General features: G+C 50.0%; 36 protein-coding genes. 11 read left to right on the top strand and 25 right to left on the bottom strand.

Going from position 1 to position 57,671, the window contains the following annotated elements; genetic code table 11:
• Positions 1 to 282: 282 nt before the first annotated feature.
• The 3 genes from FHS90_RS12795 to FHS90_RS12785 all read right to left on the bottom strand — a co-directional run bounded on the left by FHS90_RS12795 (position 283) and on the right by FHS90_RS12785 (position 6,755).
• A complete protein-coding gene (locus FHS90_RS12795; protein ID WP_182513343.1) occupies positions 283 to 2,067 on the bottom strand; it encodes a T9SS type A sorting domain-containing protein in 1,785 nt (594 codons plus the stop codon).
• An 18-nt stretch (positions 2,068 to 2,085) separates the two neighbouring features.
• A complete protein-coding gene (locus tag FHS90_RS12790) occupies positions 2,086 to 4,890 on the bottom strand; it encodes a PKD-like domain-containing protein (protein WP_182513342.1) in 2,805 nt (934 codons plus the stop codon).
• 584 nt (positions 4,891 to 5,474) lie between these two features.
• A complete protein-coding gene (locus FHS90_RS12785) occupies positions 5,475 to 6,755 on the bottom strand; it encodes a T9SS type A sorting domain-containing protein (protein ID WP_182513341.1) in 1,281 nt (426 codons plus the stop codon).
• 884 nt (positions 6,756 to 7,639) lie between these two features.
• Between FHS90_RS12785 and FHS90_RS12780 the strand changes: the two genes are divergently transcribed.
• The gene (locus FHS90_RS12780; RefSeq protein ID WP_182513340.1) at positions 7,640 to 7,903 is read left to right on the top strand and encodes a hypothetical protein; all 264 of its coding nucleotides are present in this window, start codon (positions 7,640 to 7,642) and stop codon (positions 7,901 to 7,903) included.
• 496 nt (positions 7,904 to 8,399) lie between these two features.
• Here FHS90_RS12780 and FHS90_RS12775 read toward each other — a convergent pair whose 3' ends face one another.
• From FHS90_RS12775 to FHS90_RS12755, 5 genes are all read right to left on the bottom strand, one after another.
• A complete protein-coding gene (locus FHS90_RS12775) occupies positions 8,400 to 8,948 on the bottom strand; it encodes an REP-associated tyrosine transposase (protein ID WP_182513339.1) in 549 nt (182 codons plus the stop codon).
• A gap of 344 nt (positions 8,949 to 9,292) precedes the next feature.
• The gene (locus tag FHS90_RS12770; RefSeq protein ID WP_182513338.1) at positions 9,293 to 11,347 is read right to left on the bottom strand and encodes a reverse transcriptase domain-containing protein; all 2,055 of its coding nucleotides are present in this window, start codon (positions 11,345 to 11,347) and stop codon (positions 9,293 to 9,295) included.
• A 96-nt stretch (positions 11,348 to 11,443) separates the two neighbouring features.
• Positions 11,444 to 14,809 carry a UvrD-helicase domain-containing protein gene (locus FHS90_RS12765; RefSeq protein ID WP_182513337.1) on the bottom strand — a complete coding sequence of 1,122 codons (3,366 nt, stop codon included), beginning with the start codon at positions 14,807 to 14,809 and terminating at the stop codon, positions 11,444 to 11,446.
• 90 nt (positions 14,810 to 14,899) lie between these two features.
• Positions 14,900 to 15,865, bottom strand: a complete 966-nt coding sequence (locus tag FHS90_RS12760; RefSeq protein WP_246386995.1) for a glycosyltransferase family 2 protein — start codon at positions 15,863 to 15,865, stop codon at positions 14,900 to 14,902.
• Entirely contained in the window at positions 15,840 to 17,309 is a 1,470-nt protein-coding gene (locus FHS90_RS12755; protein WP_182513336.1) for an ArnT family glycosyltransferase, read from the bottom strand. Before FHS90_RS12755 ends, FHS90_RS12760 begins: the two co-directional genes overlap by 26 nt.
• A 738-nt stretch (positions 17,310 to 18,047) precedes the next feature.
• On the opposite strand from FHS90_RS12755, the gene FHS90_RS12750 reads away from it, so the two are divergent.
• On the top strand, positions 18,048 to 20,735 hold the full coding sequence (locus FHS90_RS12750) for a TonB-dependent receptor (protein WP_182513335.1): 2,688 nt from the start codon (positions 18,048 to 18,050) through the stop codon (positions 20,733 to 20,735).
• Positions 20,736 to 21,975: 1,240 nt separating this feature from the next.
• The gene (locus tag FHS90_RS12745; protein ID WP_182513334.1) at positions 21,976 to 23,844 is read left to right on the top strand and encodes a DEAD/DEAH box helicase; all 1,869 of its coding nucleotides are present in this window, start codon (positions 21,976 to 21,978) and stop codon (positions 23,842 to 23,844) included.
• 1,043 nt (positions 23,845 to 24,887) lie between these two features.
• Here FHS90_RS12745 and FHS90_RS12740 read toward each other — a convergent pair.
• Positions 24,888 to 26,114: a BaiN/RdsA family NAD(P)/FAD-dependent oxidoreductase gene (locus tag FHS90_RS12740; protein ID WP_182513333.1), complete on the bottom strand. Its 1,227-nt coding sequence runs from the start codon at positions 26,112 to 26,114 to the stop codon at positions 24,888 to 24,890.
• 216 nt (positions 26,115 to 26,330) lie between these two features.
• Entirely contained in the window at positions 26,331 to 27,155 is an 825-nt protein-coding gene (locus tag FHS90_RS12735) for a Rossmann-fold NAD(P)-binding domain-containing protein (protein WP_182513332.1), read from the bottom strand.
• Between the two features lie 64 nt (positions 27,156 to 27,219).
• On the opposite strand from FHS90_RS12735, the gene FHS90_RS12730 reads away from it, so the two are divergent.
• Both FHS90_RS12730 and FHS90_RS12725 read left to right on the top strand, forming a co-directional pair.
• On the top strand, positions 27,220 to 28,683 hold the full coding sequence (locus FHS90_RS12730) for a phytoene desaturase family protein (RefSeq protein WP_182513331.1): 1,464 nt from the start codon (positions 27,220 to 27,222) through the stop codon (positions 28,681 to 28,683).
• Between the two features lie 497 nt (positions 28,684 to 29,180).
• Positions 29,181 to 30,056 carry an SDR family oxidoreductase gene (locus FHS90_RS12725; protein ID WP_066836103.1) on the top strand — a complete coding sequence of 292 codons (876 nt, stop codon included), beginning with the start codon at positions 29,181 to 29,183 and terminating at the stop codon, positions 30,054 to 30,056.
• Positions 30,057 to 30,601: 545 nt separating this feature from the next.
• On the opposite strand, the gene FHS90_RS12720 is transcribed toward FHS90_RS12725, so the two are convergent.
• The 12 genes from FHS90_RS12720 to FHS90_RS22765 form a co-directional block, all read right to left on the bottom strand.
• Positions 30,602 to 32,839 (bottom strand): S46 family peptidase, encoded by a 2,238-nt coding sequence (locus FHS90_RS12720; protein WP_182513330.1) that lies wholly within the window; start codon positions 32,837 to 32,839, stop codon positions 30,602 to 30,604.
• Between the two features lie 207 nt (positions 32,840 to 33,046).
• On the bottom strand, positions 33,047 to 33,484 hold the full coding sequence (locus FHS90_RS12715; RefSeq protein WP_182513329.1) for a YkvA family protein: 438 nt from the start codon (positions 33,482 to 33,484) through the stop codon (positions 33,047 to 33,049).
• 631 nt (positions 33,485 to 34,115) lie between these two features.
• On the bottom strand, positions 34,116 to 34,772 hold the full coding sequence (locus FHS90_RS12710) for a hypothetical protein (protein WP_182513328.1): 657 nt from the start codon (positions 34,770 to 34,772) through the stop codon (positions 34,116 to 34,118).
• 246 nt (positions 34,773 to 35,018) lie between these two features.
• Positions 35,019 to 35,315 (bottom strand): hypothetical protein, encoded by a 297-nt coding sequence (locus FHS90_RS12705; RefSeq protein ID WP_182513327.1) that lies wholly within the window; start codon positions 35,313 to 35,315, stop codon positions 35,019 to 35,021.
• Between the two features lie 281 nt (positions 35,316 to 35,596).
• Positions 35,597 to 35,755: a maleylpyruvate isomerase N-terminal domain-containing protein gene (locus tag FHS90_RS22870; RefSeq protein ID WP_377047851.1), complete on the bottom strand. Its 159-nt coding sequence runs from the start codon at positions 35,753 to 35,755 to the stop codon at positions 35,597 to 35,599.
• 343 nt (positions 35,756 to 36,098) lie between these two features.
• Positions 36,099 to 36,680, bottom strand: coding sequence for a S41 family peptidase (locus FHS90_RS12695; protein ID WP_246387009.1), 582 nt, complete (start codon positions 36,678 to 36,680; stop codon positions 36,099 to 36,101).
• Positions 36,681 to 36,698: 18 nt separating this feature from the next.
• Entirely contained in the window at positions 36,699 to 37,061 is a 363-nt protein-coding gene (locus tag FHS90_RS12690; protein ID WP_182513325.1) for a hypothetical protein, read from the bottom strand.
• A 390-nt stretch (positions 37,062 to 37,451) separates the two neighbouring features.
• Positions 37,452 to 40,394, bottom strand: a complete 2,943-nt coding sequence (locus FHS90_RS12685; protein WP_182513324.1) for an FAD-binding and (Fe-S)-binding domain-containing protein — start codon at positions 40,392 to 40,394, stop codon at positions 37,452 to 37,454.
• Between the two features lie 201 nt (positions 40,395 to 40,595).
• Complete coding sequence (locus tag FHS90_RS12680; RefSeq protein ID WP_182513323.1) at positions 40,596 to 41,405, bottom strand: hypothetical protein; 810 nt, start codon at positions 41,403 to 41,405, stop codon at positions 40,596 to 40,598.
• A gap of 147 nt (positions 41,406 to 41,552) precedes the next feature.
• Positions 41,553 to 44,498, bottom strand: a complete 2,946-nt coding sequence (locus tag FHS90_RS12675; RefSeq protein WP_182513322.1) for an outer membrane beta-barrel protein — start codon at positions 44,496 to 44,498, stop codon at positions 41,553 to 41,555.
• 473 nt (positions 44,499 to 44,971) lie between these two features.
• Complete coding sequence (locus tag FHS90_RS22770; RefSeq protein ID WP_343049701.1) at positions 44,972 to 45,295, bottom strand: alpha/beta fold hydrolase; 324 nt, start codon at positions 45,293 to 45,295, stop codon at positions 44,972 to 44,974.
• Between the two features lie 68 nt (positions 45,296 to 45,363).
• Positions 45,364 to 45,966: an alpha/beta fold hydrolase gene (locus FHS90_RS22765; RefSeq protein WP_343049700.1), complete on the bottom strand. Its 603-nt coding sequence runs from the start codon at positions 45,964 to 45,966 to the stop codon at positions 45,364 to 45,366.
• Positions 45,967 to 46,361: 395 nt separating this feature from the next.
• On the opposite strand from FHS90_RS22765, the gene FHS90_RS12665 reads away from it, so the two are divergent.
• Together FHS90_RS12665 and FHS90_RS12660 are read left to right on the top strand one after the other, a co-directional pair.
• The gene (locus FHS90_RS12665; RefSeq protein ID WP_182513321.1) at positions 46,362 to 47,093 is read left to right on the top strand and encodes a GLPGLI family protein; all 732 of its coding nucleotides are present in this window, start codon (positions 46,362 to 46,364) and stop codon (positions 47,091 to 47,093) included.
• Positions 47,094 to 47,114: 21 nt separating this feature from the next.
• Positions 47,115 to 49,883, top strand: a complete 2,769-nt coding sequence (locus FHS90_RS12660) for an outer membrane beta-barrel protein (protein ID WP_182513320.1) — start codon at positions 47,115 to 47,117, stop codon at positions 49,881 to 49,883.
• 896 nt (positions 49,884 to 50,779) lie between these two features.
• Here the strand turns inward: FHS90_RS12660 and FHS90_RS12655 are convergent.
• Both FHS90_RS12655 and FHS90_RS12650 read right to left on the bottom strand, forming a co-directional pair.
• Positions 50,780 to 51,508: a response regulator transcription factor gene (locus tag FHS90_RS12655; protein ID WP_182513319.1), complete on the bottom strand. Its 729-nt coding sequence runs from the start codon at positions 51,506 to 51,508 to the stop codon at positions 50,780 to 50,782.
• A 32-nt stretch (positions 51,509 to 51,540) separates the two neighbouring features.
• Positions 51,541 to 53,730, bottom strand: coding sequence for a sensor histidine kinase (locus FHS90_RS12650; protein WP_182513318.1), 2,190 nt, complete (start codon positions 53,728 to 53,730; stop codon positions 51,541 to 51,543).
• A gap of 147 nt (positions 53,731 to 53,877) precedes the next feature.
• Between FHS90_RS12650 and FHS90_RS12645 the strand changes: the two genes are divergently transcribed.
• From FHS90_RS12645 to FHS90_RS12635, 3 genes are read left to right on the top strand one after another with little or no spacing between them, the layout of a single operon-like run.
• A complete protein-coding gene (locus FHS90_RS12645; RefSeq protein WP_182513317.1) occupies positions 53,878 to 54,942 on the top strand; it encodes a T9SS type A sorting domain-containing protein in 1,065 nt (354 codons plus the stop codon).
• Positions 54,902 to 55,450, top strand: a complete 549-nt coding sequence (locus FHS90_RS12640) for a hypothetical protein (RefSeq protein WP_182513316.1) — start codon at positions 54,902 to 54,904, stop codon at positions 55,448 to 55,450. The genes FHS90_RS12645 and FHS90_RS12640 overlap by 41 nt, the downstream gene beginning before the upstream one ends.
• A 4-nt stretch (positions 55,451 to 55,454) precedes the next feature.
• Entirely contained in the window at positions 55,455 to 55,925 is a 471-nt protein-coding gene (locus FHS90_RS12635; RefSeq protein WP_066833414.1) for a hypothetical protein, read from the top strand.
• Between the two features lie 330 nt (positions 55,926 to 56,255).
• On the opposite strand, the gene FHS90_RS12630 is transcribed toward FHS90_RS12635, so the two are convergent.
• Positions 56,256 to 56,684 carry a DUF2147 domain-containing protein gene (locus FHS90_RS12630; protein WP_066833406.1) on the bottom strand — a complete coding sequence of 143 codons (429 nt, stop codon included), beginning with the start codon at positions 56,682 to 56,684 and terminating at the stop codon, positions 56,256 to 56,258.
• Between the two features lie 122 nt (positions 56,685 to 56,806).
• On the opposite strand from FHS90_RS12630, the gene FHS90_RS12625 reads away from it, so the two are divergent.
• Positions 56,807 to 57,169 (top strand): hypothetical protein, encoded by a 363-nt coding sequence (locus FHS90_RS12625; RefSeq protein WP_182513315.1) that lies wholly within the window; start codon positions 56,807 to 56,809, stop codon positions 57,167 to 57,169.
• The last annotated feature ends 502 nt before the right edge of the window (positions 57,170 to 57,671 follow it).

Raw genomic sequence — 57,671 nt, 5'->3', positions numbered from 1 at the left:
AGACGTTAGCCCTGCCTGCCTGACTGCCTGCTCAAGGTGTAGGGCTCTACCCAGAAGGAGTTCTTGCTGTTTTAGGCCTGTTTTCTGAAAAACAGGCCTAAAACAGAACAGATGTGCCCTTCTCCTTCTATAAGGTCACTGCCATTTCGCCCTACAGTTACAAGGAAACCTGTTTAACAAAGAACTGTCAGGAACCGGGGGAAGCCCTGGCCGGAGAGGCGTAAAAAAGAAAAAGCCGGTGCTCTGGCACCGGCTCCTTGCTTGGGGGATCTGTCAATTTATTTAAAAGCTCTTCACCAGTTTCTGTACCGCAACCTGGGTACCGGAAACCACCTTCATCAGGTAGATGCCGTTTGGCAGGGTGCCAATATTGTCAACGGTGTACTGTTGTACGCCGGCTCCCCCTGCTAGGTTTTTAGTGTAAACCGGTTTCCCGTTCAGATCCAGGAGCAGCACCTGAATGGTAGCGGCGGCGGCAAGTTTTAGCTCCAGCACAATCTTGTTCTGGAACGGGTTAGGGAAGGTAGAAATAATGGCAATAGATTCCTGCGCACTAGGCGTGTGGTTGATTGATATCAATTTAGAATACTCAGACTTGCCGTCAAAGTCTACCTGTTTTAAGCGGTAGTAAGAAGTGCCCGCCAGCGGTTTGGTGTCTGTGAAGGAGTAGGAGAGAAGGGTGTTGCTGGTTCCATTGCCTTCTACGGTACCCACCGGCTCAAACCTCTGGGCATTCTTGCTCCGCTCCACCACAAACTCTTTGTTGTTCAGCTCAGAGGCCGTTGTCCAGTTCAACTTAACCTGGTTGCCGGCAATAGAGGCCTCAAACTTGGTAAGGGTTACCGGCAGGGCGTTGTCTTGCAGGTCAAACTCCCGCTGCAGCTCAATGACGCCGTGCTCCAGCCCGTCATAATTTTTAAAGGTGGTGCTGTGGCCTTGTTCCCCGGTGATGGCTTCTAAGTAAATATCAATGGGTTGGAGCCCTTTGGTGGGGTGCATGACCTCATTGAAAACCAGGGAAAGCACGTTTTGCGGAGCATTGGGCTGCCACTGGTCATCCCGCTGGCCGTTGGCGCTGCTGACAAACCTGATGCGGCGGTTGTAATATGACTCTTTTACTTCCGGGGAGCCGTTTAAGGTATAACTTCTGAACACCAACGGGATTTCTTCTAAGGTGATGGACCCGGCTGGCCAGCCAAAATTAGAAGCCAGTGCTAACAAATCTCTGGTGCGGCTGGCGTCATATGAAGTGTTGGCCGTGTTGAAGTAGACATAGAAGCCCACAGAACCAGCCTCCAGGTTAAAGGTTTCCCTGGAGGTCACATTTACCAGGATGGGGTTGTTTACCGTACCCGTTCCGGTAGAGGCCAGGAGGAGCTTGTTCTTGTCCTCTTCCCGCTGTACAAAGATGGTCTCTGCGGTCAGTTGCTTGTTGGGCTCAGAGTCTACTTCCTCTTCGTTCAGGAGAATGATCTCAAAGTCGTCTTTCTCGTTCAGCCACTTCAGGTTGGCATACCCTGTGCCAATGATCTTGAACTTGAGGGTAAGGACTGTCTGCGTCTGATCAAGGGGAAGGAACTTGGAGATGTTGGAGGCGGGGTTTACCTGCAGCGTCTCATTCATCAACTGGTTGTTGATGTTGATCTGGTAGGTTTTGTTACCGGTAGTGGTACCGGTAGGCAACAGGCCCTTGGTCACCGTGAGGGTCTCGTAGCCATTGTTCGGCGCTGAGTCTGAGGAACCACGGAGATCATTATGGAAGAAATAGTCACCGGTGCTCAGTTTGTTGTCACTGTCACGGGGAGACTCTGCTATAGGCGTTTCCTGCAGCTGCAGGATAGTTTCATCATAGGTGAATTTGAGGGTGGCGTTGGCCAGCCGGCGCTGGGTAGACTGTAACGTGAATGCTACCACCAGGGTGTTGTTGACGCTGCTCACCTTCTGGATGTGCCCGTTTACAAAACTGGTTCCGTTGTTGTTCACTTGCCCAAAGCTTGCCTGCGCCACTAGCACCAGCAGGAAGCAAAGCATCATCTTTTGGGAAACTGTTAATAAAAGAGATTTCATGATTTCCTGTTAATAAGACTATCTGGGAGCCTGGGTTACTTTTCCGTTATTCTTAAGCCATAGTGCCCTATAATCATGCACATTCACCACCCCGTCCATGTTGAAATCTGTCAACTGGTAACCGGTGCGTTGGTTGTCTCTGATCCAGCATTCGTTCCAGTCGGCGGTGGTGACGCTACCGGTACCGTTGCCGTCTCCGGCGTACATGGCAAATTTACCGTTGGGCATTTCCTGCTGAGGGAAAACCCCGGAAGCTTTCTCCAAGGCTTCGCTGAAGTCATACAGCGGGGTGCTGGCGGTAAGGTTCACCGGTTTCTTGGAGATGATGGGCAAGTGGTTGCGGTGAATGACTACTACGTAATAGTTTCCTTCCACCACATTGAGAAAGTCTGGGAGGCTCTTTCCATCCAGGTCAACAATTAAGCCGTCTTTCTTCAGGAAGCAGGCTTTTCTGCTGACCAGTTGTCTGGGGTCAAGTTCAGTTCTGATTTCTACCAGAATCCAGTCTACAATGTCTGGGTTGTTGCTGAAGAAGTTGGAGGCTACTGCCTCATTCCCAGCGTAGTTGTAGGTGCCAAAGTTGTACGGCTGGGTAAACGGCAACCGCTTGGTTTGGTTCAGCGACGTGCTCATTAAACCTGTAGAAGGGTTGTAAGGCCCTTCCAGCAATACTTTCAGGTTTACGGCCAGGCTGGCGCCTACGGTTAAAATTGCCGGGTTGGTAACCACCTGTTGGCTGCAGCCTGTGATCACGCAACGGTATGAGTAGTTGTTCTCTGCGTAGGTGATCTTGCTCAGCTTAAGGGAGTTGGTAGTAGCCCCTGAATAAATGCCGCCATTCTGGATCGTTACCCAAGAATCATTGCCCGTATTCACCTGCCACTGGTATGTAAGGTTGTACCCATTGGCAGAGACAGTGAAAGTGGCATTGCTGTTCATGGTGTTGGTAACCAGGGAAGCCGGTTGCGTAACAATAGACGGAGTGGCGTTTACCGTGAGGAGGGCCGCGGCAGAAGTCACGGTTGTGCCGCTCCCGGTCACAACACAACGGTACTGGTACCCATTAGAAACGGCCTCCACATTGGTCAGGGTGAGGGTGGCTAGGGTGGCTCCGCTCACTGCTTCCCAGGATGTTCCTTTGTTGACCTCCCACTGATAAGTGACTCCGGAGCCGCTGGCAGTCACGGTGAAGGAGGCATTCAACCCGGCGCAGATGGTAACTGCCTGTGGCTGGCCTGTGATCACGGGTGGGGTAGAGGTAGTGACGGCAAGGGTACCGCAGGTATTGTCTGCCTGCACTTTTACTTCACCGTTCTGGGTGCCTACCTTTACCGTGATGCTGGTGGTTCCAGCCCCTTTGGTAATGGTCCAGCCGGCAGGTACCGTCCAGGTATAGCTGCTGGCGCCAGAAATGGCGGCAGTAGAGTAAGTAACGGTAGAACCCGGGGTAACAGCAGCCGGACCAGTCACAGTGGTGGTGTAGTTACAGCAGAGGGCGGCAGCCGTGTAGTTGCCGCAGTTGGTGACAGTGGCCGCCACGGTGGCGCCGTTGCGCGAAGGCTCATCTACTATTTTACCGGCAGAGACGGCAGAAGGATCATACACGCACTGGCTGCCTTCAATTCTGGCCTGGTCAGAGTTCATGGAGTACCCTTCAATCTTGGTTTTGCCTGAACCGGTGTAAACCGCCTGAGACATGTTGGTAAAGTCTCTCTTCACCTGCACATTCCCGTTGTTGGTCAACGTGGTGCCGGAATTGACATTTAACAGGTTGCCGTTAATAAAGAGCGAACCAGTGTTCTGGAATTTGGCTCCGGCCGTCAGGTTGAAGTTACCCGCCACTTTGATAAAGCCTTTGTTGGTAACAGAAGAAACGCTGTTTCTCACCTCAAACACCTGTCCTGAGGTAGACTGCTCCAGATAGGCACAAGACTCATTCACTATGATTCCCTGGTTTACCAGGAACTCCACCGTGCTGATGTATTCGCCTTTGTTGTACAGGGAGGAGGTGTTGTTGAAGTAGGTTTTGCTGGTTTTGAAGTAGCCGTGGTTGGTCAGGTTATTGAAGGCGCTGCTGGAAGGGCCGCTGGCCAGGTTGGTAGTACCTTTCACTTCTGTGCGGCCGTAGTTGTAGAACAGACCGCTGTTGATGTTCAACGCGTCAGTTGCCGTAGAGTTAATGGTCAGGCTGCCGCTGTTGGTGATGGTAGAGCCAACGTTGATATGGACGCCGTTAAAACTAACAGTAGCCTTCTCAGCATTTTTAAACGTGATGTTCTTCAGCACAATAGAGGGGGTGATGGTCAACTCCCCGTTGTTCAGAATAGAGCCTTTGCCCAGTTCCTGAATGCTGGAGATGGTGGCAGAACCGTTGTTGAGGAAGAAGGCAGAATCATTCCTGTTCACCCCAAAGGTAAAGTTATTGCTGAGGGAGAGGGTACCGTGGTTGGTCAGCTTTGAATTGTTGTTCAGGATAGTCAGCCTGCCAGAACCGGAAAGTGATGCCCCATCCTCAATGACAATCTCGCGGGCAACAGAAGTGTTGTTGGCTTGGTTGCCCAGGGCAAAGTCAATGTTCAACGTCACATTATGCCCTGCCTTGATCACATACTTTACAATGCTGGGCACTCTGCTGTCACCGTTGTTGTACTCATTGCTGCCGGGGGCATAGGTCTCACCCCAGGTAGCGGTGCTGTTAAAATTCCCAGATTGTTTTGAAGTATAGGTTACTTGGGCAAAAGATGGGGAAACAAGAAAAAAGCTGCCTACGAGCAAAAGCAGGAACAAGTGTGATTTCTTGGTGTACCCTCTGAAACGAGGCATAAAAGTTCCCTCAACAAATGAAGTGCGAAGGCGGGTAAGCTGTTTTGGATAACCCAAAAATGCAAACTTGTGCATATTTCTTTCCATTGTAATCAGGAAAAATGTGATAATCAAAGGTACTCTTTGCTTTTCCTTAGGCCAAGGGGGTGGTGGCACGCAGGAGGTCAATTTCGATAAACAGTGTGATCCGGGGGGTGAACCTGCTGATATCGACGGTGAATATTCTAATTATTTCTAAGCTAATTTCTGTTTTATCCTGATTTTCAGGTAGCAGAACCTAACTTCCTCATAATTACGTTGCAAAAATAGAGTTTAATTTTGTGTCCTGCTAATAAAAAATCAGAAAAAAATAAGTTTAAAGAATGATTTATGTCATTTTCTAAAGTCTTTTTTGAACGGGCATACCAGCTGAATGATATGGTTTTAAAGAAATTGTGCTATAGATAAGGTTGGCTGAGAGGTTATAACCTGTTATGAATGAGAAGGGTTATCTGAGGTGAGTTAAGGGAGTTGTTTTAAAAAGGCGTTTTTACTTCAGCATAAGAAAACGTTAGGCCTCTCCCGCCCCCAATCAAAACAGGTGCTTAATTTTTCACCACTCTCAGGGTCATGGATTGTTGTCCCTGGCTTACCTTTAAGATATAGATACCAGGCTTCAGGTTGCCTGTCTCTGTAAACCGGAAGCTGTTGGTGCCAGCGGCGGCCGACTGGTTGGCAGCAACTTTTCCGGTCAGGTCAAACAGGGTGAGGGTGGTGGCCGTCTCAGTGCCAGAGGTGAAGTGAACGGTCAACTCCCCCTGAAAAGGATTAGGGTAAACAGACTCTACTGCCAAAACTGGCGCGACAGTGGCTGGTTTAAGGGCAACAGAGATGGCCTTAGAGTATTCATAGGCGCCGTCTAGGTCCACCTGCTTTAATCTGTAGTAGACGGTTCCTTTGGCCGGAGCGGCATCTGTTGTCAGGTAGTTCTGCACGGTGTTGGTGGTTCCATTGCCGGAGACCGTTTGTACCGGCTCAAAATTTACCGCATCATAGCTACGCTCCAGAATGAATTCTTTATTGTCTCTCTCTGAAGCGGTGGCCCAGGCCAGATTCACCACATTCGCTTTGGTGGTAGCCGTAAATGAAGTCAAGGTTACCGGCAAAGCTCCGTCAGAAAGTTCATAACCCGCCACGGCCAAAGATCCAAAGCTGTAGGTTCCCTGTCTCACCTGCATTTCACCAGTCTTAGCCGTACAGATACAGGTAACGGTGTTGGTTCCCTGTCCGCTTACAATCACCCAACCCTCGGGGGCGGTCCAGATATAAGGGGCATTCAGTTGATTGGCTGGCACCGAGTAAGTAACCCTGGTATTGGCTTCTACCATGGCTGGACCTGCAATCACCAGTTTTGCCGGCTCGCAAGTTTGGGCTCTGAAAGAAACTGTACCCACAGAACCAGAGGCTTTGGCCTCTACTCTGATGGTAGAGAGTTTGGCAAACTCGGCGGCCGTCAAGGTGTAAGAGAAGTGGTCAACGGCTCCGTTCTTGAAGCCTTCAGCGCTGGTGGCCTCAAACTTTAAAGAGTAGAAAGGGTTGTTGGTGCCATTTTCATAAGAATAGGTGAACCTGGTGTTGGTGTTCCTGGCGTTGGTTGCTTTAGCGCCCGCAGGCAGCTCAAAGGCCACATGGCTCAAGGCGTTTCCGCAGTTGGTCTTAACTGAAAAAGAAAGGGTGACGGTATGGTTGCTATTGCGGGTAAAGCTGGTGTAGGTAACGTCAAAGCACTCATCAGAAGCTTTACAGCCAAGCGAAGTGGTTTGAGCCTGAACTGCAGAAAAAGTGAGGAAGAGTAATAAGAAGTAGATTGAAATTGAATAATGCAAAGCTTGAATTGGGTTACTTCTTTTCTGAGGGAAAGAGTATTCTGGAAATTGTTTCATGACTAGGGGTGAAATTGTCACTTTCTTTGTTGTTGTATGATGATGCAAAGGTAAGTGGACCAGGAGGGGCAGGGGGAAACATTCGATCAACCCCTGTATTTCTGGGATAAAGGCAGGAAAACCGTTGAACTGTTCCAGGTTTCAACGGTGAATGGCCGCTTTTGCTCGGTCAATGAAGTGCTTCTGCGCGTTCTTCCGGTGAATACATCTACAGCGGCTAGCCAGAAAGTGGTCTGTAAGAAAGGAAAGGGTAGCCACTGCAGGATTTTTACGCTTTGATTCCCGAACATCGAAAGAGGGGGCTGCAGCTTGCTTCCGCCTCTGGTGGGGCAGCATCCTGTTTTCAGGACAGCTTCAGGAAAACAATCCGGAAACGGAACCTATGAATAGAGTGGGTTACCATTTGGTGTTACCGTAGAAAAGTGCCAGAGAAAGGTTCTGCTGTAGCAATTTTAGAGCAGTGTGGTACCCCTCCGGGACGGGAAACGTGGGTTTTTATGGCGTTTGGCAGCGGTACAGCTTCTTACCCCATGCTCTTAGCGGCATCTCCTACTACCAAGGAACTGCTGAAAATACCTGGTGCTTCTGTTGCAGTCTCTAGCTTATGCCGTGAGGGGCCAGAACCCCCTCTTCTACTTACAAGCAGCGATCTCCTAATGGGAGTGTGGCTAACTTAGATTTCCGTTTTTGGCCTGATTTTCAGAAAACAGGCTAAAAACAAAAGACACACTCGTTTTGCTGCACATTTTAAGAAAAGGCAGTTATGGAATGGCCTTTAGGGACCTGTTCCTGCCTTTGGGTTTTCTTACAGGAAACAGGTAAGCTGTTTGGAGTTTTTAATTCTGGTCATAGCGCCCTTGTCTGCTTGCTCCTGCACGCATGGCTGGTCTTTTATTGGTGGTGCCTTGTTCTGCCTAGGCTACGCCGAAGGCAATTCAGAAAACCTGTTTTTGGTTTGTTTTTCAGAAAACAGGCCAAAAACGGAAGGGCAGGAAAGGAAGCTCAGCCATGTGTGCGGACACAAACGGACGCGTGCGCCCAAAAAGTGCGTTTGTGACCTGTTTTTGTTAAAAGAGGTCAAAAACAAGTAGGAAACACAGCTTGTTTGAAGCAGTGTTCTGCTATTCAGAAATATACAGTTTGACCTTGTTCACCGACTCTAAGGTAAAGCCGGAGGAGGATCTGAATCTGTTCTTGTCAAGCTCGTTCACCAGCCCGTCCCCGTTGTAGTCCATGAGCCAAAGGCCCCCTGGTTGGGCGGGAGGAGTTTTGGTTTGTTTTTATGGAAAGAGGTGTAAAACATTGGAGGCACAAGCGGACGCTTGCGCCATAGTTTTTTATATTATGAAGCAGTTTAGAGTTTTTGTAACTGCCAGGCAAAGGCTACCGGATAAGTTTTTTCATATACCAGTGGTTTCTGTTTTCGGGCTGTTTTCTGAAAAACAGCCCGAAAACAGAAATAAAACTCTCTGCAAAACATCTTTCTGTCAAAACTCTAAACAGCTTCTTATAATATTACCTCAGTAACTTTAGTAAAAGTGTTTTGCACCTGGCGCAAGCATCCGCTTGTGCCTGGTCTTTACGATTTTACTCAATAAGGAGTACGTTTAATAATCCTTTGCCGCCGGCATAATCCCGGGCACTGCTGTACAAGTAATTCTCTGGTTGATCAACAAAACCAGCTTCCACCGGATTGGTGTGCACGTATTCCAGCTTCTGCTGCAACAGGAAGTTACTGTTCAGCACCAGCGGGTGGTTGTGCTGTTGCCAGAACTGGAACCCGTTGTTGTTGCCATTGCGCCCGCCTGCGCGCTCCATCATCCAGAGCATCCATTCTTTCCGGCTTTCCTGCGGATGCTCTGTGACGGCTTTTCTGAGTTGGGAGGACGTAAAACTTTTAAAGTCCCGCAGAATATCAGCCATCGGGGCACCATGCGTTCCAATAATTAGGTGCACGTGGCTGGTCATGAGGCAGTAGGCATACACCTCCAGCCCTTTCTTTTCCTGGCAGAACGTGAGACTGTCCAGCAGGACTTGCCGGTATTCATCCCGTATAAACACATCAATCCAATGCACCACGGCAAAGCTCACAAAATACAGCTTGTCCTGGTCTCTGAACTTATACTTCCGGCTCATGCCATTTTGTACGGCAATTATAGCAGAGAAGATAATCTCACCTACTCCAAAAGAAGTGTTCTATAACTAAAACATGGCGCAAGCGTCCGCTTGTGTCTGCACGCATTGCAAGGTTTTATTTCCTGTCTAAGTTTTTATGCTACGCTAAAAGCTGTAGCGTTAAAAGCATTTCCGGCTTGTTTTGGCAAAATCAGGTCAAAAACGGAAGGTCAGGGAAAGAGGCTCAGGAATACGTGGGGACACAAGCGGACGCTTGCGCCATAAGGTGGGCGTATTGTGCCTGATTAGGTAATAATTAAAATGAAAGCACCTTGAAAATCTTTATATGGGTGCCATTATTTTTATTATTTATCTCCTAGTTCTTTTATAGTATTTGTTTTTTCTAAAGTGTCTGTACTTTCTATTTTAACTAATGATTCTGCTGCAAAAGGAAGAACATCCGCTTTGGTATTATTATGAACTACAGAGTTCTCTTCCGGAAAGAGTTTTTCAAGCAACTTTTGCATTTTATGCTTGTACTGATCGTATTCTATTGATTTTATAATCCAATTTTCCATATTGTCGTCACCAATATGAGAAATAGTATTTTTATTTCGTCTGTCATAAAATGCCATAATAAACTGCACATCCTCATGAAGAAGTTTAGATTCTAGACAATTAATTACGTTCTCTCTATTGTATTTCTTATGACTTGCTTTGTTAGGACTGTCATCTTTTAGATAGCAGTAATGTTGAAAGCAGTTTAATAGGTGGTTCAGAGCTAGAGTAAAATCATTTCGTTTTTCAGCAAAAACAATCTTAATAATTTGTTGCATGAGTGTATCATGTTCAAGTAGAGAAGTGTCGCTGAACCACATTGTTTTGTCTTTAAAATCTGGGACAGGAAAAATCATTCTTCTAATTAAAGTGTAGTAAGGAGATGATTCGTCTTTCTTGTTATCAATTTTATTAATTATATCTTGATCTGTATTGTCGTAAATAAGATACTTTTCAAGAAGATACAAAAATTGGGATTGAGGAATTTTCGATTCAAAATTTTTGATTAAGTACTTTTTAAGTAAACTTTTACCTTCTTTTGAGTGTGTGGAAAGGAAAAGTAAAGATTTTATACTGTAAAGAGTTAGAATAGGGTTCCAGTCTTTAAAGGCTTCATCTAACTTTGTTATGGCATCTTTACTATTAATATACTTCTTTACTGCTGTTATAAAGCATTCTTTTAAAATATCGTCTCTTTCTTGCTTTTTATTTAGTGGCCCTGTACTTCTGTATTCAGCTTTAAGTTCCTCAATTACTTCAATAATCTCTTCCAGCTTTTCCTTAGGTTTCTGAGGGTCTTTCTTAAATTCTTTACTTGAAAAACTAATGAATTTTCTGATTTTAAGAAATTCAGCTGCAGTAGGTTTGTTTTCTATTATAAAATGTTTTGATTTTAATGGATTTATTTTTAGTTGCAGGTCGAGCATTAAATGGTCAGAAATCTTGTGTCCAATTTCTTGTATCTGATCACCAATTTCTTCATTGCTGCATTTGGAATCTTTTTTATATAAAATTATAAAATCATCAACATATCTAAAATAAGATAGATTTAAGTTGTTTTTAAAGTTGATGTCTTTTATGAAGTTATCAAGTTCTAATAAGTAGATATAACTGATAAAATTTGAAATTAAATTTTGATTAGAAAGTGGTAAGCCATATTCCTTATTTAGAATAAAGTTTAAAAGTTTCTTTATTGTGTCATGAGTATGTGTGTCAAAGTTAAGTCTTACTACTTCAGAAGGAAGTGCATACTTTTCTATTTTGTTTATAAGTAAATCATGATTTATTGTACTGTAGAAGTCTTGTATATCTAATTTAATTGCTATAACTTTCTGATTAGAGAAGTTGTCAGTACTGTCTTCAATGTATTTATTAATTCCAAGAGTAAACTTTTTGTAGTCTTTTTGGTACTTGATTTCAGATCTTTCAGGTTTATTAAAATCAATATTCCCTCCATAATATGTGTTAAAATTCTGTCTAAATTTTTGAAGAGTTTTATATTTAGCTAAAGTTGGTTCAAGTAACTCCTGAATATAAAAGCCTAAGGAATAATAAAGGACTTGAAGATGAAATGAAGTAAAATGAAAATTTCTTACTCCATAATTTCCTTTAGGTATAGTATATTCTTTATTATAAAAAAGATCTAAGTAGTTGTATAATAAGTCTTTTTTAATGTATTTATTATAATAAAGCTCTACGTCAAATCCATCAAGATACTTCTCGTTTCTATAAATTTCTAAATCAATACATCTAAAATTGTAGTCATGCTTTTCATCGATTTGTAATTTAAGAAGTTCATAACCTTTTTTGAAGTGCTCTAGTTTTAGAAAATGACTTAAGTTGAAATTCTTTATACCGTTCATAACTAAATGTTTCTTAAATATAAAAAGATTATATTCTCATTATTTAATTTTTTACAAAGAAAAAGCTAAAAACGGTTAGAATCCGCTCGTTACCTCTTACCCAGCCACTTCCCCTACAAACTCCCATTCCTCCACGCGCTCCTCTTCAAAATAATACACCACGCACGTAATCTTACTGAATACCAGTTCCCGAAACAGCGCCGCATAAGAATTTAAGTTCTCCGCATATTCCTCCTTGGCCGGCGGCAATTTGTAGTCAATGAGCGTCACGTCTCCCGTCTCCCCGAACACAATGCGGTCTGGTTTGTAGCGGTTGGTGCGCACGTCCAGCACTTCGCGCTCGTTCTCCACGGTCACGGCGCGGCTGAAGTAGCGCTGCATCTGCGGGTGGTTTAGCACGTGGTTCACCATCTGGGTGAGGGTAGGTAGTTCGCGCTGGGAGATGATGCCCTGGTGCACCAACTGCCGAAGGGCTTTGGGCGCGTCATCGGCGTAGGTGATGCGGGCGAGGGCGTAGTGCAGCTTCCGGTTCCAGCGGCGGTGCTCCTGCTGGGTCTCAAAATCAAAGACGTTGTTGGCGTGCTGCTTCAGTTTCAGGTTTTGGGCCCAGTCCGCGGAGGTGAATTTGTCCAGCACGTACACGTCTTCAGAAACAGCTTTGTGGCTCACCGCCTGCGGCGCGCCTTTGGCGAGTTGGTAGCAGAATTGACCTTCTTGCCAGAGGGCCTTGCTCTCCAGGTATTTGTGCAGCCAGTAACTCACGTTTTTCTGCGCGCCGCCTTTCCTGAAATCCTGCGCCTTGCCAATGAGGTAGAGGCGGTCCACGGGGCGGGTGAGGGCCACGTACAGCATGTTCAGGCTTTCAATAAAGGTCTTTTCCAGCTTCTGGGCGTATTGGTCGGCTAGGGCAGTTTGCTCCAGCTTTTTGTTCAGGTTCACCACGGCCGTGCGCAGTTTTCCGCCCGCGGCCACACTCTCGGGCAGCGTGCCCCAGAGCAGCGACGAGGTTTGCGGTTCCAGGCTCCAGTCGCAGAAGGGCACAATCACCACGGGGTAGTCCAGCCCCTTGCTTTTATGGATGCTGGTGATGGTGATGGCGTCGCGGTCTTTGGGCGTGTTAATGCTCAGGTTCTCCTTGTGTAAATCCCAGTACTGCAGGAAATTGTTGAGGTTGTTGCTGTATTTGAGCGTGTACTCCAGCACCAGGTCCAGGAACCGGAACAGGTACTCGCACTCGTTGTTCTTGCCCAGCAAATCAAAGACGCGTATCAGCTTCTCGGTGAGTTCATAGATAGAGAGGTTCCCGGCATCGCGGTAGGCCAGATCAAAGCCCTGCTGCTGCAAGAACTGGAAGAATGGATCAATGCTCGGCTCCACGGCCAGCGCGGCAATCTTGCCCGTGGTGGCGCTGTCGGGCAGTTCCTGATGCACCACTTTATAGACCAGATACAAGGCCTGCGACCGCGCCAGGCTGTTGGCGGGCTGGTTCAGAATCCGGAAGAAGGCAATAATCAGGTTAATGACCTCCGCGAACTGCAAAGAAAGCGAATCCTGCGAGATAATGTCGTATTTCTTCTGCTTCAGGAAGTTGGCTACTAGTTTGCTGTTGCGGTTGGTACGGCTAAGAATAGCAATATCACGCGGCGCGTAGCCATCGGCTTGGGCCTGCTGCACCATCTGCAAAACCAGCTGCAAGGTGCTTTCCTGGTAGGAGAGGAGGTCCTCTTCGGCGTAGCCTTCGTAGATTTCCTCAGTTTGGCGGCAGGCATCTAAGTCCACTTTAAAAGGCGGCACCTCGTCCTGCGTGAACAGTACCTGCAGATGGGCTTTGCCCGATTCTTTCCCTGCGGGTGATTCCTGCTGAAACTTGTCGTCATAGATGGCCTGCAACAGCGGGAACTGCGGATTGCTTTGACTGATGAACTCAAACAGCTCATTGTTGAACTGGATGATTTCTGGGGCGCTGCGGTAGTTGGTGTTCAGGTTGTCGGGCGAGAGGGTCCAGCGGAGGGTATCATAGCGCGGGGCCACGTTTTCCTCAAAACGTGAGTTCTGGTACAGGTGGTGCGTCTGGTTGCGGTGCAGGTGCAGAATCTGTTCCATCTCGCCGCCGCGCCAGCCGTAGATGGCCTGTTTGGCATCGCCTACCACCATGTTGAAATTGTCACCGGCCAGAGCATTCTCCACCAGCGGCAACAGGTTATTCCACTGCAGCACCGAGGTATCCTGAAACTCGTCAATCAAGATATGCTGGTACCGCTCCCCCAGCCGCTCATAGATAAACGGAATAGGCTCCTGCAACACAATCTCGGTAATGCGCTTGTTGAACTCCGAGATGTGCACCAGGTTCTTGTCCAGTTTTATTTCCTGAATGCAGCGGTCCAGCTCGCTCAGCACGCTCAGCTTGTACAAGTGCGGCAACATGGCCGAAATGAGGATATGGTTCTGCGTCTCGCGTTCCTTCAGGTCCTCAATGCCTCTATAGTTTTCGGCTAGCCGAGGTTTGATCTGGTCCAAGGCCACCTTGGCCCCGGTGCTGGCTTTGGCGCTGGGCCACTTGTCATCATTCACGGTTTTGGCGGCGTTGCTATTGGCGATGGTGATGTCAAAGCCGCTGTTCCATTTCCGGAAGTAGGAGTAGATGCCGTTCTTGCCGTAAGACATTTCCTCGGGCATAATGCCGTGGCGGTCAATCAGGTCACTGGCCTCCTGCGCCAGCGTCTGTATCTGCTTTTCTACGTTTACTTTCTGGGTGTACAGCTCAGAGCGTATCTTCTTGAAATCTTGCAGGGTAAGCTGCCCAATGTCCAGTAAATGTTCATAGGTCTGCTCGTTCAGAAGATTGCGGGCGAAGTCAGCCAATTCATCGGGCAGCACGTTCCAGCTTTTGCCTTCCTCTGCTTTTTCCAGGGCGTACTGTTGCAGGGTCTCGGCCAGCAGCCGATTCTCTGCCTGGGTGTTCACCTTGTTTAAAAGCAAACTCACGGCGGTACTTAACAGCGTCTGCGCGTCCATGTCCACCTCAAAGTTGTGGGGCAGTTTGAGCTCGGTGGTAAAGGCGCTCACCACCTTGTTCACAAACGAGTCAATGGTGCTCACCGCAAACTCTGAGTAGTGAAACAGCAAATGGTCAAACACGTTGGCGGCCCGCGCCCGCAATCCTTCCTCGGTTAGATCAGGCTGCCCGTACTCTGTCTGTATTTCCTGTAATATGTAAAATAGAAGTTGGTCGCTGTTCCGTTTCTCCTTTTCAGGCAAAGCCGTGTCATTGAAGCCCCGCAAGGCCCCCAGAATGCGCGTCTTCATTTCCTGCGCGGCATCATTGGTGAACGTGATGGCCAGGATGTTTTTGTAATAGGAGGGTTCCTCGCTCTGCAAGGCCAGTTTCAGGTATTCCTTGGTGAGGTGGTAGGTCTTGCCGGAGCCGGCCGAGGAGGAGTATATTTTAAAAGTAGCGGGCATGTTATTAATTCAACCTGAAGGAAAAGAGAGTAATAAGGAATACGTGCTTCCCTAAATCACGAAATTTGGCACTTATAGAGACGGGTTTACCTATGCATTCTTTCTAAGATTGGTGTCTTCTATAATATACAGAGGTCTGTCCAATACATTTTTATTTATCCGGCTAATGTACTCCCCAATAATGCCGGTGGTCAATAACTGTATCCCCCCTATAAACATAGAGCTAATGATCAAAGAGGTCCAGCCAGTGATGGTTCTGTGCAGGATGAAGTAAGAATAGACGGCGTATAAAATAATAAGGAAGGAGACAAAGGAAATGGTCATTCCCAGAGTAGTGACCAGCCGTAGGGGTTTATCTGAGAAGCTGGTGATGCCGTCCATGGCAAACCGGAACATCTTTGACAGCGGGTAACCGGTTTTGCCATATTTTCGCTCGTCCCGGTTGAACGTGACCTGGGTCTGTTTAAACCCCAGCCACGCTATCTGCCCCCGCAAGAACTTGTTTTGCTCGGGCATCTTCCGCAAGTAATCCACTACCTTCCGGTTAATCAGCCTAAAGTCTCCCGTGTCTAGGGGTATGTCAATATTGGTGATGTGATTCAACGTTCTGTAAAACGCTTTTGCTGTTATTTTTTTGAAAAAGCTTTCCCCTTTTCTACTGATTCTTTTGGCATAGACCACATCATACCCCTCCTGGTATTTAGTATAAAGCTCTAGAATCAGTTCTGGCGGGTCCTGCAAATCACCATCAATGATGACCACTACATTACCGTTACAGGCATCAAGACCTGCTGTCACAGCTATCTGGTGACCAAAATTCCTGCTGAAGTTAATGTAGTATGCATTTTCATTAAGTTCACTAAGTTGCTGCAGCACAAGCAGGGAGTTGTCTTTGCTGCCGTCATTTACAAAAATTAGCTCATAGTGGGGGGTGATCCTGGAAACCGTCTTTACCAGGCGGTCATGGAGTTCAGGAAGTATCTGCTCTTCGTTGAAAATTGGGATCACTACTGAGATGTCCATAGAACCGTTAGTGTTTTCTTTGCTGTATTTCATAGGTGACAATGTTGCCAGCCTCCTCCATTCTGGTGGTGTGGTAGTTTTCCTCTATGTGCTGCTGAATGGTTTTTTGGTAGGTGGTAATTTTATCGCCCTCTGCTAAAGAACTCCACTCTTTTAGCCCTGTAGTAACCCCCCTCTCTTTGAGCATATGGATATAAAAATTATTGTGGGGGTTGTAACCTTCAAACACAAAGAAACGATCCTGGGTAGGGTGCTTCCCTTTCACCGCATCTTTCAGGTAATAGCCCATTTCATAGAGTTCCACATCAGAAGACGCTTCTACCGGGTTCATTACCTTGTCTTTCATTCTCTTATAGGGGTTTATAAACAGGAGAAAGAGTAAAAGAAAAGGAAGAGGGTTCCACTGAAAAAGGGACGTTATCAGGGTTGACTTCTTCAAGATGGTAAAGAAACAATAAAGTGTGATGGCAGATAAGAGGGCGTAAAAAGGAAATAGAGGCACATCATACCAGGGTAATTTGGTCTTTCCGGTAGAAATGATCAAAAAGAAGGTGAGTGTTGCCAGAAATGAGAAGGCAGCCATTTTTCTGAAGGGGCCCTCTTTGCTTGCCAAGCCTATGACCACCCCGCACGGGATGAACAGATAGAATTCGGGGAACCTGTAGTTAATCAGATCATCATAATAAAACCAGAACCCACCGGTATGCCCTTCAATGGCTGTCAGGTACCGTCCCCCAAGTTCGTTTTGGTAAACAGCTTCCAGGTACCCCGGGTTGTACACTTCCCTTAGCCCATAATAACCCAACACAGCCAATAGGCAGCCGGTAAGGCCAACGTAAAAATGTTTATTCCTGATCAGGGGAAGAAACTGTTTTGAATAAAATGCATAGATAGCCAGCGCTGGCAGAAAGAGCAGCCCAGACACGCTTTTGGTTAGTACCCCTAGCGCCGTAGCGGCAAAAAACAAATACAGATATTTTGTTTTTTTTGACTCACAATGCAGGAAGAAGAAAAGGTTGCCGGCAGTTGTAAACAGCGTAAGCAGTGCATCATAATCTCCTGTTCTGGTGGCATGGTAATGTACGTATCCCTGCGCGCAGACCAGCAGTAAAACAGCAATGAACCCAAACCAGAAGCTTTTCAGATATCTCTCTGAGAAGAAAAGCAGCAGGACACACGTTAAGAAAGCAGCAATGGCTGAGGGGAGACGTACGGCTAAAACAGAAACCCCAAAAACCTTCATGAAAACAACTTGTAACCAGATCAGGAAGGGGGGTTTGGTGTTCCACATATCTGGCTGCCCTTCAAAATAAGTCACCAAGAAGTTGTGGTTCTTGCTCATCTCATAGGCATTGATCGCTTGTCTTGCTTCGTCCCACACCCGTATGGGCACTGTCTCTAGTTTGCCAAAAAGGGGGAGTAGAATTATTCCAAAGAGCAGGAGGTACCTGGAATAGTGAACGACAGACGTTTTCATTAGGGGCGGGTTTAGGCGGAGGGTCTTTTGTTGAGGGCTAGAAGTATAAAACATCAAATATAAATCTTTCCTCCCTTTGTAGGCTTCCCTTATGGTTGCTGCTGGGGAGATATTGGTCTGGTAAGCTGTATCAAAAACGTGGGGCTGCCACAGAAGCCGTAAAGCAGATTCGCCTGAAGGATATTTAAGGTGAGCATAGGCGGAAAGGCTGATTTAAGTAGTAGCAGGCATAGGAGTGAAATTTGTTTAGAAGTAGGAATTCAACGGTAGCCTATTAGATTTCTGTTTCTGGGCTGTTTTCACGAAAATAGGCAAAAAACAGGAGATGCGATCTTATAAATGAAAGGAGGCCGCTGCTAGCCGGGTGAAGGTCACCAGCCCATTCTTCCATTGCTGAGAACACCCCTCCCGGGAGGGGCGGGGGCTGGTTCTATATGTCCGCTCCCCAGTACCGTCTGCGCCTGCTCCATAGTCCCCGCAGCGTCTGGAAGAAAAGTGGGGGCTGCGCCACCTGCTATGCGGGCTTCTACTCCCCATCCTGTTTTCGGGCTGTTTTCCCAAAAACAGCCCGAAAACAGGATGGGGAGACTACGGCAAAAATCATAAGAAGAGTTCCCCCTATCATTCTGCCTGCGGATTACATGAAAACCCCTATTTTTACGTTTGGTATAGGGGCGGACGGATTTCCTGCTGTCCTGCTTGTAGAAAGTACCACTACCTCCGGTTCCGGTTTCCCCCATGCTGAAATGTTGTTTCCTGTTTTTCCTGGCTTACCTGCTCAGTGGCCCTGCCTGGGCGCAACTCAACGTGGTAAAGGGGCAGGTAACCGATTCAACAGGGGCAGGGGTAGAGGCGGCCACCATTAGCCTGCTTTCGGCGCGGGATACGCTCACCGCGCTCAGTAACAGCAAAGGCCATTTCCTTTTCAGGAATGTCAAATCCCGGGAGTTCTCCCTCCACGTTTACACCCTGGAGTACGAAGCGGTGCACCAAACCCTTTCCTTGCAGGAGGGGCAAACGGTGCTGGACCTTCCCGCCATAAAGCTGCAGGTGAAAAACCACGTGCTGCAGGAGGTGGTGATTCGGCGGCCGCCGCCCGTGCTGGTCAAAACCGATACCGTGGAATTTGATGTGGCCCAGTTTGAGACAGATCCCAATGCGACAGTAGATGAGGTGGTGAAAAAGCTCCCGGGGCTGGAGGTGGATGCAGACGGCCGCCTCACCACTGAAGGCCAGGAAATCACTGAATTGCGCATGAACGGGAAAGTCTTCACGGGGGCAGACCTGCAGACTGCCCTCAGCCTGCTGCCCGCTGAGCTGATCCAGAAAATACAGGTAGTAGATGACTATGGCGAAATGGCCAGGCTCAGCGGGGTGAAAACCGGTACGGCGCGCAAAGTGCTGAACCTGCAGGTTGACCCGGAGAAAAACAAGTTCTTTTCCAACAACGGCTCTGCCGGTATGGCCAGCACCGGCCGGTTCAATGCTTCGTTTAATGCCAACTACATGAACAATGACCGGCAGCTGACCGTGCTGGGGGCGTTGCAGAACAGCGGCGGGGAAGGGGCCGGCAGTTCTACCAGCCGTACCGGTGGGCTCAATTTCAGAGAGGAGGTAGGCAAAAAGCTGCAGGTGTCAGGCGGGTTCAACTACAGTGACCACCAGAACCACCACCTGGGCGAAACCGTGCGGCAGAGTTTCTACGAACGGCAGGTGGTGGTGCAGACCAACCAGAACGCCTATGAAAGCGAAAGCAAAACTTTGAGCAGTAACCTGAGCCTGGAGTACCGGCCCAATGACCGTAATTTTCTCCGGATTTCCCCCAACTTCTCTTTCAACAGCAGCCAGACATCCAGTGAAAGCAAATACCGCATTCAGCAAGATTCCCTGCCAAAAGGGCAGGAGGAGCTGGTGCTGGAGCAGCTCCCTGAAAAGGAGAAAGGGAATATTCTCTCCGGCAGTACGTCTTCTGCCCCCACAGTAGGCGTAGAAATGACCTGGAACCACCGGTTTGAGAAAAAGGGCCGCACCTTTACCGTCAATGCCAGTTACAACGGCTCCAGCAGTGAAGATGAACAGGTGAACCAGACGGCGCTGCAGCTGTTCCAGAAAGACCAGGTGAAAGATTCCCTGCAGCACCGCCTGCTGCAAAACCAAACCAGAAACAGGGGGTGGGGGGCCTCCGCTTTTTACGTGGAGCCTTTGAGTGAACACTCTAGCCTGGCCGTGAACTGGAGCTACAGCCATGCCCGCAACCGCAACAACCGTGAAACCCGTGAGATTCTGGATGGGAAGGAACCGTTTATTGTAGATTCCCTCACCAACCTGTACACCTCCCTGGCCATCACCCAGCAGATAGGCTTGTTTTTCAACAGCAAGTTCAAAAAGGGGACGTATGTGGTGGGTATTAATGCCGCGCCCACTGTGTTGGAGAACCACACAGAAGGCGTGAAGACGGCCACCAACCGCCGCCGCAGCCTGAACGGCAGCGGCTCGCTGCAGGTGAATTACCCCGTTTCAGAGTCGGCGGCTTTCAACCTGAACTACCAGGCCAACGCCCAGCAGCCGTCTGTGGAGCAGTTGCAGCCCATTCCAGATGTGACTGACCCTAAATACATCATCATTGGCAACCCTAACCTGCAGCCATCTATCCAGCACGGGTTGAACCTGAACTACCGCCACTCTGACCGAACCTCCAACTCCTTCTGGGCCGTGAATTTCTCCGGGGGTTTTACCCAGAACAAGATTGTGCAGAACACCCTTCTGCTGGAAGAGGAGGGAAGCCTCCGGCAGCAGACCCGCTACCTGAACTCCAATGGTGACTATAACCTGGCGGGTGGCTACTCGTATTCCAGGCCGTTTGCAGAACGCAAGTACACCCTCAGCCTGAACGGCAGGGTTCAGTTTGGGAACAATGTGAGCTACAGCAACAACCAGGAAAACCGGCGGCAGAACTGGGGCTGGAGCCAGGGCCTGCAGATGCGGGTAGCCCCGGTGAAATGGACCGAAGTCAACACCCGCGTCAATTACTCCTACCAGAAAGATTTTTACCAGCTCACCCAGGGCGTAGGGTCGTCTGTGTCTTCCTGGCGGCTGAGTTTAGACGGCAGAGCCTATCTCTGGGACAGGGCCGTGACCCTTTCCACTAATGTGAACAAGAGCTTTGACCAAGGGTATGCGCGCTCGTTCCGCACCAACCCCCTGATCATCAATGCCGCCCTTACCGGGCGTTTCCTGAAAAAGAAAACCGCCTCTGTAAGCCTGCAGGCCTTTGACCTTTTAAATGAAAACAACAACGTGAGCCGTACCGCCAACGGGAACACCATCATAGACAACCGCACCAAACGCATCTCCCGCTATTACCAGCTCACCCTGCAAATGAAACTGCTGACCTTCGCCAAAGGCGGAAAGCAGGAGAAAAAGTAAAATCTGTTTTCGGCCTGTTTTCAGAAAAATAGGCCGAAAACAGGAGAGAACCTTTGCTTTCAGAGGTTTAGGTGTGTTGTTAGGACCTGCAGGCGTATGGCATATGGCCGTACACCTGTCATGCGTGGAGTTTCAGGTGTATAACCTTCCTTATGGGCTTTTCACGGTTCCTCTATTGCTCAGTTGTCTTAGCTGTTCGGGATTGGCAGGTCCTAACTTGACACCTGCGGATTTGAAAACCGCAGCGCTTACACATCAAAATGCCGCAACGGAGATTGCAAATACCCTCTTTTCCTGCTTCCGGATTGCAAATCCGGAAGAGCGCTGCTGTTCGTAAATCTTACGAACAATAATCAGGCATGCGTGGACCGGCAGGTGTAAACATCCCCCTTCGCCCCCTTCAAAGGGGGAGTAGCAGAAAGGAGTCCTGAGTCTAGAGTTCTGAGTCATTTATTCCGCTATGGCAATCCAGCACGGGTAAACCAGCACTGCGCATGGTCGCTGCCCGGCAGCGAGGGCAGTCAGAGACTACCCATCATCACCAGGCACGAGTCTGGAGACTCGCGCCTGCGGGACCTGCTGCAGCTGCTATAGCTGCCACTATCAGTCAACCACAGCCAATCCACCACCCATGCCTCCGACGGATGTGCGCAGCACGGGCTCGTCTCAGGCTAGCGGATCTGCAACCGTTACCTACAAAAGCAGACAAAGCAAGAGAAGCTGATCAGGGAAGGAACAGAACCCAGTCGTGGGGATGAGCGCCTCTGGTTCTCGGTGCTGCTTTAGCAGCAAAACCGAAGGTTTAGAGAAGCAGCAGTGCGAATCGCCAGGACGGGGCCCCGCGGCCGTGAGCGCAGCGGAAACCATGAAACAGAAAAGTGATTTCGCACCGGAGCAAACGGCAAAGCCTAGGGAACAGCAAACTACACATACCCGCAGCAGCAGCAGCAGCAGCAGCAGCAAAGAAATCATAAAGAACAACTGATCCCAACTCCATTCCTTATAACAGCTCTCCCAATTAACCCCTCTTCCTCCTTAAAAAGCCCCCGCTAGGAAAAATCAGTAATTCTCCGTACCTTTGCCCCACAATACACGCCGAGACTTCGTTGGTCTCATTTTTTGGCATTAAGGCACTTCTCAAGCAAACCTCTGTGCGGCTTTCTCCGCAACGAAATCTTGATAAATGACGAATACCCTAGGGCAGGTGTATTGTCTTTATATATCATACTTATCATAATTGATGGAAAGAATTAAATTCCAGGAGCTTCCGTTGTCGGAAGAAATCCAGCGCGCTATCGTGGACTTAGGCTACGAAGAGGCTTCTCCTATCCAGACTGCCGCCATTCCTGTTTTACTGGAAGGCCACGACGTTATCGGGCAAGCCCAAACCGGTACCGGCAAAACTGCCGCTTTTGCAATCCCTACTATTGAAGGCATTGACTCTAACAACCGCGAGGTGCAGGCGTTGATCCTGTGCCCAACCCGTGAGTTGGCCATTCAGGTGTCAGAAGAGATTCAGAAACTTACAAAATACAAAAAAGGCATCAGCGTAGTGCCTATCTATGGTGGTCAGCCCTATGAGCGCCAGTTACGCGCCCTTAAACAGGGGGTACAGATTGTGATCGGGACCCCCGGCCGCGTCATGGACCACATTGAAAGAGGAACCCTCCGTCTGGAAACCACCAAAACCATCATCTTAGATGAGGCCGATGAAATGTTGGACATGGGTTTCAGGGAAGACATTGAGTTTGTTCTGACCAAAATGCCAGAAGACCGCCAGACGGTATTCTTCTCGGCTACCATGAGCAAGCCTATCATGGAGCTCACGCGCAAGTACCAGACCAATCCGGAGATTGTGAAGGTGACCCAGCAGCAGCTCACCGTGACCAACATTGAGCAGATCTACTTTGAAGTACGCAGCAGCGGCAAGATGGAAGTGACCACGCGCCTCATTGACATGTACAACTTTAAAGTGGTGATCATCTTCTGTAACACCAAACGCATGGTAGACGAGCTGGTGAGCAACCTCCAGGCCCGCGGCTACTTTGCAGATGGTCTGCACGGTGACCTGAACCAGAACCAGCGGAACAACGTGATGAACAAGTTCAAAGCCGGTACCCTGGAGATTCTGGTGGCCACCGACGTGGCCGCCCGTGGGATTGACGTGGACAACGTGGAGGCCGTGATCAACTATGACCTTCCGCAGGACGAGGAAAACTACGTGCACCGCATTGGCCGTACCGGCCGTGCCGGTAAATCTGGGAAAGCCTTCTCGTTTGTGGCGGGTAGAGACCTGTACAAACTGCGGGACATTGAGCGCTTCACCAAGGCTAAAATCGTTCGTCAGAACGTGCCAACCTATGAAGACGTAGCCGAAGTGCGTACCACCCTGGTATTAGACCAGGTGAAAGAAGTGATCCAGAAAGGCGGCTTGTCTAAGCATATCTTAAAGATTGAGCGTCTGGTAGACCAGGATCTTACCACCATGGACATTGCCGCGGCGCTGCTGAAGCTGGTCATGAAAGACACCAAAAACAAGGAGAAGAGCGCCGAAGCCAGCGAAGGCAAAGGGGGCCCTAAACCTGGCTTTGACCGTCTGTTCGTGACCCTGGGCAAGAAAGACCGGCTGCATCCCAAAGACCTGGTAGACATCCTCACTGACAACACCAGCATACCGGGTGGTAAAGTTGGAGACATTGACCTGTATGACCGTTTCAGCTTTGTAGAAGTACCTACTGAGTACACCGCTGAAATCCTGAACCGCCTGGCCGTAACTGAAATCAACGGGATGACCGTGAAATTCCAGAAAGCTGAGAAGAAAAACATGGACCCTGCTGAAGGTGGCCGTGAGCTGCAGGAGTTGGAAGACCGCCCAAGAAAGAAATTCTATGACGGTCCGTTCAACAACCGCGGCGGCGGAGACCGTGGTGGCGACAGAGGCGGAAGTCGTGGCGGCTATGGCGGTGGCGACAGAGGCGGCCGGTCCTACGGAGACCGTGACCGGGGCGGCGACCGCGGAGGCAGAAGCTTCGGCGGTGGTGGCGGACGCGACCGTGACCGCAACAGCGGCGGCGGCGGGTTCCGGGAACGCAAAAGAAGAGACTTCTAAAAAAACTTAAATATTTTCTCAGAAACTATAACCCTGGCAAAATTCCTCCCGTATAACTGAGGGACAGAGCTTAAAAGTTAATAAAGGGTTTAGTATCTGTTTTAAAATAAACGCAGCACTCAGAATGCTGCGTTTATTTTTTTATACCTACCCCAACTGGTTTTGCTGAGTTTTTAGAAAAACAGGCGGAAAACGGGAAGATCTATTTTAGATTGGAATCTAATTCAAAAGTTTTCAGGATAGGTAGTTTGCTGCTGCAGCGTAGGAATGCGTGTTTCGCTTTTCCCTTGGCGAGGATGGTTGGCGACTGTATGCCTAAGTGATTAACTCTTTTCAAAGACCCTGTTGCTGCTGCTGGAATACATGGTCTGCTGTTCCCTTGGCTCTCTCGTTTGCTCCGGTGCGAAATCCCATTGCTGTTGCATTGCCTCCGGTAAGCGCTCACGGCCGCGGGGCCCCGTCCTGGCGGGGAGCACTGCTGTTAAAACTAGGCCCTCCGGCCTTGCCGCTGGTGCGGCACCGTATTAACAGAGGCGCTCCCCGCCAGGACTGGTTTCGGTTCCTTTCCTGATCAGCTTCACTTGTTATGTCTGCCTCTGCAGGTAACCACTGCTGTTCCGCTAGCCTGAGACGAGCCCGTGCTGCGCATATCAGCCAGGGGCAGAAGTGCTAATTAAACCATGTGCCACTAGCAGAAGTGTTGATTGTTCATTGCTGCTTGTTGGTTACTTATTGCTGCTTGTTTGTCACAATCTCTGGTTCAAGTTTCCAACTTGGACCTACAATGGCGGAAGCTTTCAGCTTCCATGAGGCGGCAGCCTCACATAACTTCTGCCCTTTATGGCTCCTCTCTGGCGCTTAAGTTACTTCCGTGCCTTCTAACCATTGCCGATACTCTTCTTTATTGGAGAGCTGATCAACTTTAAAAGAAGATCTGATACCACAAGGCAGATCCATCGCAGAATAGTTTTTTGGATTGCTCCAAAATGTTTCTGTTTTCGGGCTGTTTTTCTAAAAACAGGCCGAAAACAGAAAATATAACTTTATAGTCCGGCTATGGCTTTGCCGGCCAGGTAGCCGCCGGTCCAGGCGGCCTGGAAGTTGAAGCCGCCGGTGATGCCGTCTATGTCCAGAACCTCGCCCGCAAAATACAATCCAGGAATTTTGCGGCTTTCCATGGTATCCAGGTTGATCTCTGGTAAGGCAATTCCGCCGCAGGTGACAAACTCTTCTTTGAAGGTGGTTTTCCCTTGCACCTCAAACGGGGTCCTGATGAGCAGTTCAATGAGTTTGTTCTGCGCTTTGCCGGGCAGTTCAGCCCACTTTACGTCTGCCGGCACCTCGGCCAGTTCACAGAGGCGCTGCCAGAGACGGTTAGGCAACCCGAAAAGAGCGTTGGTAAGCACCGTTTTGCGGGGAGAAGACTGCCGCATGTCAAGCAGTTGCTGGCGCACCTGTTCCTCCGGAACCTCTGGTACCCAGTTCACCAGCGCGGTGCCGGTATACTGCTGCCCGTGCAGAAGACGCGCCCCCCACGCCGAAAACCGGAGAACCGCCGGTCCGCTCAGGCCCCAGTGCGTGATGAGGAGCGGCCCCTCTGTTTCCAGTTTTTGACCCGTGAGTTTTACTTTCGCCTTCGGCACAGAGACGCCCTGCAGGTCTTTGAACGGGGAGGAGGGTACGTTGAGCGTGAACAGCGAAGGAACCGGCTTCTCAACGGTGTGCCCCAGGTCCGCCAGCCACTGGTACTGCTCCGTTTTCTGGTTTCCGCCGGTGGCGATGAGGACTTTTTCTGCAGCCAGTGTGTCGCCTGAGCTAAGGTGCAAGGCAAAGGCATGGGGGCCGCTAGGGGTAATCTGTTGCACCCCCACACCGGTTCTAATCAGCACCCCGGCGGCACGCGCGGCCTGTAACAGACACTCCACTATGGTTTCTGAGGTGTTAGACACCGGAAACATGCGGCCGTCTGGCTCTGTTTTCAGCTTTACCCCCCTTTTCTCAAACCAGGCCACCGTGTCTTGCGCCCCAAAGTGGGGAAGCATGCGCTTGAGCGCCTTGTGCCCCCGCGGATAGTGCTGAGCAAAGGGGCCGGCCTGAAAGCAGGCGTGGGTCACGTTGCAACGGCCGCCGCCAGACACGCGTACCTTAGACAGCAGCTTGGTGGTCTTCTCCAGCAGGATGACCTGCACGGAAGGGTTGGCCTCAGCGCAGGTAATAGCCCCGAAGAATCCGGCGGCACCGCCCCCTATCACTACTACTGTTCCCGGCATCTGTTTTCGACTTGTTTTTACAAAAATAGGCAAAAAACAGATGCCGCTTTTTCTGGGCAGCATGCTCCTGCTCCAGGTCAGGTTTTCACGTTAACCACTCAGATTAATAGTAGCAGGAAGAGCCGGAGAGCTTTCAAAACGCTGGCTAACCTTAAGCCAGAAGTGAAATCTTACAATCCGCCGTGGGCGGAAGATATTTTCAGTACTTAGCGCTAGCTAAAAATCAGTAGATGCCAGACAGGCTACCGGATCAGGGAAACGGAAACGGTAGGCAAGATCAGCGGTGATTTTGTTGCTGTTTATCAGTTTGAAACGTGGGGCCGTAGTAGCCGCAAAGGCAGGGGGCGTCAAAGCTAACGCAGCGGCGGCAGCGGTGTAGAACTCCTGCCGGGTGGGGTGCAGCGGGGCGCAGGCATTGTACGTTTCGCCCCACTTTTCCTGCGCCAGCACCTCGGTCAGCAGCTGCACACAGTCGGTGAGGTGGATCATGTTGACCGGGCCCTCGGGCTGCGGAACGTCTTTTTTGCCCGCCAGCCACCGGCCGGGGTGCCGCTGCCTGCCCATCAGCCCGCCAAACCGCACCACCGTGGTCGTTATTCCTTGCATGTGCTGCACCAGGTACTCGCACCGCAGCAGAAGGGAGGCAGCCGCAGGCGAAGCGACGGCGTCTGACTCTATCACTTCGCGGTTCAGGTCTGGGTACACAGAGGTGGAGGAAACAAAGAGCAGGTGTTGCAAAGCAGCCGGAGCGGCGGCCAAAACGGTTTGCAGAATCTGTTCATACGCGGCTTCGCCCTGGCTTTTTGAAGGCGGCAGGTTAAAGACCAGCGTCTCTGCCTCCAGTAAGGAAGAAAGTTCTGTTTTGGAGCCGTTTTCCGGAAAAGAGAGCAAAAACGGCTGGATTCCCGCTTCCTGAAGGATCGGCAACTTGCCTGGGGTGGTGGTGGAGCCGTTTACCCGGTAGCCTTTTTTGACCAGTTCCTGCGCCAGGGGCAGGCCCAGCCATCCGCAGCCCAGTACGGCAATCTTCTTTGGTTTCATGCCACAAAGAACGTCACCTTTCCAGAGGCCGGCAACAAATTGCCCGGGTTTTGGTTGTACACAAATGAAGTCAGCAACAACACAGGTGGCAGTGGTCGGTTCCGGGTTCGGGGCTTTGAGTGCCGCGGCCTTACTGGCGAAGGCGGGGCTTCAGGTGACGGTTCTGGAGCAGAACAACTACCCCGGCGGCTGCGCGTCTTCTTACAAGCGCAAGGGCTACTGGTTTGAAACCGGGGCCACCACGCTGGTGGGGCTGGATGAACACATGCCGCTGCACTATCTGCTGCAGGAGACCAGAATTTCTATACCCGCCCAACGGTTGGCCCTTCCCATGCAGGTGGTTCTCAAAGACGGCACCCGCGTAACCCGTTTCCCCCATCTGGAAGCCTGGATTCAAGAAGCCGAGCGGGTATTTGGCGTACCGGGGCAAAGGAGCTTCTGGGAAACCTGTTACAGGCTGAGCCAGAAAGTCTGGCGGACGTCGGTACGGCAGCAGAGTTTCCCTTTCAGTTCGCTCTCTGATGTCTGGCAGGCCGTGAAGGCGCTGCAACCAGAACAGGTGGGGCTGCTGCCGCTGGCGTTCAAAACGGTGCAGGAACTGCTGCAGGCGCACGGGCTGGACCAGAACCAGCCGTTTGTGGAGTTTGTAGACCAGCAGCTGCTGATCACCGCCCAGAATACCCGGCAAGAAGTAAATGCCTTGTTTGGTGCCACCGCGCTTTGTTACACCCTGTACGGAAATTACTTTATGCCCGGCGGGCTGAGGCAGTTGAGTGAGCCCCTGATTGCCTATCTGCGGGAGCGGCAGGGGCAAATACACTACAAAACCCAGGTAGAAAGGGTAGAGGCGCAAGGCAACGGCTATCTGCTGCACACTTCCAGAGGCCATCTCCTGGCCGACTATGTGGTGCTGGGCGTTCCGTTGAACAATGTCTTTGACCTTTTCCCGGCACCGGAGATCCGGCGGAAGCTGAAGCCCTACCTGCTTTCCCCCGCAGAGGTGAACGGGGCGTTTACCTGGAGCCTGGTGTTTAGGCGGGAGCAGCCCCTGGAAGTCCTGCACCACCAGCTACACGTGCCCGGCGGAGTGCCCCAGATTGGGAGCGAAAGCATCTTTGTAAGCCTCAGCCACACAGATGACCACGCCAGAGCGCCCCAAGGCTTCTGTGTGGCCTCCGTCAGTACGCACGTACCAAACCCGCCCTCTACCTGGATTACAGATAAAAAACCGTTGGAAGCGTGGGTAGTGTCGTTCCTGGCCAAGGCCGGATTCTTTCAGCCGGAGCAGGTGGTATTGGTGCAGTCGGCCACGCCCGGCGCGTGGCTGGACTGGACGGGAAGGGCCTGGGGACAGGTGGGGGGCTACCCGCAGTTCCGGCGCATTAAGCCCTGGCAAATGAAAGATGCCCGCCTGGATGGCCGCCGGGCCTATGTCTGCGGCGACACGGTGTATCCCGGGCAGGGAATACCAGGGGTGTGCCTGAGCGGGATCATTGCCGCCCAAAAGCTCCTGCGCGACCATTTTTAACCTCGGCTGTGGCCGAAGCCAAGTCTACAGAAGAAGGCCGGAAACACTTTCCCTTTTCTCAGGCATGGAAGTTTGGGAGGCTTGGGTACAATAAGTTTGAAGTTGCGTCAGGTTTGGAGACTTAAATCATTTTAAGACACAAGCATGAAGATCAATAGCAGCACATTGTCAATAAGGGAATACGTCTATTGCTTGCCTCTAATTCTATAAAGGACAATTGAATGAAGGCGCTATTTCAGGCATAAGGCTACCGTCACATAACAAGGGAGGGTGCAGTTCCCCAGACTCACCAAGGTGCCGCTGGCATTGGCTAAACCTTGCGTTGGAAGGCGTTAAAAACAACGTGAGTACATCTGCATAGCAATGAAAAGATTTTGTTCTATCTTGTTCAGTTTAAGGAACAGGGGAGAAGCGGCCGGCAGACGCTGCAGTTGTGCCTTTTGAGGGAACAACCGGCAGAGGCAGCCGTTTACTTTGTCTAACACAAGAACAAAACTATGGCACACTATACAGAGCCCATGCTGCGGGAGGGCGCACTAACGGGCAAAACGATTATTATTACCGGCGGCGGAACCGGACTGGGGAAGTCTATGGGCATGTATTTCCTTCGGCTGGGGGCCAATCTGGTCATCACCAGCAGAAAGCTGGACGTGTTAGAGAAAACTGCGCAGGAAATGGCTTCCGCCACCGGCGGAAAGGTGTTGCCTGTTGCCTGTGACGTACGCAAACCCCTGGAAGTAGAGGCCATGCTGCAGGCCACGCTAGAGGAGTTTGGCGCGGTGCACGGGCTGCTCAACAATGCCGCCGGGAACTTCATTAGCCCCACAGAGCGCCTCAGCCCCAAAGCCTTTGACGTGATAGTAGATATTGTGCTCAAAGGGACCTACAACTGCACCCTGACCGTGGGCAAGCACTGGATTGAGCAGAAGCAGCCGGGCACTTTTCTGAACATTGTCACCACCTACGCCTGGACGGGGTCTGGGTATGTGGTTCCTTCGGCCACGGCCAAAGCGGGGGTGCTGGCCTTGACCAGATCCCTGGCCACCGAGTGGGCCAAATACGGCATCAGATCCAACGCCATCGCGCCGGGGCCTTTCCCCACCGAGGGAGCCTGGAGCCGTCTTTTCCCGGAAGATCTGTCTGAACAGCTGGACCCCCTGAAACGAATTCCGCTCAAACGGTTTGGCGACCATCAGGAGCTGGCCAACCTGGCCGCTTACCTGATTTCAGACTACTCGGCGTATGTGAACGGCGAAGTCATCACCATTGACGGCGGCGAGTGGCTCTACGGGGGCGGCGAATTCAATTACCTGGACCAGGTGCCTTCTGAGGCCTGGGATGCGATTGAGCAGCAGGTGCGGGGTAAAAAATAGGGAGCCTTAGATTTGGTTGTTTCCATTCTGAACAAGCAGATAGTAGGGGAGGCATTTGTTGTTCAGAAGCAATCCTTCCTTTCAGGGTGAAGCTAGGGATTTCCTGTTTTCGGCCTGTTTTCAGGAAAACAGGCCGAAAACAGGAAATCTTTTATGAACCTGGCAGGAGCCCGTTATTTAATAGAGGTTATACAGAAGAAGGAATTATAGCTACTCCAGTAGTTCCTTCCGAGCGTAGCCGAGGAAACAAACGTCTCCAACTTATACTTTAGACGCGGTTAAGAAAATGCTTCAGCTCTAGTTCTTCTCCTTTAAAACCTTATTCCATATAAGCTCTAATGAAAAGCGATATTAAAGCTGGCAAAGTCTGTTCTTGTTGCTTTCAGAAAGTAGACTGAAAATGCAAAGGATTGTGATTGCTTGCGCCCAAAGAAGAGCGTTGCGTGCAGCAGAATAGAAAAAATTGACTTGGTTCTTTGCAAAAAAAAATAGCCCGGAGCGTTTCCGGGCTATTTTTTTGAAAACAGGGTAAAACCAGCGGGTGGTTACTTTTTCTTTTTCGCGGCAGGCGCCGGGGCTTTTTTCGGCATAGCCGCTGGCGCGGAAGAGGAAGCACCCACCAGGGTCATCTCTTTCACCAGGTGACCGGCTCCGGCAAACTTGTCTACAATGAAGAGGAAGTAGCGGGCGTCCAGGCTGATGTTGCGCACGCGGTCCGGGTCATACATGATGTCTGACATGGTACCTTCCCAGTTGCGGTCAAAGTTGGTGCCTATCAGCTGGCCCTGGGCATTGATCACCGGGGAGCCGGAGTTACCGCCCGTGGTATGGTTGGAGGCGATAAACGCTACCGGCATGGTGCCGTTCACGCCATAAGGGCCGTAGTCTTTCTTCTGGTACAGCTCCTTCAGTTTAGCCGGCACGTAGTAATCTACTATGGTGGGGTCTTCTTTCTCAATGATTCCCTCCAGGGTGGTGTAATACTCATACTGCACCCCGTCTGCCGGCTTGTAACCGTCTACCTGGCCAAAAGAAACCCGCAGGGTGGAGTTGGCATCTGGGTAGAACTTGCGGTTCTGCTGCATTTCACGCAGGCCCTGCAGGTAAGTACGGTTGAGCAGGGTATTCTGGTCGGTCAGGCTGGTGTAGGTAGGCAGTACCTGGGAGCGGTAGGTGCCTACAAAGCTACTGATGAGCTGCACGGCAGGGTCAGCGGCCAGGCGCTTTAGAATCTCGGAGGGTTTCTGGCTCAGTACCTCCTGTACCTTTTCTGGGGTGCTCAAAGAGGTTTTGCCATACACCTCCTGGGTGAAGGCGTTCCAGTTGCCCTTGTAGTTCTGGGTCTGTGATTTAAACGCATCTGGTTGGAACGTTGGCGGCACATCCTGGGCGTACAGCTGCAGCAGCGCCTCAAACAGTTTCTGGTCTGTGGGCTGGTTATAGTTCTTGAAGAATCCAGGGGCGCCTGCTTTCAGTTTTCTGATCTGTTCCTGCACCTCGGCCTCCGGGGCGTTCTGCTGGATCATACCCGCCAGTTGGGAAAAGCCCTGGGCGTAGCTCAGGAGTTCAACCCCCAGTACCGCCTCATTGAAGTAATCGCGGGCCAGGGTGATGCCGTTAGCCAGCTGCGCGTAATTCTGCTCAAACTGCGGAAGCACCTGACCGTAGGTGTTCTTGCGGCTGGTCTCCTGGTTCACCCAGGCGGCGAACTGTTTCTCCAGCTCCTGCTTTTTGGTGACGGCATCCAGTTTGCGGAGGCCGCGCATCTCGCCAATCCATTTTTTGTGGGCGTTGCTCACGCTGGCGTACTTGGCGGCGTATTGGATCCTTACCCTTGGGTCTGCCTTCATGTCCTGGTCCAGGAGCCCCAGTTTCACGGTTCTGATCTTCACCTTGGCCGGGTCTGAAATCTCTACAATCTCACGCACCGCCTGTGACGGAAGGTATTCTGTGGTGCGGCCGGGAAACCCGAACACCATAGTAAAATCGCCTTCCTTGATCCCCGCCAGGGAAATGGGCAGGTGGTGCTTGGGCGTGTACGGCTTGTTTTTGGGCGAGTAGTCGGCGGGTTTGTTGTCTGGCCCGGCGTAGATCCGGAACAGGGAGAAGTCGCCGGTATGGCGGGGCCACATCCAGTTGTCGGTGTCGCCGCCAAACTTGCCTATGCTTTCGGGCGGAGCCCCCACCAGTCTGATGTCTTTGAAGGTTTCAGTAACGTACATGTAGTACTCATTGCCGTAGAAGAACGGCCTGATGATGGCGCCGTAGTGGGTGCCTGCGGTGGCCTGGGACTGTACCTTCTTGATGTTGGCCTGCACGCGCTGCTCCCGCTCGGCCTCTGGGAGGCCCGCAGGAACATCGCCCAGGATCTGTTTGGTGACGTCTTCCATGCGCACAATGAAGGTGGCGGTCAGGCCGGGGTTTGGTTTCTCCTGGTCCCGGTTCATGGCCCAGAAGCCGTTGGTGAGGTAGTCGTTCTCTACCGAGCTGTGCGACTGGATCTGGCCGTAGCCGCAGTGGTGGTTGGTGAGCAGCAGGCCCTGGTTAGAGATGATTTCACCGGTGCAGCCGCCGCCAAACTGGACAATGGCGTCTTTCAGGCTGGATTTGTTGATGCTGTAGATGTCTTCAGCCGACAGGCGCATGCCTTTTTTCTGCATGTCAGCCTCGTTGAGCTGCTTCAGGAGCATGGGCAGCCACATGCCCTCGTCTGGGCGGGCAAAGCCCTTGAGCGAACCCAGGAGCAGCAGCCCCCAAAGCAGGAGTTGTTTGCGGTTTATCATATAGGTGGTGTTTGTGTGGGCCAAAGGTACTAAATGTACCCCAACTGGTCTACTTCCCTTACCACGTAGGCGCTGCCGATAAATTGTGCCAGGGAGGTGTTTTGGCAGAATTAAAATGCAAACCACATGCAAAAGGCCTCTGTTTTTGGCCTGTTTTTAGAAAAACAGGCCAAAAACAGAGGCCTCAGGAGCAATAGCGGGGGCTGGCTAGGAGTGACCTACCGCCACCGCACCTTCTTCCCACACCTGGAATTTCTGCAGTTCCTCCTGAAAGGCATTGATGAACCAGGCCATGAGGCTCAGGTCATCGGCGAAGCCGATGATGGGGATAAAGTCTGGCACCAGATCCAGCGGCGTGGCCACGTATAAGATGACGGCAATACCCAGGAGCATAGACTTGGTTTCAACGTTCCGGTAGGTGCCGTTGTAGTAGGCTTTTACCAGCCGCATAAACCGCAGCATGGTGTCTTTGATCTGCTCAAAGCCGCTCTCAGTGCTGTTGGCGCTGGTGAGCTTCTCATAGGCAGTGGTGAGCAGCAGTCCCACTTTCACCGGTTTGCCCATAATGCCGGAAGCTTTGGACATAAGATATTTAAAGAAGGTATTCTTGGAAATGTTAAATCCTTTATCTTCTAGCGAGGCCATACGTCTATGTTTTAAGTGAATGATGCTAGGTATACGCAAGGCCACAATTCTGGATGTGCCTGTCCTACGCCGAAGGAGCAAAGGACATGCAGGTGGTGGGGTATATTCAAGCTGCTTAAGTTTGGCCCCTGAGAATCTAAGAGAGCCTGTAGTGGCTCAATTTCTGTTTTTGGCCTGTTTTCCGGAAAAGAGCCCAAAAACACTTTCCTGAGATTCGGACAATTTCCGCCTGTCTGTTTTTAGGAAATCAGCCCAGAAACCCATCTTGGACTTGGGTTGCTTGCGTTGTGCATAGGGCCAGGGTACGCGTTTTAGGTCAATGCCATTTTTGCGGTTTCTGCCCATTTAAGTGGTAATAGTTGGTCATTATTTGCTAAGGTTATTTCATTCTTTGGCTGGTTGATGTCTGCAACCCTTAAAGAGTAGTCCTCCAGGATTCCTGAAATATTTTATGCGTTGCTAGCTGGTTTCCTGCTTTTACAATATACCCTGTGCTTTACAGCCTTCAGGAGGAAGGCTTATTGAAAGTCTAGTTTGGGCTGCTTTATTTGGCATAATGAAATTGATTGTTTCAGAGCATAATCTTAAACCCTTATTTTTTAAGTTGATGTTGTGCGACTGTATTGGCACATCAAGACACGGGCGCTTTTGGTTGACCTAAGATTTTGCCTATCCACAAAAAGGCAAATGGCGCTATACCAGCATAACCTAGTATACCTATGTTTCTGATCTGCATATTGTTCAGTGGGACACCCATTAACCCCACAAGACTTAATATGCTACTAATCATCATTACTTTTTGAAGAAGTTTTTCTTCTCTGCTTGACTTGAACAAGAATGACGCAAGGAGGAATGAAAGAGCAAAAAACCAGTCCCATGCAAGAATATCTAAAGCATAGGCTACAGAAATCCATTTGAACGAAAAGAAAAAGCGAAAATCTGCATGTTGGGCAACCTGAGCTTGCTGGCTTCCGGTAAGCATAATAAAGTGAACACTGGAAGTAATTCCTGTCATTAAACACATAAACAAAAGTGCCGCAAGACTATATATTTTGTCAACAGGTGAGGCATACGCGTGAACGGCCACCATACTAATTGCCATTAGAGGTGCAACGAGTATCGTCAAAACTTCCATTATTGTGAAATAGGGATTTCCGATTGGTTCAGCCGGTGATTTAAGAGATAAAAATCCAAGAAGAGTTGTAGCAGCATAAACCATTCCAAGAATAAATACAGCTAGACAGGTAAACTGTCCTATCTTTTGATACTTGCTATAATAAAATGTCATGGTACAAATTGCTGTGAGTGGACAGTATTTAAAATTTAATTAACCATATGAAATGTGCAAGTAAGCGTTCATAAGGCAATGAATAATGATGAGGGCTAAATTTATTAATGGAGTTTCTTCTGAAAGGGAATGATGTACAACGGTAAGTTTATGATGCGTTCCGTACCGAAGGGAGGCTTTGCTCTAAATACCTTGTTAGAGATAGTTTTATGCTATTACTGATACCATTTCTAGTACCTTTTTTTCTTAATGTTTATCTCCCTTTGTTTTTACTTTATTCATAATTTCATGTGGCCGAATGCTTTTTGTAAATAAAATCCAGGAGAATTCAATAGGTATACAGACAACGGCTACAGGGGTTGATGTAGCTCCTAATTCAAGTTTCCATCTGTCTGTATTTTTAATTGAGGACCAAGTACCACCAGCTTCGGAAGCTACCCTTGTTTCAATAGCTGTACCTTTTTCAGCGGCTTTATCACGGAACGTATGTGGTAAAGCTTGAAAGAACGTATTAAAAACAGGATAAAATAACTCTCTAGACATGATCCCTTGTTTATTGACCGCTTCTCTAACCTGTTGCTGCTGATGCCAATATTCAGTACATTCTCGGGCTACGTGCATCCAATTATAACTAGTTGATTCTCCATCCCAGGCAACGGGAAATACCGCCTCATCCCAAGGATCCTATGAAACATACTATTCCGTTACCAAATCTCCTACGGATAAGAGTAATAAAATTAGTGTTTGCGGGCTCAGTCTTTTTGCTGCGCTAACCCAATCGCTATTTAGTTGATTTAGCCATCTAACCAAATTATTATATCCATTCATTTCTGGGTTTGTTCTCCGTAATATCCATCTCGTTGAAAAGAAAGTGCTCGAAGTTGTGTATCTAACATATGGCTTATTACATCTTTTACCGTCCATTGTGTAGCTATTGTTTGTCTATGCCAATCATCTTCATTTAATGATTTCAACAATTCAATTAGCTTGGTAGTAAAGGTTAGAAAAGACTTCTAGTATCAATTGGTAATTTATCTCAAACGTTTTGGGTATTGTCGAAGGTGGCAATTTATAGTACTAAAGTTCAATATAAGAACGGTTGTTTAAATTTGTAAAATGGTTCAATTAAAGTACTTTGGTACAACTATTGATATTGCTTTATTAGTGGTACTTTGCTGTTTTTTATTTGTTTTCTATTGTTAATAATTTTAAATTATTGATTGTATAAAATATTCTTAATTAAAATGATTTATTAAAATGTTGATTTTATTTTTTTAAGAAATGATTTGTCTATATCGAAAAAAATACATTTTCGAAAGTAATGCGCTATTTAGAAAGCCATTCAATAGCAGTTTTAATTACATTGTCGTTTTTGGTGTTTGATAAATCTGATACCGCTAGATCGGGAGTGATTTCTCCTTTGTAGCTTTTACCTGTTCTATCCATTACATATGTTCTTGCTAATAAAAGTTGGCCGCCATTAGACAATGGGAAATTATAATTTGCCGTTGTATATCCTGCCGATTTTTGTCCAAAGGATTTTACATTAGGTAATCTCAAAAAGGAAACAACAGTCATTTCTCCACTGCTCCCAGTTTTACCGTCAAATAAAATCGCAATTTTTACTTTTTTGTTTTTAATTTTGTACGTGTTTACAGGCTTCTGTTTTCCATTAATTTTTCCATTTTCGTTCAGCCAAGGTATTTTTAATTTTCCTTGCACGAAGTAACCCGCCGTTCCGTCCTCAACTAAGGCATTTAAACCTGCTATCATCGGCCACATATTGCCACCTCCATTGTGACGCAAATCGACAATCCAGCCAGTAACTGTATTCTCGGTATCAATTTTTTCAATTATAGAGCGTATTGTATTGGCAAACTGAATGTCTTTATTTTCATCGAATGTCATCAAACCCGGTACTTTAATTCAACCAATACCTTTAGCCAAATATTCACCTTGCGGGTGTTCAACTACAGCTGTGCTGCTAATTTCACTAATTTTTTTTGAAGAAATGAAAAAAGAATGTTTATCTCCAACTTCTCTTAGTTTTTTTGTGTAAAAATCATAAATCATTTGTTCATTACTAAAGTCATCTTTTGTAAAAGAAAGTGACTTACTTTCTGTTTTGATATCTTTCCAGTTTAAAACATTATTAAAAAGTGAATATTTCTTAATGATCTTAAAAATTTCTCTTTTCAAAGCGATAGCTTTCTTGTTAGGTTGTCGTTGTTGAGCCTGAATTTTAAACGCAACCAGTATTGCTATTGTAATAATTATAAATTGTTTCATTCTGTTTTTATTGTTTCGACATTTATCTACTATGAAAAAAAACTTATCAAACGTAATGTGTTTTTATCACTAATTTTAAGTGTTTGCCACATCTTTTTTTAATTATTTTTTTGAACTGTCAAAATGCTAACGTCTTTGATGTTTTTTGAAATCGTGAATTGTAGCCCCTATTTGTGCCAATTTATTCGGAAAGTTTTTCCCTATTCCTGATGTTGAATCGATAACTTTTGTTTTTTTATTTAAAATTTGTCTGTCGCAAATTTGTGAGCATTGCACTGCTATGACTGTTAACGTACTTGGCTAAACGGCGGCGGAGGCCGTCGGCCGAGGCTGGCGTTTAGCTGTTCCTGTTTCTGGGCTGATTTTGTGAAAACAGCTCCAAAACGCAGCCTACTTCAGTGCCTCATATAATACCTCAATGGGATGCTTGGCATTTTTACCGGTGCCGTCATGAATTTGGTGGCGGCAGCTGGTGCCGGGGGCGGCAATGATCACCTCCTCTCCGGCGGCTCTTACGCTGGGGAAGAGCACCAGTTCGCCAATGGCCATGGAGACGTCAAAGTGTTCTGCCTCGTAGCCAAAAGAACCCGCCATGCCACAGCAGCCTGAGGGGATCACTTCTACCTTATAGTTCTTTGGCAGGGTGAGCATCTGCTGCGTGTAGAGTACGCTGCTGAGGGCCTTCTGGTGGCAGTGTCCGTGCAGTTTAACCTGCCGCTCCTCGTCTTTGAACAGGCTGGGGTCAATGTTCTTGTTCAGGAGCTCCCGGGCAATGAATTCGTCAAACTGCAGGCAGTGGATAGAAAGCGATTTGGCGTCCTCCAGTTGGTCTGCGTCTACCAGATCCAGGTATTCATCCCGAAAGGTGAGAATACAGGATGGTTCAATGCCAATGAGAGGGGTCTCGGCGCTGATGAGCTTGTGCAGCAGGGCCACGTTCCGTTGGGCCAGCTTCTTGGCTTCCCGCACAAAACCCTTGGAGAGGTAGGTGCGGCCGCTTTCCTCATGCTCCGGAATGACCACCTCGTAGCCCAACCTTTCCAGCAGCAGCACGGCTTTCTGGCCAATAGGCGTGTCATTGTAATTGGTAAACTCGTCGCAGAAGAGGTACACCTTCTTTTTGAAGGAACTGGACTTTTCCGCCCGTTCTCTTTGGTGCTTCTTAAACCAGCTTTTGAGAGTGGTGGCATGCAGCAGTGGCAGTGACCGCTTCGGCGCGAAGCCCACACTTTTCTTGAAGAGGTGGGCGGTAAGCTTATTTTTGAACAGCAGGTTGTACGCCCCCGGCAGGAGGGAGGCCAGCTTATTGGCGTTGTTGAAGTTGGCGATCAACCGCGTGCGGAACGGTATGCCATTGGCATCATAGTAATGCTGCTGGAACTCGGCCTTCAGCTTGGCCACGTCTACGTTAGAGGGGCACTCAGATTTGCAGCCTTTGCAGGAGATGCAGAGATCCATGGCCTCTTTGATTTCATGGTGGTCAAAGCGGTTGGCCTTGGTCGAACGGGTCAGGAACTCTCTAACGGCATTGGCGCGGGCGCGGGTGGTGTCACGTTCATGGCGGGTCACCATGTAGCTGGGGCACATGGTGCCGCCGGTGAGGTGGGTTTTGCGGCAGTCGCCGGAGCCGTTGCAGAGTTCGGCGGCCCGCAACACCCCACCCGCCTGATGAAACTTGAAGACCGTGTCAAACTCCGGCGTCTCCTGGCCCGGCTCATAGCGCAGGGAGGAATTCATAGAGGGCGTATTCACAATCTTACCGGGGTTGAACAGGTTGCCGGGGTCCCAGACACGTTTCACCTCCTCCACCAGCCGGTAGTTTTCCTCGCCTATCATGAACGGGATGAACTCGCCGCGCAGGCGGCCGTCGCCGTGCTCGCCGCTCAGGGAGCCGCGGTATTTTTTCACCAGGTGCGCAATCTCAGTGGCAATATCCCTGAAGAGCTTGTTGCCTTCTTCGGTCTTCAGGTTGATGATGGGCCGCAGGTGCAGTTCGCCGCTGCCGGCGTGGGCGTAGTGTACGCAATACAGGTTGTATTGCTCCAGCGTGAGGTTGAACTCCCTGATAAACTCCGGCAGGTCCTCCACATCAACCGCCGTGTCTTCAATCACCGCCACCGGTTTGGCATCACCGGGAATGTTAGACAGCAGGCCCAGACCCGCTTTGCGGAGGTTCCAGACCTTCTTGGTATCTGGGCCCAAGACCAGCGGAAAATGGTAACCCAGCTGGTTTTTCTGTAAATCCTGCACCAGCGCCTGTGCCCGCTCCTGAATAGCGGCCTGGGTGTGGTCAGTGAGTTCCACCACCAGAATGGCCCCGGGGTCGCCCTGCACAAAGAAGCGGTTCTGGCTCTGCTCAATGTTGGTTTTGGTGCACTCCAGCACGTAGTGGTCCATGAGCTCACTGGCGCTGGGGTTGTGCCGCAGCGCCACCAGGTTGGCGCGCAGAGACTCGTCTACTGTTTCACAGTGCACGCAGAGCAAGCCAATCTCTTTGGGCGGAAGCGGGTTCACGTGCAGTTTTATCTCCGTTAAAAACGCCAGCGTGCCCTCAGAGCCGGCAATGAGTTTGCAGAAGTTGAACGGCTCTTTGCCCGCCGTAAAGGGCTCAGTCTCCAGCAGCAGGTCAATGGCATACCCCGTGTTGCGGCGCTGGATGCTGGGCTTGGGGAACTCCGCCCGTATGTTTTCCTGCGTGGGGCCGTGGCTCAGCATGGCTTTGGTGGCCTGGTAAATGCGCGTCTCCAGGTCGCCGCTGGTATTCTCGCCGCGGCACTTGGCCTCAAACTCGGTTAGGGTCAGGGCCCCAAACTCGGCCTCGGTGCCGTCGCTTAATATGGCCTTCACGCTCAAGAGATGTTCCCGCGCGCTGCCGTAGACAATGGAGTTGGAGCCGCAGGAGTTGTTGCCCACCATGCCGCCTATCATGGCGCGGTTGGCGGTAGAGGTTTCGGGCCCAAAGTACAGGCCGTGCGGCCGAAGGAACAGGTTCAGCTCATCCCGTATGACACCGGGCTGCACCCGTACCCAGCTTTCTGCCGGGTTTACCTCCAGAATCTGGGTAAAGGTTCTGCTCACATCTACCACAATGCCGCTGCCCACCACCTGACCGGCCAGAGAGGTGCCCGCCGTGCGCGGTATCAGGGAGGTTCCTTCTGCACGGGCAAACCATATCAGCTTTTTGATATCAGAGGCATTCTTGGGGAACGCGACGGCTAACGGTTTTTCGCGGTACGCTGAGGCGTCTGTGGCATACAGCGTGCGCATGGTGTTGTCAAAGTGGAATTCGCCCTCCAGCTGGCTGGCAATGTGCTTTAGTTTCTCAGGATTCATGTGGTCTGGAACGGCCCCTTCTTCCCGGCCAGGAGGAGGGGAGGAAAGTGGTAATATGGTAACTCAAACTTGAGCACCCAATGTAAGGGCTACGGCGGGAAAGTCAAAGGGAATCTTACGCCGAATTACACTTTCCGGCACGGTTGCCCAGGGGCTGTTTTCGGCCTGTTTTCTGAAAAACAGGCCGAAAACAGGAGCTGCTCAATTGACCAGTTTCTGTATCTGTTCCATTTGTCTCTGATTGACCAGGTTTTTGGTTTGGCCAGTGGTAATTGAAAATTCCTTGTGCAGGGAAGGTTCATTGCGTAAGCTGCCGTTGCGGTACTGGTCTACGCCAAAGGGGAGAATGATTTTATGTGAGTTGAACAGAAGGGTGAAGTCTTCCAGCCCCAGGCCCGGGAAACTGACTTCCCGCAGTGTCTGGTTTGCAACCGCATAGAGGTAAAAAGACTGGAGGTCACTGCTGTTCAGCTGCCCGTCCTGGTCAGTGTCTCTACTGCTCCCTTTCATTAAAAGGTATTGTTTTCCGCTGATTTTAAAATTCCTGAAATGGGTTAGGTGCACGGTCTTGTCAAAAATGACCCGGCTGGTTCCCGTTAGCGGGTGATACAGGATAATGTTACAGTAGGCTCCATTGAATCTGAAATATTTATGGCCCCGCCCAGAAGAGCTCAGCCCATAGTCTAAAATCTCAAAGTCATTGCCATCTTGTTTCTTGTCAATGCTGGCCAAAGAAACCGGAATCAGGTAGATCTGGGCGGCCGTGTCTAGTAAGGTGGGCGCCTGCATGGTGATGTGCTGTCTGGCCTTGATAGCGGCTCCTGCTGTGCTGGAAGAATCCTGCAGCTGGATAGAGGGCGACTCGGCCTGGTACCTGCCGTACTGCCTGTTCCTGATAATGTCAGCCACTACCAGGTAGCAGCCGGCTAGAAAGACCAAGAAAAAGCCGAGCACTGCCAGTGTGCCCAGAATAGCCAGAAGCTTTTGGTTGTAGGCCTTTATTTTCTCCATGGGGAATTTCTGATCAAGAAGGGTAGCCCCAATAATGGTAAATAAAAAGATGAAATGAAGCAGAGGCCAGGCAAAAAAAAATCCGTTTCCGGGCTGTTTTGAGAAAAACAGCCCGGAAACGGAAAACAAGCCCTGAACGCAGACTCTCTACCGCTGGAAGCTTCGCGGCCCGCCGGCGGGGGCGGCGCCCCTGCCCGCATTGCCAAACTGGCGCAGGTTGTAGTTGAAGCTTAGCATAAAGTACCGCTGCAACACCGTAGTCTGTACATCTTCAATGTAGGTAGAGGTGTTGTTCCGTTGAATACTGGTGTTCTCCCCCAGCAAGTCAAAGCCGGAAAGTCTGATCTCGACCCGGCGGTCTGGCATGAATTTATACCCAATGCTGCCATTTACCAGCATAAACGTTGGGTCAATGCCTTCAGACAGGCCTCCGTTGTACTGGTGGTTAACTTCTGTGGTCAGGTTTAATCCTTTCCAGATTACCCAGTTCAGTCTGAACAAGCTGCTTTGGTTGTAGTAGTTGTTGTTCTGCTCCTTCAGGAAAGAGTACTTCACGTCATTGTAGTTAGAGTTGGTTGACACCAGAAAGTCAAGGTTCTCGCTGATGTTGCTGCTGATCACAATGCCGGCAGAAAGGTTCAGGGTTGCAGCGTCATTGGCCGTCTCCATAAACGAAGACCTTGAATTGCTCACCAAAGACGGGTTATTGGTGTAGCTGGCCCCCGCGTTCACGTTAAGGTTTGACTTGATGAAAGTAACCGGCAGCCCGTAGTTCAGGAAGGACCTAAAACTGTACTGCCCGTCCAGGTTTACCGGCCGGGAGAGCTGCATCCCTGGTTTCAGCTTAACACCGCCCGGGGTGGTGAAGGTTAAAAGCGCATCCTGGGTTTCATCTCCGGTTGCTCTGCGGTCATTGCGGTAGGTGCTGGTGCCCATATAGTCCTGGTTGAAAGAACCGCCTACATAGGCAAAGAAAGAGGAAGACCTGCCTGGGTTGGCAGAGGAGTAGCGCAGACTCAGGTTATGGGAAAAGCTCTGGCCCAGGTTAGGGTTACCCTGGCTCAGCAAAGTGGGGTTAGACACATCTACCGCGCTCTGCAACTGGTCTACTGAAGGCGTTTGTGAGCGGCCCATGTAGAAGACCCGTATGTTGCGGTCCTGGTTGAAGTTGTAGCGCAACATGGCAAAGGGCAGAATGTTGTGGTAGTTACGGGTTGTGTCTATACGGGTAGGGTATAACTGGTCTGTTGCCAACTGCAGCCATTGGTAACGGGCGTTCAGCATCAACTGAAAATCCTTGTTATTGTAACGCCAGCCCCCGCCAAACTCCTGGGTAAGGGTTTTATTCTCTACCGTGCTGGACTGGTTAAGAATAAGGGCATCATATGGCCCTTCTTCGGTTTCACTTTCTGAGGTGCGCTTGTCCCCGTCTGACTTGCTGTAGTTGGTGTTGTATGTTAACTGCAGCTGGGTATTCTGGCTTAACGGCTCTGTGTAGTTTACATTAGCTCCGGCAGCATAGCCTTTGTTGTCAAGGGTGGAATTCTGGTACACCAGCGAATCATCGCCCTCATTGATCAGGTCAAAAAAGTACTTCGCATTAAGCCGGCTATCCCCTTTGTTTTGGTTGTAGCTGTTGGTGACGTCAACACTCACGGTACGGCCGCGCTTGGCAAAGCTGTGACGGTAGAGAATGCTGTTGTTGAAGTTAATGCCGGTTAAATCTGACCGGAAGAGGTTGTCAAAGTTGTTGGCCAGCGAACTCAGTGCAGATTCGCCGCCGCTAGTCACCCGTGAATCTGTGGTGCTTACCCCCTCATTCTGCTGCAGGCTCAGGCGCGGGCGGAGAATAATAGAGTTTGCGCTGTCAATGGTGTACGTTACCCGCAGGTTGAGGCGGTGGTTCTGGTTTTTAGCATCTGAATTCCCTATCTCCCGCACATCTAAACCATCTTCCCGCTCAGGGTCAAACTGACGGAAAGCGTTGTAGAAATAGTCATTGTTAGAATGGTTGAAGAAGTAGCTGCCTTGTACGTCTACATTCTTGCCCCATTTGTCCAGGTAGTTAACGCCAATGGCGTTGGTAGTGGCAATACCGTTGCTGGTGTTCACCAGAAAGTCGCCGGTGTTGTTGCCGCCGCCCCAGCTTCCGCCGCCGCCACGGGAGCCACCGCCCCCGCTACTGCCGCGCATACCTCCACCGCCCCGGCTTCCGCCGCCCCGGCTGGAGGCACTGGCCACGCCTACTAAATCTTCTGAGGAGAAGTTCTGCTCATTTACGTTGTTGCTCAAGCCTACAATAGAAATGCGGCGGTCGCCTTCAAAGCTGTTGTAGTTCCCGCTCAGCCTGAAACGCTCATCTGTGCCGGCCCCCGCGCTGAAACGCCCAAACTGGCCGGTTCTAAACTCGGGTTTGGTCACAATGTTGATGGTTTTCTGCTCATTGCCGTCACTAAAGCCGGTGAACTGGGCCTGGTCGCTCTGGCGGTCAAACACCTGGATCTTTGAAATGACTTCGGCCGGAAGGTTCTTTAAAACCGCGTTAGGGTCTTCGCCAAAGAACTCTTTCCCGTCTACCAGCACCCGGGCCACCCGCTCGCCCTGTGCCTGCACCTGTCCGTTCTGGATGGTGATGCCCGGCATCTTCTGGATGAGGTTTTCAGCGTTGGCATCTCGGTTCACCTTGTAGGCCGAGGCATTCATCTCAAAGGTGTCCTGCTTCTGGATAACAGTGGCGGCGCGGCCCACAACTTCCACCTCGCGCAGCGCGGTAGCGGTCTGACCCAGGGTGAGGGTTCCCAGGTTGAGAGGCGTTCCGGTGGCGGTGAGGGGTCTGCGCAGGTCATTGAAGCCCAGGTAAGACACCTTTACCACAAAGTTTCCGTTTCGAACGCCCGCCAGTTCAAATCTGCCTTCCACGTCTGTGGTGGCACCCTTGTACACAGCAGAATCCTGGGCATTCAGTAAGGCAACAGTGGCTCCAATGAGCGGGGAACCGCCCCCCATTACCTGGCCCCGTATGCTGGCAGATTGGCTAAAACTAAGATAGGATATGGAAAACAGGAAATAGAAAAGTAAGCTTATTTTTTTCATTGCATGGTATTGGTTTGGCCTTTGACTAACCAGTTGGGCAAGGGTTTAATGCTGTGGAGAAGTTTTTCTGTTTTTGGCCTGTTTTTCCAAAAACAGGCCAAAAACACGTTGTCTCTACTGCTGTTTATGTAGCACGCGTTTGTTTCAGGCTGTAAGGCAGACGTGAGCCTGTATAGCAGAAAAAAAGGAAAGCAATACTTTCTTAGATGGGCGGCGTTACCCCCAATGCTGTAGTTTTTTACTATTTTTTTTTCAAAAAAAGAACACCCCCTGCAGATCTGTTCAGGAGCTATAGGGGTGTTCTTAGTGCTTATGGTTCTTCAGTAGACAGGAATGGGGACCTTATCTCTGGCTTTGGGCAAAGTGCCCAGGAGGGAGAGAAAGAATGTAGGTTCTGTTTTGGAGCCGTTTTTAGAAAAACAGCCCCAAAACAGGAGAACAGATGCTTCTGGCATTAAGTCTGCCTGAACAGGTTAAGAGCGTAAGAACTGGAGCAGCGGCGTTATAAACCGTTCATACGCTTCAATGTGCGGGAGGTGCCCTACGTTGTCAATTTCCACCAAGGAGGCGTTTTTGATTTTTTTGGCCGTTTCTTTTCCCAGGGCCGGGTAGTTCCCCAATTTCTCCCTTACCTCAGGTGCGGCGTTGGCTTTGCCCTGGGCAGTACGATCCCGTTGGCCAATGAGGAGCAGGGTGGGCATCTGGAGGTTCTCAAATTCATATACCACCGGCTGGGTGAAGATCATGTCATAGGTAAGCGCTGCGTTCCAGGCAATGAGCGGATAGTCGGGGCCCACTGTCCAGCCGGCCAGGAGGTGGACCCATTTGTCATACTCAGGCTTCCATTGGCCGCCATAGTAGTTTTCTAACTGGTATTTTTAATGCCCTCTGCGGTTTGCTTCAGTTCACCGGCATACCATTTCTCCACGTTCTGGTAGGGCACCCAGCGTTTCCAGTCTTCCAGGCCAATGGGGTTCTCCAGGATCAGCTTTTCAACCGTTTGGGGGTACATGAGGGCAAACCGTGTGGCCAACATGCCGCCCATGGAATGGCCCAGAACAGCTGTCTTTTTGATGCCCAGGCTGTCAAGCAACCCTTTGGTATTCTGCGCCAGCATCTGGAAAGAGTACTGGATGTTCTGCGATTTAGAGGATTTTCCAAACCCTATCTGGTCTGGAATCAGCACCCTAAAGCCATTCCTGGCCAGATCAGAAGCCGTTTGTTCCCAGTAGGCGCCGTTAAAATTCTTGCCATGGAGCAGGAGTACGGTTTTCCCGTTCGGTTTCTGGGGCTTTACATCCATGTACGCCATCTTAAAGTTCTGGCGCTGCACCTTCACCTGATGGAAGCTCACCTGAAAAGGGTAGATATAGTTGGTCAGTTCAGCGTCAAGGGGTTTCACTTGCGCGCTCCCGGAAACAGAAATAATTAAAAGAAGAAGAGTGAGAAGCAGGTTCTTGGTTTTCATCAATGAAAGGATGCACAGTTAAAAATATGTATCCGGCGGGTTAGCTGTAGCCGGTAAGAAGTTGAAGAGCATAGCCCAAGCGGGCAACAGTCTCCTGATTATACGTTGAATCAGAAGAAATGTCACCTCTCCTGATTCTGCTCCCGGGTATTTAGTCTGCCAGAATCAGGTTCTTGCTCAGGGGCAGAATCTTGCCAAACGGAGCGGCTTTCGCATTGATCTTAAACGTCCAGGTGAACATTGGGATGAGTCCGGAGAATAGCTGTATCCTTTCCGCCGCATGGTGCTACAGGAGGAAGGCGCATTCCTTTAACAATACTTTAACGTTTCCTTAGGGAGCTGTTAACACCATTGCTTTTTCTAGCCCGCTACTTTTACTCAAAAAAAATCAGTCTATGAAAAGCATACTCACTACCCTTTTCTTTTTCATTCTTCTATGCGCTTCTACTGGGGCTATGGCGCAGGAGGGTGTCATTATTTATGAAGTAAAAGTCAACCTGCACCGAGCTCTCACCAAAGAGCGGGAAAGTATGAAAGCAATGATGCCTGAATTCAACGTGAGCAAGCAGGCACTGTACTTTAACCAGCAGGCCTCTTTGTACAAGCGCATGGTAGATGAGGAGGAGGAGGCGGCAGCCGGAACCAGCGGCACCTCTTTCAGGATCAGGATGGGCGGCGGTGAGCTGTTCCTGGTTCCCTCAGAATCTAAACGTATTTCTCTGCGGGAGTTCAACGGAAAAAAATACCTGATCCAGGACAGTCTCAGCACCTTGCCCTGGAAGTTTGGGAAGGAAACCAAAACCATTGCCGGGTATGTGTGCAGGCAGGCCACCTACTTTCAGGAGCAGCGAAACCAGACGGTGGTGGCCTGGTACACTGAAAAACTGCGCCCCTATCTGGGGCCTGATTCGTATGCCTCATTGCCCGGTGCCGTGCTGGAGCTGGATGTGAACAACGGCGAGCGGGTTGTGAAAGCCCTGCAGGTTGACGTAAGGCCTCTTAAAAAAGGGGAGCTGGTAGAGCCTGTCAAAGGGGAGAAGGTAACAGAAAAGCAGTACCAGGCCATGCTGTCTGAGCAGATGGAGCGTATGCGGCAGGGCGGAGGGAACATCATGATCAGGAACTAAGCCTTAGGGAAAAGAACCTCCATGAAAAATTTTCTTCTCATTGCCTTCCTGCTGGTAGGCCCGGCGGCGCTTGCCCAGAAGTTTACTGTAAAAGGCAAGGTGGTAGATGACAAAAACAGTGCCTTACCCTCTGCTACCGTGCTGTTGCTGCAGCCCAGAGACTCAACGCTTGTTTCATTTGCCTCTACAGACGCCCAAGGTACCTTTGACCTGAAAAACCTCAACGGCCTGGTGCTGGTGAAAATCTCTTTTGTGAGCTTTGAGCCTTTCTACAAAACCATTGAAGCCCCTGCCGTGCCCGGCGTAGTAGACTTGGGGACCATTGTTCTTAAAACCGCAGCCAATGCGTTAGGCGAAGTGGTGGTGCAGGGGGAGCAGGATCCGGTAAGGATAAAAAAAGATACCATAGAGTTTAACGCCGGCTCCTTTAAAACCCAACCCAACGCCGCGGTAGAGGAGCTCCTGAAGAAGTTGCCGGGCGTGGAGGTGGCCAGTGACGGATCTGTCTCTGTGCAGGGGGAGAAGGTGCAGCGGGTGACCGTAGACGGGAAGGAGTTCTTTGGAAATGACCCTAAGCTGGCCACCAAAAACCTGCCCGCCGACGCGGTGAAGAAAGTGCAGGTGTATGACAAAAAATCTGACCAGGCTGAATTCTCTGGCATTGAAGACGGGCAGCGAACCAAAACCCTTAACCTGGAACTGAAAGAAGACAAGAAGAATGCGGTATTTGGCAGTGTGATGGCCGGGGCGGGAACAGATTCCCGTTTCCAGGGCAAATTCAACCTGAACCGTTTTCAGAAGGTGAAACAGTTCTCGGTGCTGGGAATGGGGAACAATGTTAACACCCAGGGCTTCGGGATTGATGAGTATCTGGCCTTTTCTGGCGGCCTGCAGCAAATGGCATCTGGGGGCGGCTTACGGATAGAGATAGGCCCCAATTCAGCTATTCCCTTAAACACCGGTGACCGTACCAACGGGCTGATGCGCACATACGGGGGAGGTGCCAATTTCAACCAATCTTTGGGCAAAAACACTGAGGCCACCGGGAATTATTTCCTGAACCACCTGAATCATGACGTGCGCCATGTACTGGAACGGGAGGAGTTCAGACCCACCGGCAATATTTTCCTGAATCAGACCGGCAGCCAGGAAAATACCAACACCAGCCACCGGTTAAACTTTGCAGTAGACCATAAACTGGATTCGGCCAACTCTGTCAAGTTAACGGTAAATGCCGGGCTGAGCACCAGCAAAGGCGTGGGTACTTCTGTCAGTAGAACCGTGAATGCCGCAGGCGAATTCCAGAACAGCGGTGACAGCCGGAACAACACCACCGGGCAGGGGGGAAATGCGACTGCCAGTCTATTGCTTCGGCACAAATTCCCTAAAAAAGGCCGCACCCTCTCGCTCACCGCCCAGGGGAGTCTGAACCAGAATGACGCTGAAAACCTAAATTACGGAGTATATAGGTTTACAGAGCGGCCCACTGAGACCATCCACCAGTACCGGGAAAGTGAAACCAACTCCCACAGCTACAGCGCCACGCTGAACGGTACTGAACCGTTGGGCAACCGCCGGTACCTGGAGGCCTCGTACCTGTTTAGGCAGAACCGGAATATTTCTGACCAAAAGGTGTTTGACCTGCAGGACGGTGAGCGGCTCATCAATCAAAACCAGTCAAACCGGTACAACAGTGATTTCCAGTACCACCGTGCCAACGTGAACTTCAGGGTGAACCGTGATGCTTTCAGTTTTGCCGTGGGCCCGGGCTTTCAGCACTCTGACCTGATTGGCTACGTGCGCCAGAAGGAGAACAGACCGGTACAGAAGTCATTTGACAACTTTCTCCCCAGCGCCCGGTTCAACTATGATTTCGGGAGCAACCGCCGGTTTGATTTTAATTACGAGACCTCTGTGCAGGAACCGTCTGTGCGGCAGTTGCAGCCGCTGCCAGACAGCAGCAACCGGCTGAATGTGTATGTGGGGAACCCGGGGCTAAGACCGGCCTACCAGCACCAGCTTCGAGCCAATTTCACCATGTTCAACCCCACGTCCATGATCAGCTTTTTCGCCCGCGGGTTTATGAACTATACCACAGATGCCATTACCAACTCTGTCACCTACGGCGCAGGCCTGAGCCGTACCTCACAGCCGGTGAACGTGAGGTATAGCCGGATTTCTGGGGTGAACCTGAACGTGGGCTATCCGGTGCGCAAGCTCAACAGCCGCTTTAATGTAGGCCTGAGCCTGAGAGAGCAGCAGAGCATCAACCTTATTGACAACAGTGCCACCACCACAGAGAACCGCACCGTGGGCGGCAACCTTAGGTACGAGTACCGTCTGGACCAAAAGTTTGAGGTAAGCCTGCGCAGTGACCTCAGCCTGCAAACCACCAACTACAGCGCAGAAGGGAGCCGCGACCAGCAGTTCCTGAACCAAACCTACACGGGGGAGGCCACTGTTTACCTGCCCCTCCACTTTCACCTGAACGGAGTCCTGGACTATCTGGTGTACAACAACCCGGACTTGGGTTTCCGGCAGAACATTCCGTTGTTGAATGTTTCCCTGGCCAAGCAGTTCCTGAAGAACAACACGGGGGAACTGCGTCTGGTGGCGGTGAACCTGCTAGACAAGAACATGGGCATTAACCAGACAGCCAGCGCCAACTATGTGCAGCGGGAAACCATGAATTCACTGGGGCAGTACTTCCTGCTGCAGTTCACCTACACCCTTAACAAGCACCTGAACACCATGGGGAGCCGCGGCGGCGGAATTAGGATTATGCGGTAACAAGGGGAGGAAACGTCTAAAAAGCCGGACCAGAGAGTCCGGCTTTTTTATTTTATAAAGGTGGCTGATTCAGGTAGCCGTAAGATTATATGAGGCAGGTGAAATTTGATTTGCTATTGATGTAACGAGAGGGGGGTGATGTTTGGGCAAATTACTAAAAGGTAGGCTTCTCCTTCTTCTGAACTGTGTAGGGTATTGCCATTAGAAAGTATCGCTACCTTTTGCTGCAGAGGTTTCTGAAGCAGGTTAAGTGCGTTTTGGAGCTGTTTTGGCCAAAACAGCTCCAAAACAGGTGGGCTGCCTAAGTACATTTGGAAGCTACCGGAGGAGTCTTTGCTTTGCGTAGGCAAGAACGACGTGATGGTGCGGAAGTAATACAGGCCTCGCCTTGCTCCCTTCAAAGGACCGGGCCGATAGGTCTCCGTTCTTCAGGATTTATGATTTAAAAATAAGACACTCCGGATTTTTCTTTTGTCATTCTATCAGCTCAAAATGGAAGGTGCCAGAGGGGGCAAATCCTGAAGAGCGCCTTTAGAGTACAACTCAAGGCCCTGCTTACCAAGGAGTCACGCAGTGCATTCTTTTATAGGGTGGGCAGCCAAAGGGAGAAGTAGTATTGGGCACCAGCCTGCAACGCGTTTGTCCATTGTTTATCTGCAAAGGTTTATGTGGTGTTTACTTCTGCCGCCGTTTTAGGGCTAGTTTTCAGAAAACGGCCCCAAAACAGGGAGCTGTTCTGCGTGTAAGGCACAAGCGGTCACCTGTCCATAGATAAATCAGAAAAAAACGGTCAGCTTCAAGGAGTTGACGTTGTAAAAAAAGTATTTCTGTTTTGGGGCTGTTTTGGCCAAAACAGCCCCAAAACAGAAATATAATGTAATTACTTTTAAAGCTGCCTAGGAGGCTGGTTGGGAAACGGCGGCGGGAGCAACCAGCCGGAAACCGTTGCCGTGCACGTTGATAATTTCCACCTCCGGGTCATCTTTCAGGTATTTCCTCAGTTTAGTCACAAACACATCCATGCTGCGGGCGGTGAAGTAGTTGTCATCTTTCCAGATGGTGGTGAGGGCCACTTCCCGCGGAAGGACATCATTCAGGTGGTGGCAAAGCAGCTGCAGAAGTTCAGCCTCTTTGGGCGACAGTTTCTGCACCTGACCATGATGCGTGATCTGGCGGGTCTTGAAGTTGAAGTGGTACATGCCCAGTTGATACGCTGTGGAGGGGGCTTTTTCTGGCACGGCGGCGGTGGCTCTCCTCTGCAGAATGGCTTTCAGTTTCCAGAGTAGAATCTCAGAGTCAAACGGTTTGGTGATATAATCTTCGGCCCCCAGCCTGAATCCTTCCAGCATATCGGCCTTCATGGCTTTTGCCGTAAGGAAAATGATGGGCTGGAACGGATTGGCTTTTTTGATGTCAGCGGCCAGGGAGAATCCATCTTTGATTGGCATCATCACATCCAGGATGCACGCATCAAAGGGGGCCTGTTGAAAGGTGCGCCAGCCCTGCATGCCATCTGTGCAGAGCGTGACGTCATAATCATGCAACTCCAGGTAGTCTTTCAGGACCATGCCAAAGTTAGGGTCGTCTTCAACCAACAGGAGGCGGGTGGCGGTGTGTGCGGTCATGGAGGTGCTTTTTAAGAGGTGATGAATAGCGTTTAAACAGAAGGTTTTTGCAGGGGCAGCCATAAGGTAAACCTGCTGCCTTTGCCCAGTTCGCTGCGCAGGTGCACATTGCCCCCATGGGCCTCGGCCATGGTTTTGACATAACTCAGTCCTAACCCAAACCCCTTTACGTTGTGCACGTTCCCCGTGGGCACCCGGTAAAACTTCTCAAAAATCTTTTTCTGGGCCTCCCGTGACATGCCTGCACCCTGGTCTTCCACAGAAATGTGCAGGCCTTTGGAGACCTGGGTGGTTTGTACTACAATTCTGGGCGCCTCAGGCGAATACTTGTTGGCATTGTCCAGCAGATTGGCTACCATGTTGGCCAGGTGGCTGGCGTCTGCCCAAACAACAGGGGAGGGAGCGTCCAGTTTCAGGTTCAGGTTTCCCTGCCGCTGCTCAATATGTAACTGAAATGGCTCTACCGCCTTTTGGATCAACGCGTGCACATCTACTTCTTCAAAGGCCAGTTGCAGTTTGTTGCGCTCCATCTGGGCGGTCTGCAGTACTTTCTCCACCTGCTGGTGCATGCGTTTGTTCTCATCTCTGATGATGCGCGCATAGTGGTCCAGGCGGGCTTCATCTTTGCGCACCTTGGGGTTGACCAGCGCATCTAACGCCAGCGAAATAGTGGCAATAGGCGTTTTGAATTCGTGGGTCATGTTGTTAATAAAGTCATTCTTGATTTCTGAGATCTTCTTCTGCCGCAAAATGGTGCCCAGGGTATAGGCGAAGGTGAAAATGATGATTAAGGTAAAGAGCACTGAAATCACCGTAGGAATCCAGATACTCTTCCAGATAATGAGCTGCCGGTGCGGGAACGTCAGCTTAAGGTAGCTGGGGGCAGATAAGACATCATTGGGGAACAGCTGCACGGTGTACCCGCCGTCTGGCAGCAGCGAGGCCGACGGCAGACTATTACTGGAGGCCAGGAGATAAGTTGGTTTGCTGTTGCCCGGGTCAATGTTGAGGGTGCTTTGGTAGGGGGTGACAATGTTCCGGCTTTTCAGTTCGGTGGCTAAGATTTCTTCCATCCCCAGTTCCCCAAGGCGCTCTTCCAGGGGCCGTTCCTTGCGCACATACTCTACTACCATTTGTTGCATCACCTGGTTCAGGTGCTGTGCTTTGGCCACGGCTTTCTGTTCTGTGACTTGTTCTGGGGTTGGGGCGGTGACCGGGGAGTGGGTATTTGCCCGCGGTGAAGCGGCCGGACGGGTGGGCGCCACCTGCTGCTGGGCAGGGGCAGCAGACAGCAGGAGGGGGGCCAGCGTCTGAACTCTGGCCGGTGATACGTACCGTTTCCCTTTGCGGGTGCTGCTGTCCTGGCGCCAGACCATCTCAGGGGACCTGCCTATAAAAAGACAGTCCGTATGAATGTTGGCCACATTCCCTTTGATCTGGATATTTTTGATACTCTTGACGGGGATCTGCCGTAAAATTCTTGCCTGATTGGCCATGAATATAGAATCAAGGGCAATTTTTGAGACACTGCCAGAATCCATCCTAATGAAGTGGGCCTGCCCGTTTCGGCTGTAGATCCTTAAGGTGTCCAGCATTTTGCGCTGGGCAGCCACCAGCTTCCGTACCACCACTGAGTCTACCCGGGATCTGCCAAACACCTCCACGCTTGCGGGTTTGGCAGCAGAGTCTGACATGGTAAAGGAATGTATAAAGATCTGCTGGGCTGACTCAGAATGGGGCGAACGGCCCCCGCGGATAGACATCACGCTGGAACGGGCCCGGTCAACCATGGTATGTTTTTCGCCGGGAAGGGGCGTAACCATAGTAACAGAAGAACCGGCAGAACCAGAAGCGGCCACAGAAAGTGAAGAAGCGGGTTCCGCCAGGGGCAGGGGTTGGTTTCTTTTCCCCTTTCGCTCGCTCCTTTCTTTGTTTCTGGAGGACTTTGCCGGGGTGGGGGTGCTGACAACCGTTTCTGTAGTGGTCACCGCCGGAGCCAGGGCCGCCTCCCTGAGTTGGGGTGCTTCCTGTTTCAGGAAATGGATGGCTTCCTTGGTTTCCAGCCTGCGCGCCACCTGGTGAAGGGCATCATTCACGTTTCTGTCAAACAGCTCCTCCTCCATCTTCACCGCATGATGGATCCAGTACGCCTGGAAACCAATCAGCCCAATGAGGGTGAGGCTCATCAGGGCAATGACCACAAACAATGTCTTCTTTCTCATCTTAACAAAGATACTAGCCCCAACTCTGCGAAACAGTACTTTAACTTTTCTTTAACAGACATTAACGAAGCCTTAACCCGCTGCCATAGGTGCGTCTGCTAATTTTGTAACAGTCAATCACATAGCCTCACCTAATGTACACTAGATATGATTCAAAAACAACTTTTTAAGAGAGCAGCAACAGCCGTGGCAGCGGGTTTCGCATTCTCTTTCTCAGGGGCTTTTGCCCAGAGCCCAGAGCAACTACAGCAAGACGCCTCTGCCAGGGCGAAAGTTAAGATTGTGAAAAAGATAGACAGCCACTATTATATCCTTGACACTACTCTCACTATTCAGAAAGGGGAGACATGGCAGGGGGCTGTAAAGCAGCTGAACCTGAATGCCGGCACGCTTCTGGGGTTAGGGGCAAAGAGGATAGAACCAGCCCAGGTCACTACGTTTGTGAAGCCAGATATCCTGATAGAAGGTTATTCGAATACTTATGATTCCATCAGGGCCGTTGTCTACCGGGTACTGGGAGCAGATTCCCTTTTGAGGCATACTGTTAGGGGGCTGGTATTCAGGAGGGGAGGCGAACATGAACAGTGGCAGACGCTACGTGACTCCAGCCGGATGTTGGCCCTCAGGCACCCGCTGGTGATCAGGCAGCTAATAAAGTCAGACTCTTTGCTCAGGAACAGGGCGTTCATCAGGCTGGACTCTTCTGGGCTGGTTCCTGCTGACACCTTCCTGCTCCGGGAAAAGGTGAGGATAGAGGCAGATGGAGAGGGACGTGTACGGGTTTTACGTCTGCAATCACAGGGTGCTGCCCAAACAATTGAGACGGGAGATTATGAAATGATACGGGTACCCGCTGGTAATTCCTTCCATATCATTTTAAGGAAGGCGCCACTAAAGGGGGCGAAAGCAAAGGCAACCCAAAAGCAGAACACAGCAAAAGAAGTCCCTGCTAAGACGGTTCAGCGGCAGGTAAAGGTATTCCCAAACCCAACCAGCGGGGTGGTACAGCTTTCCTTTGAAGTCCCCCAGAAAGATGAAGTGATGGTGAGGGTGGTGAACAGTGCTGGGAAAACAGTAGTTGAAGAGGAGCACCGGAGCTTTAAAGGGCTTTACCAGAAAGAGATAAACCTGGGCAAGTACGGGCGCGGCTTATATGTGATTCAGATCAGGTGTGGTAAAACCATACAGGCTGAAAAAGTACTGGTGCAGTAGTTCTGCAGCCTATCATACCCCCGCAGGGCCTGAGAAAAACTCCTGGCTCTGCGGGGGTGATTATTGGTGCGTAATGAGACCTTATGAGCGTTACATTTTGCCCCTAAACTCAGTTCTGCCAATACCTGTGCCCATACAAGATGAGCATAAGACAACGCGCAGCAGGGGCATTGGCCAAACTTTATCTCTTGCTCCACCATGGCTGAAAAAGGAGGTGCCCCTCTGGCGCAAAAGAGCAGGAACCCCGCCCGTTTCACAGAAAAACACTGCAAAGGGTTTAGCGGAATTCAAAATTTTATTCTATCTTTTTCTAACAAAATTACTTTTAAACAGTTTAAAGCTTTGCAACGAAAGAGTTCTTCCAGGACTTTCTGTTTCTGAGCTCTTTTTTGCAAAACAGACCAAAACTGGCTTCTGCTTCCTGAGGAGCTGTTTTTTCTGTGAACGACCAAGCATTTTGAAGAGGCTGGTTCTGAGGCCTGCCCCTTTGTCACCAAAAAACAAATGAAACTATGAATACAGAAACCACTTACGAACTGGACATCAAACAACGTCTCCTGGATGAGTGCCTGCGCCTTCAGACTGATTTTGTAGAGAATGCCCGTGTGGCCATGGAAGAAGCCCAAGCCAGCGCCAATGAAAGCCAGGGTGCCATTGAAGACAAGTTTGAGTCGTTCCGGGAGGCGTGCCATATTCAGCGCGACATGTTTGCCAAACAGCTGGATGAGGCAATGGGCAAGTTGAGCATCTTGAAGCGTATTGTTCGCAATAAAGTAAACGAAGATATTTCCTTGGGTTCTGTGGTGAAAACAGATACCCAGAATTATTTCATCTCTGTGAGCCTGGGTGAAATAGAAGTAGAGGGTGAAAAGTATTTTGCCATTTCGCCGGCATCTCCGGTGTTTCAGGCCATGAACGGAAAGACCAAAGGCGACTATTTCGTCTTCAGAGATAAGAAGGTTCAAATCACTGACCTCTGTTAGTGTGCCTTCTCCCCAGAGAAAGGATCCTTCCAGAACCTGATAAAAGCAGCCTGCCATTTTCCTGTTTTGGGGCTGTTTTCTGAAAAACAGCCCCAAAACAGGAAAATGCCTTAACCTCTGCCATGGAACCTGCCACCAATAGTGAGTTAATTGAACTATAGGATACCCTAGGGTAAGGCTTCAACCTGTTTTGCTTCCTTATGAATCAGGGAAAAGGGGGAATATCTGCACCTTTTTTTCAAACTGGCCAGCAGGGGCGTGAAAGGCAAAAAATAAAGGCGGGGAACAGCATCTGTTCCCCGCCTTTTGTTTCTCTAGAAAAGAGTCTCTTTATTTCACTCTGGTCCAGGTTTGGGTACGGCCAATGAGGGAAATACCCAGGTAGCCTTTTACCTCCAGTTTGTCATTTCCTACCAGCTTCATGTAAGAATCATATTCTTTGCCTGATTTTGGATCATAGATACGACCATCGTCCCATTTGTTATCTCCGTCTGGTGCAAAGTTTTTCAGGAAGACCATGCCAATGATGGGGCGGTTCTGCAGCTTAGGGTCAGGGTTGAACTGGTCTACCTTTGGTTTGCCGTCGCGGTTGGGCTCTTTGAGCCAGATGATTTTACCGCAAAGCTTGTCACCGCATTGGTAAATCTCAAAGCGTGCTTCCTTTTCTTCATTCGTCCATACGCCAATGGGTGATTTCTTCTGAGCCCAGGCCATGGTTGTCAGGCAAAGGAACAAGGCGAACAAAAAGATTTTTCTCATACGTGTTGCTGTTTGATAGATGTTTGGTTTTTGTTATGAAATATAAGCAAATTAGAGACCAAAAACACACCTGGCGGAAAATAGCAGAAGAAATTTTTATTTATACTTTAGAATAGAGCAAGATGCGCAGAACAGTACTTTGGGTGCAGGGGATCTTTTACATCCTCACGGGTATTTGGCCCCTGCTGCACATGCCTAGCTTTTTGGCCGTGACCGGGCCCAAGAACGAGGTGTGGCTGGTAGTGACGGTAGGTATTCTTGTCATGGTGGTAGGGGCCACCTTCATTGCCTCTGCGCTGCAGAAGAGGGTGGAGAGAAGCGTGGGCCTGCTGGGTTTCTTTTGCGCAGCAGGCCTGGCGGCCATAGATATGCGGTACGCTTTTCATGATGTCATCCTGAACGTTTACCTCTTAGACGCGGCCGCCGAGGTGGTGTTAGCGGGCCTCTGGGTGTATATTTTCCTTACAGATAAATTAAGTGACTGAGATTGAGAAGGGTAATTTTTTACCCTAAACCTTTTGAACTTTCGGCACGTCTTTTACCTTTATAAATCAGAAGCGAGTGCTTCTGGCCCTTCTACGCAACCATAAGGTATTTGGAAGTCCAGATGGGTTTATGTTGGACTTAAAGAAAGGAGGTAAAAGTGTCTAATCCCAGTAAGAATGTATCAAGCCTAGCTCATGTGTCAACCGTTAACCGTGTTGAAGCTTGCTAAAAGACCTTGGTCTACTGGCGAATCCGGCATGAGGTAGCCAGGCGTGTGAGGGAGGCAGTTCCTTCCTGTGTCGCTTGATACCATTTCAAAGGATTCCGTACCCGGCTACTGCAATGGCCGGGTATTTTTTTGCCCTTTCCTGCACGGTAAAAGCGGGGAGTCCCTTTCAGGGTAGTGCTGTTTTAGGGCTGTTTTCTGACAATACTTCGGACATTTTAAGGTAGAAGGATAAAAAAGGGCAGAAGCACTGTTAGCGGTGTGTGAAAACTACT

Origin of the sequence: Rufibacter ruber (assembly GCF_014138425.1) — a bacterium.
Lineage (GTDB): Bacteria > Bacteroidota > Bacteroidia > Cytophagales > Hymenobacteraceae > Nibribacter > Nibribacter ruber_C.
This window is presented reverse-complemented; position numbering and strand designations above follow the sequence as displayed.

Excerpts from the sequence above, each read along its gene's own strand:
- FHS90_RS12795 (WP_182513343.1), bottom strand. The coding sequence starts at position 2,067 with ATGAAATCTCTTTTATTAACAGTTTCCCAAAAGATGATGCTTTGCTTC.
- FHS90_RS12790 (WP_182513342.1), bottom strand. The coding sequence starts at position 4,890 with ATGCCTCGTTTCAGAGGGTACACCAAGAAATCACACTTGTTCCTGCTT.
- FHS90_RS12775 (WP_182513339.1), bottom strand. The coding sequence starts at position 8,948 with ATGAGCCGGAAGTATAAGTTCAGAGACCAGGACAAGCTGTATTTTGTG.
- FHS90_RS12770 (WP_182513338.1), bottom strand. The coding sequence starts at position 11,347 with ATGAACGGTATAAAGAATTTCAACTTAAGTCATTTTCTAAAACTAGAG.
- FHS90_RS12765 (WP_182513337.1), bottom strand. The coding sequence starts at position 14,809 with ATGCCCGCTACTTTTAAAATATACTCCTCCTCGGCCGGCTCCGGCAAG.
- FHS90_RS12760 (WP_246386995.1), bottom strand. The coding sequence starts at position 15,865 with ATGAAATACAGCAAAGAAAACACTAACGGTTCTATGGACATCTCAGTA.
- FHS90_RS12755 (WP_182513336.1), bottom strand. The coding sequence starts at position 17,309 with ATGAAAACGTCTGTCGTTCACTATTCCAGGTACCTCCTGCTCTTTGGA.
- FHS90_RS12750 (WP_182513335.1), top strand. The coding sequence starts at position 18,048 with ATGCTGAAATGTTGTTTCCTGTTTTTCCTGGCTTACCTGCTCAGTGGC.
- FHS90_RS12745 (WP_182513334.1), top strand. The coding sequence starts at position 21,976 with ATGGAAAGAATTAAATTCCAGGAGCTTCCGTTGTCGGAAGAAATCCAG.
- FHS90_RS12740 (WP_182513333.1), bottom strand. The coding sequence starts at position 26,114 with ATGCCGGGAACAGTAGTAGTGATAGGGGGCGGTGCCGCCGGATTCTTC.
- FHS90_RS12735 (WP_182513332.1), bottom strand. The coding sequence starts at position 27,155 with ATGAAACCAAAGAAGATTGCCGTACTGGGCTGCGGATGGCTGGGCCTG.
- FHS90_RS12730 (WP_182513331.1), top strand. The coding sequence starts at position 27,220 with ATGAAGTCAGCAACAACACAGGTGGCAGTGGTCGGTTCCGGGTTCGGG.
- FHS90_RS12725 (WP_066836103.1), top strand. The coding sequence starts at position 29,181 with ATGGCACACTATACAGAGCCCATGCTGCGGGAGGGCGCACTAACGGGC.
- FHS90_RS12720 (WP_182513330.1), bottom strand. The coding sequence starts at position 32,839 with ATGATAAACCGCAAACAACTCCTGCTTTGGGGGCTGCTGCTCCTGGGT.
- FHS90_RS12715 (WP_182513329.1), bottom strand. The coding sequence starts at position 33,484 with ATGGCCTCGCTAGAAGATAAAGGATTTAACATTTCCAAGAATACCTTC.
- FHS90_RS12710 (WP_182513328.1), bottom strand. The coding sequence starts at position 34,772 with ATGACATTTTATTATAGCAAGTATCAAAAGATAGGACAGTTTACCTGT.
- FHS90_RS12705 (WP_182513327.1), bottom strand. The coding sequence starts at position 35,315 with ATGTCTAGAGAGTTATTTTATCCTGTTTTTAATACGTTCTTTCAAGCT.
- FHS90_RS12695 (WP_246387009.1), bottom strand. The coding sequence starts at position 36,680 with ATGACATTCGATGAAAATAAAGACATTCAGTTTGCCAATACAATACGC.
- FHS90_RS12690 (WP_182513325.1), bottom strand. The coding sequence starts at position 37,061 with ATGAAACAATTTATAATTATTACAATAGCAATACTGGTTGCGTTTAAA.
- FHS90_RS12685 (WP_182513324.1), bottom strand. The coding sequence starts at position 40,394 with ATGAATCCTGAGAAACTAAAGCACATTGCCAGCCAGCTGGAGGGCGAA.
- FHS90_RS12680 (WP_182513323.1), bottom strand. The coding sequence starts at position 41,405 with ATGGAGAAAATAAAGGCCTACAACCAAAAGCTTCTGGCTATTCTGGGC.
- FHS90_RS12675 (WP_182513322.1), bottom strand. The coding sequence starts at position 44,498 with ATGAAAAAAATAAGCTTACTTTTCTATTTCCTGTTTTCCATATCCTAT.
- FHS90_RS22765 (WP_343049700.1), bottom strand. The coding sequence starts at position 45,966 with ATGAAAACCAAGAACCTGCTTCTCACTCTTCTTCTTTTAATTATTTCT.
- FHS90_RS12665 (WP_182513321.1), top strand. The coding sequence starts at position 46,362 with ATGAAAAGCATACTCACTACCCTTTTCTTTTTCATTCTTCTATGCGCT.
- FHS90_RS12660 (WP_182513320.1), top strand. The coding sequence starts at position 47,115 with ATGAAAAATTTTCTTCTCATTGCCTTCCTGCTGGTAGGCCCGGCGGCG.
- FHS90_RS12655 (WP_182513319.1), bottom strand. The coding sequence starts at position 51,508 with ATGACCGCACACACCGCCACCCGCCTCCTGTTGGTTGAAGACGACCCT.
- FHS90_RS12650 (WP_182513318.1), bottom strand. The coding sequence starts at position 53,730 with ATGAGAAAGAAGACATTGTTTGTGGTCATTGCCCTGATGAGCCTCACC.
- FHS90_RS12645 (WP_182513317.1), top strand. The coding sequence starts at position 53,878 with ATGATTCAAAAACAACTTTTTAAGAGAGCAGCAACAGCCGTGGCAGCG.
- FHS90_RS12635 (WP_066833414.1), top strand. The coding sequence starts at position 55,455 with ATGAATACAGAAACCACTTACGAACTGGACATCAAACAACGTCTCCTG.
- FHS90_RS12630 (WP_066833406.1), bottom strand. The coding sequence starts at position 56,684 with ATGAGAAAAATCTTTTTGTTCGCCTTGTTCCTTTGCCTGACAACCATG.
- FHS90_RS12625 (WP_182513315.1), top strand. The coding sequence starts at position 56,807 with ATGCGCAGAACAGTACTTTGGGTGCAGGGGATCTTTTACATCCTCACG.